Genomic DNA, 55,256 nt, shown 5'->3' on the forward strand with positions numbered 1-55,256 from the left:
GCTGGCTTCCTGGCCAGCGAAGGAGTAAACTCGGCCAGCGTCTCGGATGGCAGTCATGAGAGCGTACGTTTTCGACCATCCTCTCACCGGTCCCCGTATTGCCTCAAACGGCGATAGCCTAAAGTGGAGAGTTTTATTTTGGGAGATCAGGAATGAACATCGGGATGAAGACGATCATGGCGTTGTCAATTGCTCTGCCCGCCGCGGCGTGGGCGCAGTCTGACGCTCGAGCCGCTGATGCGCGCGCCGTGAAGGCTGTGCTGTCGTCGTACAAGAAGGCGATCGAAAAGCTTGACGCCGCTGGAACCGAGCGACTGTTCACGACCAACGCGCAGATTTTCGAGACAGGAGCATCTGAGGGCAGCTACACCACGTACTTGGCTCATCATCTCGGTCCCGAGCTGAAGCAGTTCAAATCGTTCCGTTTCTCAGACTACAAGGTCGACGTCCGCTTCGAGGGACCGGTTGCCCTTGCAACCGAAACCTACCGTTACCGGATTCAGCCCAAAACCGGTGAGGCGGCCGAACGGCTCGGTGTTGCCTCAAGCGTACTTAAAAAGGTGGGCGGCAGCTGGAAGATCGTGTCCATGCACAACAGTGCTCGTAAGCCGAAGGGAAGCTAATGGAGGTAGGCGGAGGCTGGTGCGTGAACGTATTTCTCAGCAGGGATTAACGACTCAGGGAGGTGCTTTCGGGATTGCGCTACACCGGCATGCTCATAATGTCCTTGTAGGCGGACAGCACTTTGTTGCGAACCTGCAACGTCGCCTCGAATGCGATTGAGGACTCCTGCCGCGCAAGCATCACCTTCGCGATGTCGGTTTCCTCTCCGCGTTCGTAGGCAACCGTCAAAGCACCAGCGCGCGCATTGATCGCATTAATTTTTTGAAGCTGCGTCTGAAAAGTAGCGGCGAAGCCGCCTAGATCGGCGTGTCCTGATTGCGAAACGGCCGCCGCTCCGCCCACGCCTGAGACAGAATTTGGGCTATCCGCCTTTCCCAGCGCGGTGTGCATCGCTGCGTCAAAAGCCGCTCCTTTCGCAGCCCCGGACACGGAGACAGAGTTCGGGTTGCTTGCTACGTTCCGAAGCGCCGCGTTCTTGTCGAGGACAGCGTTCCGCAAAGCCATGACATCATTGATGGAGATGCTGCTCATATTTTACCTCGGTGCGCCTTCAGCGCACCGACATGTCGCATTGAAACCGTTATGGCATGGTTAATTGAACTTAGTACTGATTGCCTATTCATGAAGCTATGCACCGATCCCTCGCGCAACGTCTCGTCGCGGATAGGTTCGAGGGTATTGTCTTGATACCAGCGTCGCCCCTCGATCCGGCTCCCGGTGCGAAGCACGCCGGTCGCATAGGCAGCGCGGTCCGCATCATCCATCATAGGGTCGCACCAGCGCCAGCGCCGTTTCGTGGGGCCCGTCAAGCTATGTGGTGAAGTCACGCAGATGGAGGATTACCGGCATCGCCTTGGGATGCCATGGCGAGACGATCGCGTTCGGCGAAGGCGTAGGCTTCGCTACGCACAGTCGGTCGCCATATGCCGACGAAGAACGCGATCGGCTCATTGGGGATCAAGAACCACATCTGCCGGGGCTTGCCATCGTCGCCAGTCCCGCCCTCGGGGTGGGGTCCGGCGAAATGGGTGAACGGGACAAGGCAGCGCCGCTCCGGGTTGGCGAGCGACGGCTTCCACATCGATGAAGCGAGGTTGCGGCCATGGGTCACATACTTGTCCAGCTTCACGACCGGGTCGCGCTTGCTCGGCGCCTGGATCGCGAAGCCCCATTCCATCGTGACCGGCTCCAATGGCCGGTTGCCCGGCGACGATCACCGCACGCCCAGGCGCACCGAGGGGTCTTCTTCTCGGTAGGGAAGACTTCGCGCGGCACCGGGGAGGTCTCATCCCCAGGATTGGCAGACGTATCGCTAAAGCGATCCCCGGCAATGGGGTGCGGGTTCGATCCCTGCCGCTGACGTTAAGACCGAGCAAGACGGATCATGGATGTCAAAAATCGCGACTACGCGGTTTTAATCAAGAGAACGCAATAAAAGTTTAGCGTGAGTATTTTGCGCTCTCGATCTGATATTTCCCAACCCGGAAATGAAGTTCTTTGAAGCATGGAGGGTTGATATCAATTCTGAATGCCGGAAGCAGGCACTTTGAGATATTCGACACGAAGGTGACAACTCACGTTTCATCTGTGACGGTGACCGTATCAGGTTTCACGACCGCATCTCCTTGCGTTGACAATCCGGTTCCCGCTTGCGGCGGGGACCGCAATCACACAACCGATTGCACATTCCCCCGTCCTCCAAAAGCTGTCAGCGACTCCGGTCCTTATCGCGCGGTGCTGGCGCTTGCGCCGGGGTCGCGCGGCCGATTTTGACGTCCAGCGATCCGCCCGCTTTGATCCGATCGGCGACGAGCTGGCGCGTCGACTCCGCGATGGCTCCGACCATGCGCGCGCTCTCGCCCCGATCGCGCGCGGTCTTCATGGCCGCGTCGACGATTGCCTGGGCGGGCGCAAGGCGCGGATCGGCTTGGTTCTTCTCCGGCGTGTTCTTCAGGAACAGCTCGGCAAGCCGCTCCTGCCCCGGCGAGTGACCAGGGGGCAGGATCGGCCGCTCCAGCGACCGCACGGCGCGCTGGAGCTGGGCCGGCTGCTGGTTGTTGATTTGAACACCGAGTGCTGCGCCGATCTCCCGCACGCGCTCCAACGGCGTCTGCTGCGGCGTCACGACGGCATCGACCTGACGGACACCTAGATAGGTGAGAAGGTGCGATTGATAGATCGGCCCTTTGGCATGGCGGACATAGGCGAGTTCGGTGCGCGCGTTGGCGATGGCGGGGGAGGGGGCACCCTCCTTAATCAACCCACGCAGCCGATCGGCCGCCTGTTGGCGAGCGGCCGGCAAATAGCGTTCCAGCTCCTCGCGCGCCTTGGTCAGCGTCACGCGGTAGCGTTGCCCCTCGGGCGGCGCGCGCTTGGGGAGCATGGCGATCCCTGCGGGGCCAATCCGCGCCTCGGGCGCGAGGTCGCGCTTGATCGCCGCTGCGGAGAGAACCGCCGCCATTCCGCGATGATCGCCGGTAAGAAAGCCGTGACGGGACGCCTCCATCCAACGGTCCTTGTCGATCGCGGCGATGCGGATCGGGTGGCCGGCTTCGCGGGCGAGCTGGGCGGCATGGTGGCGCATGGTGCGCCCGTTCCCTTCGCGGAAGGGATGAATGGCGTTGATCTCGTTGATGTGGTTGCCGAGCCGATCGAAAAACTCGTCGCGAGGAAGCACCCGCAAGCCGCTCTGCGCTCCTACCTCGGCGAACCGCTTGTCGAGTTCGCGCGCGATGTAGGGGACGGCGGCGAAGCTCGATCCGCCCTTGGCGATGTTGACGGTGCGGTCCTGGCCTGCCCAATCGTAGAGGTCTTGGAACAGGTGTTTGTGAAGGGCACGGTAGCCGTCGGCGGTGGCTGGAAAGGTCAGGCGCGCAGCCTCCGCGCCGCGCGCCTGCGTCAGTCGTCGTTCGGCCTCGGTAAGCGTTTTGTCTTCCGTAATCCCGAGCCGGTTACGAAGCGTCTCGGTGCCGGGATATGTATAAGGATCGCTTGCCAAGGTCAGGCAGCGATCTGGCGGGTTCCGGGCTGATAGAGACTGAGGATAATCGAGGGCATGAGGGCGGGCGGAACGCCCTCGTCGAGCATCATCGAGAACATCGCGTCCTCGTCGATGGTCGGGGTCATATCCTCGATAACGAGATTGGCACGGGCTTCCGCTACGTCCTCGCGCCAAAGCGCAACCTGTTCAGGGCTGCCGCGCTCGAAATCCATCTGGCGGATGCGCTCGCGCAGCGTTTCAAGATCGATCTGGGCCATCGCGGTCATCCTTTCTGCTCATAACCCTACGCCTTCCAACGCGATTCCTCAACAAATCACGTGCGATAAGAGCCGGTCGGTGCGTCGCGATCCGCGCTCGCTTGAACGCGGATCGCACGCCGGGGACGTCAGTATTCGCTCGCGAGCATGATCGTCAGCACGCGCTTGGTCTGTTGCTCATCCCACGGCGCTTCGCTGCCATAGGTAAGCGTGTTGTCGTAGTAGTCCACCTTCCAGAAAACGGTTTCGGCGATTGCCTTGTCGTCGCTCGGTCGCTCCTGCGTCCACGTTCCCGTCGCGAGCCGATAAACCGCGCCGAAATCATGTTCTCCGTGAGGATCGTTGTCGCCGGTGAATTGCGAGAAGCCGACGATCGCCGCCAGCGCCGCGAAGCGATCCGCGTCGGGGAGAGACTGGAAACCCAGCGTGACGTTGGCGATGGATGCGGTGCCCGGTTGGCTCCGGGCTAGGTCATTAAGGCGACGGATGGTGTCGAGTTGTTCGGGGCTGCACATCACTGATCCTCCTTCTGGCATGGGCCGCAAGGCCGCTCGGCCTCACGGCCCTGCCTGTCCGGCGAGGACGGGATGGGGAGGGGGAGCGAGAATCTACCGCTGGTGCGGGCGAGCCGCCTAGCGCGGCCGAAGCCTCCGGCGACGGGTGCCGCGGTTGGCGGATTACACGGGCGGTCGATTGTCGTTCGGGAACGAAAGGGCAGCGCCCTTGGTGTTCCCCTAGCGCCGGTCGCGCGCATCGCGATCGGCGAGAGTTGCGCGGTGCGGATCTCCGCACGGCACTATCGCGCGCAAGCGCGCCCCCGTCAGGAGGGCGCGTTGCGTGCGTCGCGGGCGGCGATCACCAGATCGACGATACGCGGCTGATGGAACAGCTCGCCACGCTCGACAACACCGAGACCGGGACCATCGAGAACGTCGCGGATGCGATCCTGCACGACCTCCTCCAGGTCTCCGGCGAGAACCCAAAAGTGGCGCGGGTCACGATCGCGGCCATCGGCGCGGAACTGGTCGCTTTCGACGACGGCCTGGACCAGCGCGTTCAGCGCGGCCATCCCCAGCGCGCGCTCGAAGGCGAGCTGCGCGAATAGGCGATGATGGGACATGGAAACCTCCGTGTTGCCGTGATTGGCGACGACGGCGGGAGGGGCGCGGAACGCCGGGTCATAGGACCGCGCCAGCGGCCGGCTTGCCGGGCAGCGGGGGAGCCGATTTGCGCAGCAAATTGGGGGGACCGCTGATCCTTGAGGCGGCGTTCCGCGCCCCTCACGATGGGCGGAGACTGACGGACTGCCTCTACAAACCAACGCCCGCCCACGGGGCGGACCGCTAGCCGATTTTCTGCTTTCGTTCTCGACTCGGCTGACTCATAGAATCGTCATGCCGATCATGGCCGAACATCGCTGGCTCTACCCGATCGACTGGCCTGAGTTGTCGAGGCTGATCCGGTTCGGCCGCGCCAAGGGGCGCTGCGAGCATTGCCAGCGCCCGCACGGCCGGCGGGTGTTCCACTTGGGTGACGGACGCTGGTGGGACGCTGATCGCCACCAATGGCGCGACGGGCGCGGTCGCCGGGTGCGTGCGCCTAAGTCGGACGTGGCGACGATCGTGCGCATCACGCGGGTCTATATCGCGTGTGCGCATCTGAACCATGACCCCACCGACAACGCACCACGCAATTTGGCTGCACTCTGCCAGCGATGCCATATGATCCATGACGCGGCCGAACATCGGCGCCGGCGATGGCTGAATGCTTACAGACGTCGGGCCTTGGGCGATCTGTTCGCATGGTTCGAACCACGCGCGATCTTGGTGAGGAATGGCGGCGGTCGTAGTATCAGCTTGGGTGACGGGCTGCGCGGCTCACACGCGAATAGCAGAATGGAGTGATAGCAATGGATACCTTCAACGCTGGCGTCCAATACAACGACTTCAAGGGAACCGTTGCCGCGGACATTTCCGATAATGTCGCGCTTGCCGGCCATCTGGTGTCTTTGGGAAAAGCTGAAAGCGACGAGCGTGTCATTGGATTCAGGATCGCTTCTGGGGAGAACCAGGGGACACCCGTGACCGATGTGTCGCTGGTGGCTTATCTTCTTCGGTCTGCTGAGTTTGAGCCAGCCCCGGCAGAGGTGCGTGCTGTCGAATTGCGCATCACGCCGGGGGAAGCGCTCGCATTTTTCAAGCGTTTCGACCTCGTGGCAGTTCGGCGCGGCGTCGATTTGAGCGGCACTCACGTAGATGGCCCGCATTACGATTAAACTCGCCATCGCGCCGCCCGTCCCTTGTGGGCGGGCGGCGTGCGCTGATCTGCAAGGGCAGCGCGCGCGACGGCCATGCAGAGCATGGCTGTCGCGCCGGCGAGGGGGCTGATGCTGGGCGGTTGGTCGAGAAAAGGGGGTGATTATCACCGCCCCCCGTATCCGTTTACGCCATTTCGTCGGCCTCCATGTCCTCGCCATCGAAGGCATCGGCGTCGGGATCGTCCAGTTCGTGCCGCTCGGGCTGGTCGAACGCCCCGATCTGCATCGGCGCGGGAAGCCAGTGCGAAGCGAGCCGCCCCGACACGTTGACCGCCAAGTCTGCCTTCTTCTTGATGGTTGCGCAGTTGTCGGCGCTGGCATCGCCGCATTCGGCGCGGAGTAGGTCGATAAGGGCCGCACGGCGCATCTTGTCGAACAGGGCGATGGGGGCTTGCCAGCGGGTCGCAATGTCCACGCCTGTCGCGCGGGCCACCTGCTCAAAGTGATGGTGACGCGCACCGGGGGCACCGCCTGCGAACAAGGTGCCGTCCACCGTCATCGCCACCAATCCGGCGAGTAGCGCCATCTTGTCGTCGTGACTCATGGCGCGAATGACCTCGAACCGGCCATCTGCTGGGACCGATGCGAAGCGGTCGGCCATCGTTTCTTCGACCTCCCGCACGTCGCTGGTCGCCATAAGGTCGTCGGCAACATCGGTCGCGATGGTCTTGGCCTGCACGTCTATCGCCATCTGATAGCTGTGCGCGCCGTGGAGTAGCTGACCCGCAAGGCTGTCCAGCAGCACATCCAGCGCCAGCGCCGGGTCGGCTGAAACCGCCTCCTGCACGATGCGGGTCTTGATCCGCGACAGGTCTGCAACAAGGCTGTTGCTGTAGAGCGGCTGCGGCTCGCCGCTGCTCGCCTTGGGCTTCGGCTCGGCCTTCGCGCGATAGAAGCTCTTGCCGAGCGATCCGTCATGCGAAACCCAGAGCGCCACGCCCCCGACCGCGACCTGCTCGGCATTGAACCCGCGCAAGCCCTCAGTGATCGCATCCCGCTGATCGGACAACGGCGCGATGCGGTCGCTGTCCTCGCCCTCGGCCTCGGCGATCTGTTCGATAGCGACGTCGATTGCCTCGATCCGCGCGGCCTCGTCCTCGGTCGGCTCGCGCGTGGCCGGATACAGGCTGCCCTTCATGTAAAGGTCGTAGGGCCGGTCCAGCGTGGCGCGGACCTCATGCCAACCGATCGCGCGATACTCGTCGGCGATACCGTCCAGCTTGTCCTCCGCCAGTTCCTGCACAAGCTCGGGATGGTCGGCAAACCCCTCGGCCCCTTGGCTGAACAGGTCTACCGTGATCGTCCCGCCCTTCGCCTCGTAGGCGTCGCGCCCGACGAAGATAAACGCGCCGCTGGTGGTGTCCACCTTCTCGGTGGTGAGCATCCGCCGGATGGTGTGGGCGTGGCCGTTCGCCGCCTTGCATACCTTCACCTGTTGGTCGTGGTCGTCAGTGAGGGTGAGCGCGCGCGCCGCCTCAAGCGACAACTGGTCCTTGGCGATCAGGTCGATCAGCGCCGGTGCCAGCGCGGAAAGGCGAAGCATCTTATAGACGAAGCTGACCGCCTGACCGAACCGGGCAGCGATTTCCTCGGCGTCCATGCCGGTATCGCGTAGCGCCGCAAAGGCGCGGATGCTGTCTGCCGGGTGCATGTCCTCGCGCTGGAAGTTCTCCGCGAGCGACAGTTCGATGGCCTCTTCCTTGGTGCGGACCTCGACGGGAAACGCGTCGCTGTTCTTGATCTGCTTGCGCTTCGCCAGTTCTTTGAGGCCGCGATAGCGCCGCCCTCCGGCGAACACATAGAACAGGCCCTCGTCCTCATAGGCGACAAGGTTTTGCAACAGGCCGTGCGCGGCAATGTCGTCGGCCATGCTCTCGACGGCGGAAGGCTTCACGCGCCGCTGATTGAGCGGGGAAAGGCGAAGCTGCGACAGCTTGACGGTGATGATACCCATGATGATGCTCCTGATCTGAATAAGGTTCGGTGATGGGGGAGGGGTCAGCCTTCGAGGCTCGCGAGTTCGTCAAACTCGGCCGATGCGCGCGCCGCGCCGTCCCCTGCGTAGGTCGCGCCGGAACGCGGATAGAAGAACACGCGCTCGCCACGGCGGTAGGGGGTGCCGTCCGCGCTGGTCCCGTCCACATTGGCCCGTTTCCAGTAGGGATCGCCCTTGTATCGGGTGTAAGCCATTCTCTTTCCTCCTTCTTCCTGCGGCTGAAAGCCGGTTGCCGCAGCAACCGGGTCTGCCTCTCCGGCGAGGAGCGGGATGGGGAGGGAGGAGGAAAATCGATGGCCTGGCGCGGGCAGGCCGCCTTAGCGCGGCCGACGCCCCTTAGGGCGTCGGGTGCCGCGCTTGGCGGACCACACGGGGCCGTCTATTTTCCTTCGGGAACGAAAGGGCAGCAGCCCTTGGTGTTCCCCGCGCTGGCGGGCCTCCGGGGGAGGGCCGTGGCGCTCTACAGGGGAGCGTCTCGCATCTTTGCGCGTCCGCAGGTGTGCCACGTGGCACACCTCACGCGAGGATCGTTACCCTTTGGGACGAGACGCCGGGACGGTGGCTCGGTCGGCGCGAACGCGCCGATAGGGCCGTGCCCGTCAGGGTCGCGCAGGGTCTTCAAGCCTGATGGTATGGATTTCGCCGTCTTCACCGCCGAAGCGTCAGACCCGCTCATTATCATCGGTGAGGATGTTGGCAGATGCGTAGGAGAGTGCGACCGCGCTCGAATGCGATCGTTCCTCCGGCCATGATCGCACGCGTGTGACGCCCCGTGAAGGGCTCTCCTGTCTTGGACGCCGCCAGAATCTCGGTCGGCCCGGACGGCAACCATGTCACGGCCATGCGCAAACCGTCGTCGAGGAAATCAATGTCGGCCCGGCTGCCGTCTGCGCATGTGACGTATCGCTGTTCCAAGACCCGCGTCATTGAGTGAGGTCGGTGTATCTCCGACGTGTCGCGAGTATTTGGTGACGGCTCCGAACAGCCAACGGTCATCATAAGTAGCGTGGCGGCGCAGATGCGCACGTCAACCATTCCGCTTCCTCATTAATCCGGACTCACGCCTCGCGGGTCCGTCGCCAAGTTGGCCGGCAACCCCGAAGGGCTGCCGGCTCGGGTATGGTCCCGCAACGAGCCGATTATTCAGCTCGCCGAAGGGTTGGCGGAAACAACCTTGCCGTCCGCACCAATCACGACGTGAAGCGTGCGCCGTGCGACAGGCTCGGAGGGATTGGTGAAAGTCACGACGGTCTGACGCGCGCCGTTGGCGGTCCGCTGCGCGGTGCCCTCGACCTTTGCTTTGGACCAGCTCGGGGCGAGCTTGGATTGCGTCACCATGCGAACGACGTGCTGACGCGCCACCTCGGCGGGCGCTTGGCTATGCGCTTCCTCGTCGTGAACGGGATGGGCGGCGGCGGGGGCTGCGGCCAATACCGCGACGGCTAGGACTGCGTATTTCATGGGTAGTCTCCTCGTGGTGGAAAGGGTGGAGTGCATCGCTACGATCAGGATTTCGGCTTCGCAGCGAAGCTGCGGAACGTGCCGGTCGCCGTCACGGTGATGGTCACGGGCGCAGTGGTGCGGTTGCGCCAATACCATCCGTGCATCCCGTCGAAAGGAGCCTGGAAATCGCCCTTCTCGCCGGCGGACGATCCTTTCTCGTAGCTGGTGTATTTATCTGCCGGCGCGTCGTGTTCCTCGCCGTGAAGCTCGAAACGGACCTCCGGTCCGCCGGTCGACCAGGCGTAGGCGATCCGGTCGCCAGCGCGCATGTCTGCCTTCACTTCGCGACCTTCGTCGGGCTGGAGCGTGATCTTCACCTCGGCCGTCTGCGCGGTCGCCGGCACGCTCGACCTTGCAGCCGGCGAAGCCGGCGCCGTGGTCGCCGGGACTGTGGCGGTCTCGGCTGCATGTTCGGCCTGCTTGACCTCTCCCATGCGAGTGAGGCCGAGCAGGCGGCCCGTCCCGATCGGATCGACGCCGTATTCGGCGGGCAGGATCGTCGTCGCGAGCAGCGCGACGGCGACGCCGAAGGCAAGCGCCGTTGCCCGGTTGAGCTGGCGCAGCGTCGGGAGATCGCCGACGTTTGGCAGATTGGCGTTTTTCATCAGGCGTTCCCTTCGAGAATGAGGCCGGCGAGCTGGTAGCCGGTAAGGACGAAGCCCGCGGTCATCAGGACCACGTTCGCGGCAAAGGCATGTCGGCGGAAGCTGGCGGTGCGGCGCCAGTAGCCCATGACGATCAGGATCGCGGACAGAGCGAGTAACTGGCCGATTTCGACGCCGACGTTGAACGACAACAGATTCACCAAAAGGCCGTTCGATGGCAGCGCGAAGTCCTGGAGCTTGGTCGCGAGGCCGAAGCCGTGGAACAGGCCGAAGATCAGGACCGCGGCCTTGGCGTTAGGCTGGACGCCGAACCACCGCTGATAGGCACCGAGATTGTCGAGCGCCTTATAGACCACCGACAGACCGATAATCGCGTCGATCGCATAGGGACTGACGTGGGTGCCGAGCAGAACGCCGGCGATCAGCGTCGTGCTGTGGCCGATCGCGAACAGCGTCACGTAGGCGGCAACCTGCTTCATCCGGTAGAGGAAGAAGATCACCCCGAACAGAAACAGCAGATGGTCGTAACCTGTGACCATGTGCTTGGCGCCGAGATAGAGGAAGGCGCCAGGGGCGGGTCCGTTGATCGTTTCGATGAATGCCTGATCGCCTTCGGCGACCCCATGTGCATAGGCGGCGCTTGCCATGAACGTCGCGGTGGCGACGGCAAGGAACGTCGTCACCCCTCTCAAGTGCAGCGGGAGGCGCCACGGGCGGTTGGATGATGTTTCCACGGTAAATTGTCTCCGCTTCATCACGCGAGCGCGTGCGTCGGGGTGGCAGGGTCGGGGCGTCGCCGTTGCGACCACCGGCCCGCCAGGGCGGTGATCGCTGGCAGCACCAGCAAGGTCAGGGCGGTCGAAGTAATGAGGCCGCCGATGACGACGGTTGCGAGCGGCCGTTGCACCTCGGCACCTGTGCCGGTGGCGAGCGCCATCGGCACGAAGCCGAGCGATGCCACCAGCGCGGTCATCAGCACCGGGCGGACGCGCTCCATTGCGCCGTCCACGATCGCGTCATCGTCGCTCGCCCCTTCCTCGCGATGCTTCCCGATCGCGCTCATCATCACGAGGCCGTTGAGGACGGCGACGCCCGACAGGGCGATGAACCCGACCGCTGCGGTGATCGAGAAGGGGATGCCGCGCAGCAGCAGCGCAAACACGCCCCCGGCAAGCGCCATCGGCACCGCCGAGAACACGATCGCCGCCGACACGAAGCTGCCGAGCGCCATGTAGAGCAGGGCGTAGATCGCAATGAAGCAGATCGGCACCACGATCAGCAGGCGTAGCCGAGCCGATTGCAGGCTCTCGAAGGTGCCGCCCCACTCGGTATACATGCCAGCGGGGAGCTGCATCTGGCCGATCTTCGCCTGCGCTTCCTCGACGAACCCGCCAAGGTCGCGCCCACGCACGTTGATCTGCACGACCACCATCCGCTTGCCGTTCTCACGACTGATCTGGTTCAACCCTTGGGTGTAGTTGAACCGGGCGACCTGGCTTAGCGGGATCGAGCGCGCCACCTGACCTTCGGCAGCGGGCAGCATCACCGGGATCGACCCCAGCGTCTCAAGGTCGTCCCGCTGCGCGTCGGGCAGGCGGACCACGACGTCGAACCGCCGGTCGCCCTCGAACAGCAGCCCGGCCTCACGCCCGCCAAGCGCAGCCGAGACGGTGTTCGCCACCTCCTCGACCGACAGGCCGTAACGGCCCGCCGCCTGACGGTCGATCTGCACGTCGAAGGTCGGCGCGCCGGACGTCTGTTCGGCACTCACGTCGCCAGCGCCGGGGATCGTGCGCATGACGGCGGCGATGCGCTTCGCCTGTTCGCTCATCGCGTCGAGGCCGTCGCCGTAAAGTTTGATCGCGACGTCGGCGCGAACGCCGGCGATCAGCTCGTTGAAGCGCATCTGGATCGGTTGCTGGATCTCCGTCCGGTTGCCGATCAGCGGCTTCATCCGCTCCTCGATGCGGCGAAGAATGTCCTCCTTGCTTTTCACCTCCGTCGGCCACTCGTTCTCCGGCTTGGGGATGACGTAGGTATCCGACGCATTGGGTGGCATCGGATCGGTGCCGAGGTCGGCGTTACCGTTCTTGGAGAAGACCAGCGCCACCTCCGGCAGCGTCTTCAATGCATTCTCGATCTGGAGCTGCATCTGCGTCGATTGGTCGATCGACGCAGATGGCACGCGGAAGTTGGTGACGGTTATGTCCTTCTCGTCGAGCTGCGGCATGAACTCCTCGCCGAGGAAGCCAAAGCTCAGCACGGCCGCGACGAACACGCCGACACCGCCCAGGATGAAGGGCATCGGGCGGGCGACAGCCCGGCCCAGCACGGGGGCGTAGCGTTCCTTGAACCAGCGGATCGGCTTCACTTCCGTCTCACTGACCCGGCCCTTGACGACGATCGCGATCATCGCGGGAACGAAGGTAAGCGACAGGACGAAAGCAGAGGCGAGCGCCACCATCAACGTGATCGCCATCGGCGCGAACGTCTTGCCCTCAACGCCCTGGAAGGTGAGCAGCGGCACGAAGACGAGGAAGATGATGAGCTGACCATAAACGGTCGGCCGCACCATCTCCTTGGCCGCGAGCGTCGTTTCCTCCATCCGCTCTTCGCGGGTGAGAAGCCGGCCTTCATGCTCCTGGCGTTCGGCGAGGCGGCGAAGCGCGTTCTCGACGATGATGACGGCGCCGTCGACGATCAACCCGAAATCGAGCGCGCCGAGGCTCATCAGATTGCCCGACACGCCCAGCCCGTTCATTCCTGCGGCCGTCATCAACATGGTAATCGGGATGACTGCGGCGGTGATGAGCGCAGCGCGGATGTTGCCGAGCAGCAGGAACAGCACGACGATGACGAGCAGCGCGCCTTCGGTCAGGTTCTTTTCCACCGTCGCGATCGTCGCGTTGACGAGCTTTGAGCGGTTATAGACCGGCTCGGCGAACACGTCGGGCGGCAGCGCCTTGTTGATCTGCGTCAGCTTCTCGGCGGCGTCTGTCGCGACGATGCGGCTGTTGTCGCCTACCAGCATCAGCACGGTCGAGATGACCGCTTCCGATCCCATGCGACTGCCGGAGCCGGTGCGGACCGCACCGCCGATCACCACCTGGCCCACGTCCTTGACGCGAACGGGGACGCCGTTGCGGGTCGCGACGACGGCTTCCTGAATGTCTTCGATCGACTTCAGACGAGCATCGGCGCGGACAAGGAAGCTCTCGCCAGCGCGGCGGACATAGTTCGACCCGGCGGAGAGGTTGGCCCGCTCCATCGCATCCGCCAGCTCCGTGACGGACAATCCATAGCTGGCGAGCGCGTTGAGGTTCGGCTCGATCAGATATTGCTTCACATAGCCGCCGTTGGAATCGACGCCGGCGACGCCGCGCACCGCCCGCATCTGCGGGCGGATGATCCAGTCCTGCACCGTGCGGAGATAGGCGGCCTTCGCCAGTTCGGTGGTCAGCCGCTCGCCCTCGGGGGTGAGGTAGCTGCCGTCCGACTGCCAGCCCGGTTTGCCGTCGACCGTCTTCAGGCCCTTGCCGTCGGGATGGCGGAAGGCGACCGAATAGAAGAAGATCTCGCCAAGCCCGGTGCTGAGCGGCGCGAGGATCGGCTGCGCGTTGGCGGGAAGGCTGTCGCGCGACTGTGCGAGCCGTTCCGTCACCTGCTGGCGCGCAAAGTAAATATCGGTGCGGTCGGTAAAGACCGCTGTCACCTGGCTGAAGCCATTGCGTGAGATGGAGCGGGTCATCTCAAGCCCTGGTATTCCGGCAAGCGCCGTCTCCACCGGGAACGTCACCTGCTTCTCGATGTCGACCGGCCCCAGCGTCGGCGCGAAGGTGCTGATCTGGACCTGCCGGTTGGTGACGTCGGGCACGGCGTCGATCGGCAGCTTGGTGATCTGCCAGAGGCCGAAGCCGATGACGACGAGGGTCAGGAAGGCGACAAGCCATCGCATCCGGACCGAAAGGGAGAGGATGCGGCCGATCATTCCGCCGACTCCTTCTCGATCTCGGCCTTGAGAAGGAAAGCGTTGGTGGTGGCGATCTGCGTGCCGGCGGCAAGGCCGCCGGTGATCGCCACCATCCCGCCCGATCGGCTGCCGATCTGAACCGGCTGCGCGCGGAAGCCCTGGCCGGTGCGGACGAACACCACGCTGTCGCTGCCAAGCGTCTGCACCGCGTCTTGCGGCACCATCACGCCGCTCTTTGCGGCCCCGCCACTGGCGAGGATGCGAGCCTGAACAAGCTGGCCCGGGGCAAGCGTGCTGCCGCCGGCGGTCGGCGTGACGACGACCGTCGCGGTCCGCGATTGCGGATCGACGACGCCGGTCGCCGAACGCACCCGCCCTTCTATCGTGCGACCGTCTGTGGTGGTCAGCTCTACCCTGTCGCCTTCTCGGACACGGCCAGCATCGGCAGGCGGGACGCTTGCGGTAATCTGAAGCCGGCTCGGATCGGCGACGCGGAACAGCTCGGTTTCAGCCGCGACGAACTGGCCGAGATTGGCACCGGCATTGGTAACGCGCCCCGAAACGGGGCTGACGACCGCAACCGATCGACCGTCGCCCGACACGCGAGCCGCGCCCGCGGCGGCGCTAGCCCGGCGAGCGTCGGCCTGGGCGACGGCAAGGTTGGCCTGTGCCGATTCATAGTCGGCGCGGGGTGTCACACCCTGCGCGAGCAAACCGCGCTCTCGTTCGAGCTGACGCGCGGCGAGGGTGACGCGCGCGGATGCGGCCGAGCGGTCGGCTGCGATTTGTGAAGCGTCGCGGCTCTCGACCAATGCAAGGGTCTGGCCGGCGCGAACCGGATCGCCGATGCGGACCATGATACGGCTGACCGTGCCTGGCGCGCGCGCGGTCAGCACCGCCTCGGCGTCGGGCGTCGCCTCGACCGTGGCGGAGGCAAGGATCGCGGCGTCCAGCTCGCCGGATGCCGCCGGGGCTACAGTGATTTGCGATGCTGAAAGCGCCTGTTGCGTCATCGCGACCGTGTTCGACGGCTTTGCTGGCGCTGCGGCTTCCGTAGGGGCAGGGGCGGGGGTGGACGATTGGGTGAGGCGCGCAGCGCCGAACCCAAGCGCAGCGGCAGCGACCAGGCCAATGGCGGCGCCGGTGTAGAGACGATTTTTATCGGTCATTGCACCGCTTCTCCGGTGATGGTGAGGCCCTGCAGACGGGCCAGATTGGCGCGAGCGTCGAGGCGCGCTGCGGCGGCGTCGAGGATGACGCCACGGGCGACCCCGAGATTGTGACGCGCGGCAAGGAGTTCGATCAGCGGGCTTTTGCCCGCCTCGTAGGCCACGCGAGCGAGGCGATAGCCCTCTTGGGCGGTCGCCAACGTCCGCTGCGCGGCAGCGGCGCGAGCGTCGGCTGCCTCTACCAGTGCGAGACCAGCGCGTGTCCCCGCCTCGGCTTCGAGCCGGGCTGCTGCGGCACGCGCCTCGGCACCTTGCAGTTCGGCACGTGCCGCCGAGATGTTGCCCCGGTTGCGATCGAAGAGGGGCAGCGGGACGGATATGCCGGCAACGACGGCGGGGCCGCTCGCGACGCGAAGCTGGCGCACGCCGAGCTGCGCGGTGACGTTGGGGATGGCGAGGCGCTGTTGCACCGTCACCGCTCGCGCTGCGGCGTCCCGTTCGGCTTCTGCAACGCGCACCATCGTCGCCTGCATAGGGTCGATGGGGCCGAACGCCGGCTTGGCGTCGAGCCGATCCAAGAGTGATTCCGACAGGCCGGTGAAGGGGGTTGTAATACCGGCCAGCGCGGACAGGCGTGCCAGCGCGGCCGTCTTGAGGGCGCGCGCGTTTTCGAGGTCGGCCTGAAGCGTGTTGAGTTCTGTTTCAGCCTGCACCTGCCGGAGGCGGGCTTCCTTGCCAGCGCCGACCAAGGCGCGGGCCACCTTCAGGTCGTCGGTCGCCTCCTCAACTTCGTCCTCGGCAATAGCGATGCGCCGATCGGCGATCTCGGCGCCGGCATAGGCGCGTGCCAGCTCGGTCGCATAGACAAGGCGACCATCGCGATTGCGCGCCTGCGCCGCGACGATGCCGGCTTCACCGGCGGCGATCCGGGCTGATCGCTTGCCACCCAGCTCGATGGGCTGATCGATCTGGAACGTCGTTTGCTGCTGGTTGCGCGCGTTGCGATCGAGGTCGCCCGCGAAATTTTCGGCATAGACGTTGATCGACGGGTTAGGCCGCGCGCGAGCTTGCTCGGCAAGGCCCCGCGCGCGGGCGACGTCGGCTTCCAAGACCGTGACGCGGGGCACATCGCGCGTCTGGTTCAGAAGCTGTGCGAAAGGGGGCGCGGTCTGCGACCACGCTGCACCCGCGGGCCATAGCGCCGCGAGCGTGCCGGCCAGCGCAAGCACGCGCTGCCGGCGATAACTGCCGTTCATAATCCATAATCCTCCAGGGGTAAGTCTGTCGGCGCGTCACGCGCCGGCGAGACTCATCCGCGGGGAGGGCGCAGGAGCTTGGAAGGATCGATACCGCTCGCCAGCGATGTGGTGAGGATCGACCACGCGCGAGCGGCGACGATCGCCGGCACTTTCGCAGTCGTCGGCCCGTCGAAGGCGACCCAATGACCAGCGGCATGAGCGAGAACATGCACCGGACTGTCGCCGCCAGTCTGCTTGGCGGGAGCGTGATCGTTATGCTCGGCCGCAGCCGCATGGTCATGGTCATGGTCATGGTCGACGGCGGCGACTTGCACGGGCACATGGTCATGGACCATCGCGCTGTGCCACGACGACGCCGCGACGAGGCCGAGCATGGCGACGAGCGCCAGCACGGCTCCGAACAGCGCGGAAGAGGAACGACGCATCGCCATCGTGCGCAGCGTAGGCGGACGTTGGGAACGGGGCAAGGAAATCACTTACCCGGCCATTTTGGATGGCGACGGTCGATCACATAGGGATGTTCGCCGTGGCTGTGGACCGCGAGATGCGGATCATCGGCGGCGAGGTCGCTATGTTCATGCGCGATCACGTCGGGGTCGTTCGCGGGCCATATACGGACGGCGACGAGGGTGCCGATCGCAGCAAGAACGGCCATCGCACCGAACGCCGCCTCCATTCCGACGCGAGCGCCGAGCTGGCCGTCGAGCGGATAGCAGACCAGCCAGCAGACGTGGCTGAGTGCGAATTGTGCCGCGAACAATGCGGGGCGATCATCGGCGTTCGCCGACCGACGTAGCAGCCGTCCCGATGGCGTGACGCTCGCTGAATAGGCGACGCCCAGCACCAACCATCCGCCGAGCAGGACATGCCAGTAGGCCGGGCCTGGCTGCATGATGGCGGTGATCGCGGCGAGGGCCGCGAGCGCCAACGTCAGGATAGCGGCGGCGACCAGCATGACGGTCCGATCCGCAATCCGATCGAGGATACGAGGCAGGGTCAGCGCAGCGGTGATCGAGCCGCCCCCGAAGGCGGCGAGGGTCAACGCGACGTCGCGCTGGCTTAGGCCCATGCCTTTCACGATAACGACGGTGTTGACGATCACCATTGCGCTCGCGGCGGCAGCGGTGAGGGTCAGCGCCAGCAATCCGCGCAGGCGAGGCGTCGCGAGGTATATACGCGTGCCCCGCGTCGTCTTGTCGTAGATGCCGCCCTCGGCCTCAACCGGCGCCGGTCGGGGCAGGACGGTCGATACGACCAGCAGCGCCGACGCGACAAAGCCTATCGCGGTGCCCGAGAACAGCCAGTGGTAGCTCATCACCGTCAAAAGACCGGCCGCGAGGATCGGGCTCGTCAGGCTCTCCATGTCATAGGCGAGGCGGGACAGGGACAGCGCGCGGGTATAGTCGCGTTCCTCCGGGAGGACGTCCGGGATCGTAGCCTGAAAGGTTGGCGTGAACGCGGCCGATGCCGATTGCAGGACGAAGATCAAGATATAGACCTGCCAGACTTGGTTCACGAACGGCAGGCAAATGGCGACACCGGCGCGGATCACGTCCATTCCGACCAGCAAGGCACGGCGTGGCACGCGATTGGCGAACGCGCCGGCGATCGGCGCGACGCCGATATAGGCGACCATCTTAATCGCAAGCGCAGTCCCCAGCACCGCCCCGGCACTGCCGCCAGCTATGTCGTAAGCGAGCAAGCCGAGCGCGACCGTCGCCAGTCCCGTTCCTACAAGCGCGATGATCTGCGCGAGGAAAAGGTGCCGATACGTGCGGTTGGCGAGGACACTGAGCATGATCGCGCTATATCCCCCCGGGGGATCGAGTCTATCCCCCCTGGGGGATACTCGACAGCAGCCCCTCACGCGCACTAAATAAGGGGATGGCCCATCACGCTCACACCAGCCACCCCGCAATCGTCAAACGGCTCAACCGCGTCGCTGGTCATCTGCGTAGCATCGTCGGCATGATCGAAGAGGAGCGCCCCTGCGTCGATATTGCGCAACAGCTTCAAGCGGTCGAAAACGCCATCGCCAGCGCCAAGCGCGCGCTCATCAACGATCATATCGACCATTGCCTAGTCCATGCCGAAGAAGGTGAGGGGACCAAGGCGGCGGTGGAGCAGTTCCGCGCGATCTCAAAATACTGGTGATGCGCCGCGCGGCGAGGGGTGTGCCACGTGGCACACCTCCTGAAGACCGCTACCGGGCGCATTAGGCCCAGATCGCTTCCTGATCCCAGCCTTCGAGAAACCCGCCCTGCGCGGCGCTGGCGAATGGCATTTCGGGGAAGGAAAGCCAATGTGCTTTCATCCGGCCACTCCACGATGTGCCCGGATTGATCCGCTTGGCGAGATAGGAGGCAACTGCCGCCGCGCCATAGACACGGTTCCGCTGCACGACGTCGTTGCCGATATGGACCATGCGCGGCGCCTCGAACGCTTTGGGCACCTGGGGCTGGTTGATGATGCCGGTATTCCACAGCCGGGAATGATGCGCGCTGATGTTGCGCACGAAGGCAAGGCTCTTGATCCAGCTCACCAGCGTGTCGGGGAGCAGATTATAGCGTTTTGCGATGGCGAAACGGTCGTTGGGATGCGCCATTTCGAGCAGCCAGGATAGCGTTCCAAAATCCCATGCCTCGACAGCCATCCAGATCGGCATTGGCGGCGTGTAGGTATTGTAGAACTCCGACACCCAATCGTCTTTACAGCGGTCGACGGAATCGTCCGCCTTCGCCAACCAGCTCAGGTGCCGGGTCGTGCCTTTAAAATTAGCGTTCGCACGATTGGGATCGAGGTAGGCGACCGATCGATGGGCGAACAGGTCACGATTCCCGAGCGCATGGGCGAGATCGACGCGCAGCGCGACTTCGATCCGTTCGATGGCATCGAGGAAGAGCAAGCGGAGCTGCTTGTCGAAGAGATAGAGATCGACGGCATGGCGAAACTCGGCACCGGCTTGAAACTGGTCGGTGCGAATGGTGCGCGTGGCATCGTCGGGATCGGGGATGCGCTCTTGCAGCGGTTGCCAATAGGGCGACAGGCGACCGTAGCCGATTCGCTCAAGATGGCGGATGGCTTTGGCTTGGTCGGTGACGCCCAAACCGCGGCCTTCAAGGAGGGCGAGCTGGTCGGCGAAGCTGAGATGGGGTTTGGCGTAGGGCGGAAGCATCGCCCCAGATATGAAGAAGGCCGCCCCTTGATGCCATAGGCAACAGCGGGGACGGCCATGTTGTCCTCTATCTAGATGTTCGGGTCTGAGGATTCAATTAAAAATTGACGGCGGGTCGCCGCGTGACCGCTCGGGCGAGGCAAACGCGCTCCGACAAATTTTGGGGGAGGCAAATCTGTCTCCGCCCTATATGCTTCCTTATCCTGATTACACGGTATCGTGTTTACGGGCTCACTGTGCTTCGTGAGACATTGGTGCCTCCCTCACTAGGGACAACAATGTCTCCGAGTGGGCGACGTTTTTGTCTCCCCACCCCCTCTGGAAATGGTGCGCGAATGTGCTATTTCCACCATCATGAGCAAGCAACCCGGCGATACCACAAAGGAGGCAGGATCGAACGTCTTTTCGATCGCGGCGGTGGCGAAGCCGAAGAAGCGGAAGGACAAGTGGCCGGATGCCGTCCTGTCGCGTGGCTACAGCATGATCCCGTCGATCCTGTTGTGGGGCCAGGCCAAGATGGGTCTGAAGCCTGACGAGTTGAACGTGCTGCTTCAGCTCATCAGCCATTGGTGGTCGGCCGATCACGATCCGCATCCTGCCAAGGACACGATCGCCCGCCGTATGGGCAAGGACGCACGGACGGTTCAGCGGCACCTGACCGCGTTGGAGACGAAGGGTTTCATCAAACGGGTCGAGCGCTTCAAGCGGCACAAGGGCCAGGACAGCAATGGCTACGATCTGTCCGGACTGATCGCCAAGCTGGAGACGATCGCGCCGGAGTTCGAGAAGGTGACGGATCAGAACAAGCGCCGACGCGCGAAGGCTGAGACGAAAACGGCATAGGTTTCAAGGATCGCGCGCCGCGAAAGCGGCGTGTGGGGCCGGTCAGTCCAAGGCCGGTTCGGAACGTAGGGATTGGCGCTTCGGGCAGAAGCATGGCCCCCTTCCAAAAGGGGTAATGACGCCGCCAATCCCTACGCTCGCTGATTTAGCACAGCGGGGCGCTGACCCCAAACCCCGGGGAAGCTCATGAGCTATACCGAAGAGACACGCCAATCGACCTGCCCTTCATGCGGCAAGCTCAACCATGTCATCGTGGCCTATGCCGGGGACTATCGGGCGTCACCTCAAGCTTTGTACGCTGAACAACGATTTTCCGGACATAATGTGAACATTGGTGTCAGGCAGCGGCGCGAAGGTACTGGTAGAGGGTTTCGCGGCTGATGCCCATGTCGCGCGCGATGGTCGCCTTGCGTTCACCGGCGGCAACGCGGCGGTGCAGATCGGCAATCATCTCATCCGAGAGCGACCGTTTCCGCCCCCGATAGGCGCCGCGCTGCCGAGCGATCGCAATGCCTTCGCGTTGCCGTTCGCGGATCAGGGCGCGCTCGAACTCAGCAAACGCACCCATGACCGAGAGCATCAGATTGGCCATCGGGGAGTCCTCCCCCGAGAAGGACAGGCTTTCCTTCTCAAACTCGATCCGGATACCTCGCTTGGTGAGGCCCTGGACCAGCTTGCGCAGGTCATCCAGATTGCGGGCCAACCGATCCATGCTGTGGACGACGACGGTATCGCCTTCGCGGGCGAAAGTGAGCAGAGCCTCAAGCTGGGGGCGGTTGACGTCCTTGCCCGATGCCTTGTCGGTGAAGGTCCGATCGAGCGACTGACCTTCCAATTGGCGATCCACATTCTGATCGAACGTGCTGACCCGGACATAGCCGATCCGTTGCCCCTTCACTGCGCACTCTCTCCATCAAAATGTCAGGTTGAAATCTATGATACGCAACGACATTCGTCAACAAATTCCGTTTAGTACCCTAATCTGACAGAAACCGCGGTAGCGCCCTGACGTCCGGTTAGGCTATACTCCAAGCTGACATCACAAAATCAAATCCCTCAAAGATGGCGTCAATTGCCTTGATGGGGTAAAAACTGGAGTGCTTCCAGGATGGGACATTCGGCAACGTCATCTCCAGTGCATCTGGCTAACGTGGTCGCCAGCGTCACCTCTATCTTCTGCAAATCTGCAATGCGGCGGCGGACATCTTCAAGGTGGAGTTCGGTTCTCGCCATAACCTCCGCGCAGGTTTGTGCACCGGTATCGGTGAGCGACAACAATGACCGTATCTCATCCATTGCATAGCCAAGGTCGCGCGCGCGCAGGATGAACTGCAACCTTTGCACCAGTTCCGGCGAATAGACGCGGTAGCCGTTGGAACTGCGAGGCGGCCCCGGCAGCAATCCCACCTTCTCGTAATAGCGGATGGTTTCGAGATTGCAGCCTGTTTTCCGGGCAAGCTGGGCACGCAAGATGCCGACCTGTTGCTCCATGAAAATACCTCTTGAGTCTGTAGTGGCTACAGAGCCTACACTGCGAATCACTCAGTTGGAACAAGGGATTCAAGCCATGGTCTCAACGCCGGAAGCGGGACAGCCAGCCCTCACCGAAAACCACGAGCCGAAGCAGGCAAACTGGGTTGCGGCGGGCGCATTGATCGGCGCGGGGCTCGCCTCGGCTTGCTGCGTCGTCCCGCTACTGTTGGTTATGCTCGGAATTTCCGGCGCGTGGATCGCCAACCTGACGGCGCTCGAACCTTACAAGCCCTATGTCGCAGGCGTAACGCTCGCGCTGCTCGGCTACGGCTTCTGGCATGTCTATTTCAAGCCGAAACCGCCCTGTGAAGACGGTTCCTACTGCGCTCGTCCACAATCGGCTTGGACCACCAAGGCGGTGCTGTGGCTGGGCCTTGCCGTCGCCATCCTGGCGCTCACCATCGACTGGTGGGCACCCTGGTTCTATTGAAAGGAAATACCCATGAAAAAGACAGTATGTATCGCTATGGCCGTGCTGGCTATGGCTGGCGGCGGGGTCGCCTATGCAGTTAGTGGCACGGCGCAAGATCGCCCCGCGGCTACCGCAACCGCTCAGAAGCAAACCACCTTTGCCATAGAGAACATGACCTGCGCCACCTGCCCGATCACCGTGAAGAAGGCGATGGAAGGCGTCGCCGGGGTAACGGCGGTCACGGTCGATTTCGCAGCCAAGACCGCGCGCGCAACCTATGACCCGCGCCGCACCAATGCTGCTGCGATTGCCGCTGCATCAACCAACGCGGGTTATCCGGCGCGCGCTATTCAAAACTGAGCGGGGCGCCGCCAGCGCCTCAAGAAAGCGATAAGCAATGAACGACTGTTGCAACCGCCCCGGGCAGGAAGGATTTGACGTGGCCGTCATCGGCGCGGGTTCTGCCGGGTTCTCCGCCGCGATCGCCGCTGCCGATCTGGGCGCGAAAGTGGCGCTCGTCGGTCACGGCACGATTGGCGGCACCTGTGTCAATGTTGGCTGCGTTCCTTCCAAGACGCTGATCCGCGCCGCCGAAGCGGTGCATGGTGGGCTTGCCGCCGCGCGCTTTCCCGGCCTTGGGGGCGCTGTCCAGATGGATGACTGGTCCGTATTGGCGGCGTCGAAGGACGATCTTGTCACGACGCTGCGCCAAAAAAAATATGTCGATCTGCTGCCCGCCTATGACGGTGTGAGCTATATCGAGGGCAAGGCACGCTTTGCCGATGGTGCGCTGATTGTCGGCGATGCGCCCATGAAGGTCGGCAAGGTCATATTGGCGATGGGTGCGCACGCCGCCGTGCCGCCGATTCCGGGGATGGACAGCGTGCCCTACCTAACCAGCACATCGGCGCTGGCGCTGGATCGCTTGCCCAAATCGCTGCTGGTGATCGGTGGCGGGGTGATCGGGGTAGAACTGGGACAGATGTTTTCGCGTCTGGGCGTTGATGTCACCATCTGCTGCCGAAGCCGCCTGCTCCCCGAAATGGACCCGGAAGTGAGTGCCGCGCTGAAAAACTATTTGGAAGCCGAGGGCGTGCGGGTTTGCGCAGGTGTCGGCTATCAGCGTATCGCCCAAACACAGAGCGGGGTCGAATTGACCTGCGAGGGGCATTGTGACACCGTCGCGGCGGAACAGGTGCTCATCGCCACCGGACGCCGACCCAATAGCGACGGGCTTGGGCTGGAGGAGCGCGGCATAGTGCTTGCCCGTAATGGTGGAATCGTCGTCGATGACCACCTCGAAACGTCGGTTCCAGGCATTTACGCGGCGGGCGATGTAACGGGACGGGACCAGTTCGTCTACATGGCCGCCTATGGCGCAAAACTGGCCGCGCGCAACGCGGTGACGGGCAACCAATACCGCTACGACAATTCCTCCATGCCATCCGTCGTCTTCACCGACCCGCAAGTCGCCAGCGCCGGCCTCACTGAAACGACAGCACGGGCGCAAGGCCTGGACATCAAGGTTTCGCTGCTCCCGCTCGATGCTGTGCCAAGGGCACTGGCAGCACGCGATACGCGGGGTCTCATCAAACTGATTGCCGACAAGGCGAACGACCGTTTGCTGGGCGGCCAGATCATGGCACCCGAAGGCGCGGATTCGATCCAGACACTGGTGCTGGCGATCAAACACGGCATGACCACCCTGGAATTGGGTGCAACGATATTTCCTTACCTGACCACTGTGGAAGGCCTCAAACTGGCGGCCCAAACGTTTGATAAGGATGTCGCCAAACTGTCTTGCTGCGCCGGGTGATTGCTCGGGGATCAACCGGCAACGAATGGCCTCCCTCCAGTGCAAGCCGCTTTGGTGTCAATTTTGTTATTCGCCTCAGCGGGAGAGCAAAATGGCACGACGCCGACTTCTGACCGGAGACGAGCGCCGGCGCCTGTTCGATCCTCCTGTCCAAGAAACCGCGATCATTGGGCATTATACCCTTTCTGCGGAAGATGTTGAATTGGTTGGGCGCCGCTATGGTCCAGCAAATCGCCTCGGTCTGGCTGCACAAATCGCTTTGATGCGACATCCCGGCTTTGGTCTGCAACCCGAGATCGGGCTTCCCGACGTCATTCTTCAGTACCTCGCGGCACAGTTATTCGTCGATCCTTCCTCCTTCTCTGCATATGGTCAGCGCGCGCAAACCCGTACCGATCATGCCGATCTCGTGGCGCGTTATCTTGGCATACGCCCGTTTCGACGCGGCGACCTGGCACTTGCCCTGAATCTTGCCGCGCAAGCCGCCGAGTATACAGACAGAGGTGAACCGATTGTTCGCGCCCTCATGGTTGGCCTGAAGGGTGAGCGGTTCATTCTTCCGTCGGGCGACACACTGGAACGCGCCGGTCTTGCTGGCCGGGCACGCGCACGCAAAGCTGCCGCAGCCGCAATCGTCGAAGGCCTCAGCTCTGCTGAACTGACACGGCTAGACGAACTCGTAATCAACAACCCGGATTTCGGCATGACACCGCTGGCGTGGTTGCGTAATTTCGAAGAAGCCCCGACTGCGGCCAATATCAATGGCTTGCTTGAGCGCCTGCGCTATGTTCGCGGCATAGGTATCCACCCGGTAGTTGGGGGCGCCATTCCGGAATTCCGCTTTGCCCAATTTGTCCGCGAGGGCGGCGTGGCACCGGCATTCCTGCTTTCGGATTACAGCGTCAATCGCAGGCGGGCGACGTTGACGGCCGCAGTGATCGACCTTGAGGCCAGACTTGCCGATGCCGCGATCCAAATGTTTGACCGACTTATCGGCGGCATGTTCACGCGCGCGCGGCGTGGGCGCAAGCGTCGCTACCAAGATAGTATTCAGTCGGTGGGGCAACTCATGCGGCTGTTTGGCGCCACGATTACAGCACTTGATGAGGCTGTCCAGAATGGCGGCGATCCGCTCGAATTGATTGACGAAGCGGTGGGCTGGCACCGGCTTGTTGCGGCAAAGGCCCAAGTAGATGCCCTTGCTGATCTTGCCGGCGAGGACGCACTGGTAACGGCAACCGAGCGTTACGCCACGCTACGGCGTCTCAGCCCGGCATTTCTGGACACCTTCACCTTCAAGGCGTCTGGAACAGGGACGGCACTGATCAAAGCCATCGATGTCATTCGCGATGCGAACACACGAAAGTCGCGCGACCTTCCCGATGGCGTTCCACTGCCATTCCCCAATCGGCAGTGGAAGCGTCTCATCACCGAAAGCGGCCGTATCGACCGCCGACGTTATGAAATTGCGATCATGGCAACCTTGCGTGATCGTTTGCGCGCCGGTGATGTATGGATCGAGGGAACCCGCAACTATCAGCGCTTCGATGCCTATTTGCTGGGTCGGCGCGACGCCGCCAAAGTGGCGGATGTGCTTCCGTTCGGTTCAAATGCTGCATCCTACCTCGCTGACCGGGCACGAAATCTTGACTGGCGGCTGCGCCGATTTGCCAAGCAGTTGAAAACAAACAAGCTTGAGGGAGTGTCGCTCGAACGAGACCGGCTCAAGCTTCAGCAAATGCCGCCTGTCACCCCACCGGAAGCTGAAGCCCTCGATCGCAAGCTCGATACCCTGCTTCCCCGCGTGCGCATCACCGAGCTGCTGCTTGAAGTCGCCGAACGCACTGGTTTTTTGAACGCATTCCGTGACCTGCGCTCAGGCAAGGAGCACGACAACCCCAGCACGGTACTCGCCGCAATTCTGGCTGATGGCACCAACCTCGGGCTGGAGCGGATGGCCAATGCCAGCGAAGGCGTCAGCTATGCCCAACTCGCATGGACCCACAACTGGTATCTTTCACCCGAGAACTATCAGGCCGCGCTGGCCATGATCATCTCAGCCCATCACGAATTACCCTTCGCGCGGCATTGGGGCGCTGGCACCAGTTCGTCGTCCGATGGCCAGTTCTTCCGGTCGGGGCGGAGCCGTTCAGGGGCGGCGGACGTCAATGCCAAATATGGCGCCGAACCTGGCGTGAAAATCTATTCTCACCTTTCCGATCACTTCGCATCATTCGGATCACGGATCATGTCCGCGACGGCAGGTGAAGCGCCTTACGTGCTCGACGGGCTTGTCCTGGGCGCCGGCAACCTTCCGTTGCATGAGCACTATACCGATACCGGCGGCGCCACCGATCATGTTTTCGCACTCTGCCACCTACTCGGGTTCCGCTTCGCGCCCCGGCTGCGCGATATTGGCGACCGCAAGCTGGGTTCGATCGCTGCGCCATCGACATACAAGGGCATCAAAAATCTGATGGGCCGCACCATCAAAACGGCAGCGATCGAGGCCGATTGGGATGACATCGTCAGGATTGTCGCCTCAATCAAGGATGGCACGGTGGCGCCGTCAGTAATCTTGCGAAAACTTGCCGCCTACAAACGCCAGAACAGGCTGGATTTTGCATTGGCTGAACTGGGCCGTATCGAGCGCACTTTGTTCACGCTCGATTGGCTTGAACAACCGGAACTGCGACGTGCCTGTCAGGCCGGTCTCAACAAAGGCGAGGCGAGGCACACGCTTGCCGCCGCCATCTATACCAACCGGCAGGGTCGGTTCACCGATCGCTCGCTGGAAAATCAGGAATTTCGCGCATCTGGGCTGAACCTGCTGATTGCGGCGATTTCCTACTGGAACACGGTCTATCTCGACCGGGCCGCCCAGCACCTCAACGCTGTCGGCACGACGTTCGATGCGGCACTGCTTGCGCACCTTTCTCCGATGGGCTGGGCGCACATCAGTCTGACCGGCGATTACCTCTGGGAGCAGGCCAGGCGACTTCCAGCAGGTGAATTCCACCCACTCAACGAGCCAATGGCGCGGTTGAAGCGTGTAGCGTAGCCCATGTTCCGCTTATGTCCGAGAAATCGTTGTCTGGCGAACAAACCTTGAGGTGACGCCTGGTAGCCGCAACAGGGTCGCTGCTTGTCGCATCAACCAAGCCCTGGCCCCAACCATCCCGGCCAACGACCGGTAAGGCAGGGTATACGGGGCTGGACACACCAAGCATATCCATTATGCTGGATATATGGAAAACGAGGATGCCATCTCGGCGCTGGGTGCTCTTGCACAAGGAACGCGCCTTGACACGTTCCGCCTCTTGGTACGGCACGAACCGGATGGTTTGGCTGCCGGCGATATCGCGCGTCAGCTCGACGTGCCGCAGAACACCCTGTCGGCGCACCTCGGCATCCTCGCCCGCGCTGGCCTGGTCCGCTCCGCACGGCATAGCCGCTCGATCATCTACCGTGTAGATCTGGACGGCCTGCGCGCGCTGACGCTGTTCCTCGTCAAGGACTGCTGCGCCGGCAATGCGGAGCTGTGCGCGCCGCTCGTCGCCGAACTCACCCCCTGCTGCTGAAAGGACGCCCTGTGGCCGTCGATGTCGTCGTCTATCACAACCCCGAGTGCGGCACGTCGCGCAACACGCTCGGCCTTATTCGCAACGCCGGCATCGAGCCGCACGTGGTCGAGTATCTGAAAACCCCTCCAGCCCGCGCGTTGCTGGTCGAGCTGATCGATCGCGCCTGCATGACACCCCGCGAACTGCTGCGCGAGAAGGGGACGCCCTATGCGGAGTTGGGCTTGGGCGACACGTCGCTATCCGACGACGCGCTGGTGGACGCGATGATGGCGCATCCGATCCTCATCAACCGGCCGCTGGTCGTATCGCCGCTCGGCGTGAAGCTCTGCCGGCCCTCCGAAGCCGTGCTCGACCTGCTGCCGACCAATCAGCTCGGAGCGTTCGCAAAGGAAGACGGCGAGCAAGTGGTGGACGCATCGGGCCAGCGCGTCGCCTGATGCTCCTTGCTGTCCTGATCTTCGTTGCGACGATCGCGCTCGTCATCTGGCAACCCAAAGGCCTCGGGATCGGGTGGAGCGCGATGGGCGGGGCCGTCGTGGCGCTGCTTGCAGGCGTCGTCACGCTGTCCGACGTGCCGGTGGTGTGGGGCATCGTCTGGAACGCGACAGCCGCGTTCGTCGCGATCATCGTTATCAGCCTACTCCTCGATGAAACCGGATTCTTCGAATGGGCGGCGCTCCATGTCGCGCGCTGGGGGAGGGGGCATGGTCGCCGGCTGTTCGTTCTGATCGTGCTGCTCGGTGCGGCGGTGTCCGCGCTGTTCGCCAACGACGGCGCGGCGCTGATCCTGACGCCGATCGTCATCGCCATGCTGCGGGCGCTGGGCTTCAACGACAAGGCGACGCTGGCGTTCGTCATGGCGGCGGGGTTCATCGCCGACACCGCCAGCCTACCGCTGGTCGTGTCGAACCTCGTCAACATCGTGTCGGCCGACTTCTTCCGGATCGGGTTCGGCGACTATGCGTCCGTGATGGTGCCGGTCGACCTGGTGTCGATCGCAGCGACGCTTGGCGCGCTGCTGCTGTTCTTCCGGCGCGACATACCGGCGGATTATGACGTAGGCGCGCTGCGCGCGCCGCGTGACGCGATCCGCGATGCCGCGACATTCCGCGCGGGCTGGATCGTTCTTGCACTGCTGCTCGCCGGCTTCTTCCTGCTCGAACCGCTCGGCGTCCCTGTCAGCGCCGTCGCCGCTGCCGGCGCGATCCTGCTGCTGGTGATCGCGGGGCGAGGCCATGTGATCCCAACGGCCAAGGTGCTGCGCGGCGCACCCTGGCAGGTCGTGATCTTCTCGCTCGGCATGTACCTGGTCGTCTATGGCCTGCGAAACGCCGGCCTGACCGACCATCTGGCAGCACTGCTGGATCGCACCGCGCAAGGCGGCGTGTGGGGCGCGGCGCTAGGAACGGGCGTCATCGCAGCGGTCCTGTCGTCGGTTATGAACAATATGCCGACGGTGCTGGTGGGCGCGCTCTCGATCGACGCCACGCACGCGAGCGGCGCGATCAAGGAAGCGATGATCTACGCCAATGTGATCGGCTGCGATCTCGGCCCCAAGCTGACGCCGATCGGCTCACTCGCGACGCTGCTCTGGCTCCATGTCCTCGGGCAAAAGGGCGTGCGGATCGGATGGGGCTATTACTTCCGTGTCGGCGTCACGCTCACCGTACCGGTGCTGCTCATCACGCTCGCGGCGCTTGCAATCAGGATTAGCATCGCATGACCAGAACGGTCGCCACGTTGCTCGAACCTGCCGGTCTGGCTGGCTTGGCACAATTGCTCGATGCCGCGGACCTGCCGAGTGCCGATATCGCCGATCCCGGCCGCCTGATCATCCGGATTGAGGCCGATAGCCTCGTCGGTTTCGGTGGGCTCGAGGGAGAAGGGTCCGACCGCTTGCTCCGCTCGATCGTCGTCGTCCCCGATCGACGTCGACATGGCCTCGGGCGGGTGTTGGTCGCCGCCCTCGAACGACAGGCACACGACCTCGGGGTGGAGCGCCTGCACCTCCTGACGACCACGGCCGCACCATTCTTCCGGGCGCTCGGCTATGCCGATGCCGATCGCGGCGCTGCTCCCTCGGCCATCGCCGCATCGCGCGAATTCACCGCACTGTGCCCCGCGTCGGCCGCCTACCTCGTGAAAGCCCTCTGATGCCGCTCCGCACGCTCGCCGATCCCAATATCATGCCGGCGCTCGATCCGGCCTATGCCATCCAGCGACCCGCCGTGAGGCTCGGCCCGCTCGATCCCGCGCCGCGTATCCTTCTGCTCTACGGTTCGCTGCGCGAACGGTCCTTCTCCCGGCTGTGCGTTGAGGAAGCGGCACGCCTGCTCCGGTTCTTCGGCTGCGAGACGCGCATCTTTGATCCATCGACCCTGCCGCTGCCTGACCAACATGCTGGCGACGACCATCCGGCCGTCCACGAGCTGCGCGAGCTGTCCTTATGGTCGGAAGGGCAGGTGTGGTGCAGCCCGGAGCGGCATGGCCAGATCACGAGCATTATGAAGCTTCAAATCGATCATCTGCCGCTTTCTATGGGCGGGATGCGTCCGACACAGGGGCGCACGCTGGCGGTCATGCAGGTGTCGGCCGGATCGCAATCGTTCAACAGCGTCAACACGCTGCGCGTGCTGGGTCGCTGGATGCGAATGATCACGATCCCGAACCAATCGAGCGTTGCCAAGGCGTTCAACGAGTTTGATGACGCGGGGCGCATGAAGGCGTCCAGCTACTATGACCGGATCGTGGATATGATGGAGGAACTGGTGCGGTTCACGGTGCTGCTGCGCCCGCACGCGGTTCAGCTTGTTGATCGCTACTCAGAGCGGAAAGCGGCGGGCGTGCCAATCGACCGCGCGACCGATCTGTCGAGCATAGCGATTGCGGCCAAACCGCGTGGCCGGCACGCCGTCAAGGCAGGCGGCTGATGCGACGTTTGCCGAAGCGAGCCACGCTAATGTGGTCCCGCCGGCTAATCCGGCTTGTGCTCTGCGCTTTGAGAAACCTACGGGTTTCAACCTGCGTGGCCGGCCTCCCCAGGCGTCAGCTGGATCGTCGAGCGCTACCTGTCTTGCGCTGACGCGATTATCGCTTCAGGTCGCTACAGCGACAGATGAAGGGGAGCGTGCTTGACGATGAACACCAAGGATCTGGCCAAGGACGTTGCCGCCAAGCGGGGCGTCACCGAGAAGCAGGCCCTCGAGGTCATGGCTGGGCTCCTCGAGGGTATCGCGGAGGCGGCCGCCAAGGGTGAGGAGATATCGCTTCCCGGCTTCGGCAAATTCAAGGTGAAGGACACGCCCGAGCGCTCCGGGCGCAATCCGTCGACCGGCGAGGCGATCACGATCGCGGCGTCGAAGAAAATCACATTCACGCCGGCCAAGGCGCTTAAGGACCGACTGTAGGCTCGACAGCACCGGCCGGCGTCGCCCGGCCACGTGTTGGATGTTCACGAATTATTCGCTATCTAAGGCGTTGGAGAATGACAGGCGCGTGAACACTGCCAAATCTATGCGGCTGGCCCGGCAGGTGAAGGGGAGGTTCGGCACGTGGGCGGCCGTGCGTCAGGCCTCGCGCGTCGAGAACGGCGTATATGTGGTCGATCCAAGCGCTGGCGGTGACCGCGACAGCAAGGATGTAGCGGTTCCCGCCACGGCGTAACGGCCGTGACGTTCAGCTACTCGCTGTTCCTCGCACTGCTGCTGCTTTTCCTGGGGCTCTGCTTCTGGGCAGGGTGGCGCGTCGGCGAGCGCACCGATTTCCTCAGCCCAACCCCGGACCGGCCGAACTCTACGGTGACGCTGTTCATCGTGGTGTTCGGCACCATCGCAGGGCACCTTCTGGGAACCGGCTTCTTCGCCGCCCAGGCGGCATGGTGCCGGGCGACAAGCGTCTGTTTCGACCCCGGCTTCGATCCAAATATCTATCGCGCGCTCGCCCGCGGCGGCGCTGGGGCACGCGATGCGTCCGACCTCGCGCTGGAAATGTGGCTTTTCGCGATGCTCCTCATCGGAGCCGCGACGGGCTCGATCGCGCACTGGTTGGTGCAGCGGGAAGCAGTTAGCGGGAAGACCGACGCGATCGCGTTCGGCTGGCTCAACCCGGCCGTCCAAGCGGTCAAGAAGGGAGACTCGTTTGTCGTCGCCTATGTGCTGACAAAGACGAGCCACGAGTGCTTCACGATCGCATACGAGGGCACCGTCCAGCAGCTCGCGCTGGACGAGGAACAATCGATCAGATTCGTCGTCCTGAACGACGTCGACCGATTCCTCGTCAAGATATCTGAGAACGGCCTCGAGCGTGTGGACGCGCCGTCGACGCCGATCACGCAGCTTCAGATCACCGCGGTCGAGATCGCCAACGTCGCGCTTGAGGTAGTACGGGCGCCAGACATGGATGTTGCGGCAATCGAGGCTGAAGACGCGGGTTCATAACGCGGCGTTCGAGATCGTCAGACGTCCGTCAGACCTGTCTCCATCCATAAAGTCTAAATCCAAAAAGCTCTGCATTTAACATAATCTTTCTTATCGATCTTGCGCGTTTGTAGGCGCTAAGTAGAAATGACACTGCTCCGCTAGATAGAAAAGGCACACAGTGCCAGCGGGTCGCCGGTGTCATGGCCATCCTCGGCAGCGAGGATGTGCGAACGATGACGGTGCTGACGATGAGTACTGCCGAGGTGAGCCGGTTCGACACCCTGATGCGGCTCGACCGCGGTGAGATCCGGGTTGCAGACGCGATGGCGCTACTGAGCCTTGAGCGTCGACAGATCTACCGGTTGCTGGAGCGAGTTCGGCAGGACGGCGCAGCCGGGCTGATCTCGCGCAAGCGTGGCCGTCCGAGCAACCGGCGTTACGGCGATGCCTTTCGTGACCAGGTCGTCAGCCTCGTGCGCGAGCAGTATAACGGGTTCGGGCCCACGCTGGCGCGCGAGTATCTGGCCGAGCGGCACGGCATCCGGGTGTCGTGCGAGACGCTGCGGCAGATGATGATGGCAGCGGGGCTGTGGAAGGACCGCGCAGCGCGTCGCCCTCGCCCGCACCAGCCGCGTTACCGGCGGGACTGCCGCGGCGAGCTGATCCAGGTCGACGGGTCCAAACACTGGTGGTTCGAGGACCGGGGCCCGCAATGCACGCTGCTGGTCTATATCGACGATGCGACCAGCGAATTGATGCACCTGGAGATGGTAGAGAGCGAGAGCACCTTCGCCTACATGCGGGCCACGCGGACGTATATCGAGCGCCACGGAAAGCCGGTCGCCTTGTACTCCGACAAGCACAGCGCGTTTCGCAACAACACCGCTTCGGCGAACGGTGACGGCATGACCCATCTCGGGCGGGCGCTGCATGCGCTCAACATCGAGATCATCTGCGCCAACTCGCCGCAGGCCAAGGGGCGTGTCGAGCGGGCGAACGGCACGTTGCAGGACCGGCTGGTCAAGGCGATGCGACTGGAGGGCATCTCCACCATCGAGGAGGCCAATGCCTTTCTCCCCGCCTACATGGCCCGGCACAACCGGCAGTTCGCCAGGACGCCGTTCGACCCGCGCGATCTCCACCGCCCGCTGGCGCCGCACGAGAACATCGAGGCAGAGATGGTCTGGCGCGAGCAGCGCACGGTGACCGCGGCGCTGACGCTGCACTACAACAAGGCGCTGTTCATCCTGGAGCCGAACCGGGTCAGCCAGGCACTGGCGCGCAAGCGGGTAGATGTCTGCGAGTTCCCTGACGGGCGGATCGAGATCCGACACGACGGGCAGGCCTTGCCCTATCGCGTGTTCGACAAGATGCAGCGGGTGAACCAGGCAGCGGTGGTCGACAACAAGCATCTCGACGCGGCGCTGGCGATGGCGCGGCTCCTGCAGGAAACGGCACCACACCACCGCAAGCGGAACAACAACGAGCCGGCGCGGACCGCCCAGACTGGCGGTATGTTCGCCGCCTCGGCTGCTCCGACTGCATCGAAGGTGGATCGCCGCACGCTCTGCACGCCCAAGCTGAAGCGTGGACCGCGCCTTCCCAACACGGAACTCGTCGCGCGTGGACTGGCCGAATACGCGGGCCGAGATCGGAACACGCCGCCTCAGGAACCTGCCTCACTGCCTGCTGTTCTAGCGTGACCGGGCCCGCTGCTGGCGCAGCGGGTCCGTAGCCCTCTCAGAACTCACCGCATCAGCGGGGTCAGCGCTGCGCTTGTGGATGGCTCCACGCTGCCCCCGCTGCTACCAACGGTGTGTCAGTTCTATCTGGCGACGAATGTGTCTTCTCTAAGTGGCAGCAACACGCGTTTGCGCTTGCAGATCATTTACCAGAACTCTCGACCGCCGCGTATTTCACGCCACGCATTGTCCCACTTCACTCCAACCTCGCTACTGACAGGTCGAGATCCAGGCTCAAATTCGGTCATCGCGTCATCAATGTGCTGCGATGGCGCTCCTGGATTAAACGGTGCGATCCGGTGCCGTCGAAGGTGCCAGACATAGGCCTTCTCGTGTTCGCTTGCCGGCTCGGCCCGTCCCCAAGCCACGTCCTGAAATTGGCGCTGCGCAGCGCTCCTGGGTCGCCGCTCGCGCAGTCGCAGCGCCTCGTAGAAACCGAGATGCGCTGCCAACAGCTCCTCGTACCGAGCAGCGATGCGAGGATCCTCTACTGCCTCCTTCGCCGTCATCGCGCGTCCTGCAACGTCGGAAAGAACAAATACGGAAAACCGCTCGCTTAGTTCAATACGGTCTGCTACGCTTTGCAAGCGTAAATCGCGCCTGGTTAAGCCGATTGGTGCAGGAGAAGCGGCCATGTTGAACCATGATACTGGTCAGATGGACTGGGATGCCGGCCGCGCTCAAGGGCCAGCATTCCCCGCCTCGTCCTTCTCGGTGAATCCAGACAATCTTTTCGACCCCTCTACCCCTCGTGGCAGAGAGCTACTGGACGAGGTTTACCCATCTAGCACCGCTGATGTGGAAAACGAAGTGTCGCCGCACGCACGTTGGATCGTTGCTGCCGTGCTGATCGTCATGTTTATCGGCATATTCCTTATTCCTGGACATTCCTAAGCTGGAACCGCTTGGGGTCGACCGGCCTGCCATCCTTCCAAAGCTCGTAATGAAGGTGCGGGCCGGTCGACTTGCCCGTGCTTCCCACCCGACCAAGAACTGAGCCCGCCTCAACGTTACTACCTACCGGAAATGCCGACCGGTCCTGCATGTGGAAGTATTTGCTTTGCGACCCGTCGCCATGCTGCAGAACTAGGTAGTTCCCAGCACCGCCTCCTTGAAAGTCATTCTTCACCACTCGGCCGGACGCTGGCGCACGGATTTCAGTGCCCAGCGCTGCCGCGATATCGACGCCGCGGTGATGATGCCCCGGCTGCCCGGTTACCGGGTCGATGCGCCCCCCCATGTTCGAGCTCAACCGTCCGGAGATCGGCAGCGTTGCCCGCTCTCCCCGCGGCAGCTCGTAAACGTGGCTTGTTCCCTGGCCCATGCCTAGCGTGTCGCGCGCCCAATCACGCGCCCCCTCGACGCCGGGGAGCGTCGTCGGGATCCACGCGTCATTCCGCTCCCGAACGTGGTCGCCCAGACGTCCGGCCGTATCCTTGGCGTCGTCGACCTGGTTTCCAATCTCGAAGGCCTGACGAGTGATGCGTGCGGAGGCGTTCGGGATCGCGTCTGAGACCTCGCCGGCAAGATCGTGATCTCGCGAGCTGTCACGGATCGAGACATCGGGTCCCTGAGCAGCCACGCCAGCAGCGCGATGTCCGCCCCACTGACGAACACCAGCCGCAGTCGTCGACGCGGGACCATGCAAGGTTCCGCGCAGATGCTCCGGAACGCTGACGCCGAGCTCGTCCCGCACCTCGGCAACGCGACGCTCCATAAAGTCGCCAAGAAGGATGTCTCGAACCTGCTCCTGTTCCCGGGTACGCGGCATCACCATGCCGGGGGTCCAACCAGACTGCGAAAGATTGTCATCCTGCAGCAGCCGCTCCTGCGCGTACGTGACGAACTCCTGGGTCTCGTTACGGCTGAGCGACCAGCCCCTCGACGAGGCTTCACGAACGTCGTTGCTGACGCGCTGGAATGTCTCCTCCGCGCGGGTCGCCTCGAGCGAAGCCGACCGCGATTCACCAACGCTAACCCCGAGCTTTTGCGAAAGCGATCGTACTTCACTGTCGCCACTCGAACTTGTTTCACGGAAGAAGTCGTCCCGTGCTGCCTTTGCCTGAGTAGAATTGGTCTCTCTTGTGAGATATTCCTTCATTTCGCCGAGAGCTTGATCACCGCTTACTGTTCGGCCGGTATTTTCGGAGGCTATCGAGGCAAGCCGCATGGCGAGGCCACCCTTGGCACTGACGTCAGCAAACTTATTCTTCCAAACCTTAGCAAGTGCTTCAATGCCTGCATTTGCGTCGCCGGTAGTTTGAGTCGCGCGCGAAACCAGCTGACTGTCTGCCTCACTCAAGCCAAATCGGCTGGTGAGACCATTCGCCATACCCCTGGATACGTCAGTCATTTTAGCGACGCTATTGTTGAACCCCGAGCCGGTCTCAGTCGAACTGCCGCGACGGCGTTCAGCCGCGCTCAGCAGGTCGGTTGCCGTCGTAGCGGTCGCATTCCAGGACTGCGAAGCCGTGGTGCGCAACGAGTCCGTATGAGATTGACCGTCCGATAGAGCCCTGCTCATCTGGCTATCGAACCCGGCCGTGCGCGTCGGCGTAAACCCGAGACGCGAGATCCCCTGCGACGTGTCGAAGGCGTTGGACCCGTCCGAGAACCCGTACGTCACGCCGCCATCGGCGTTCGTGAAGGAGCTGACGGCATAGCCCGAGTTGAACTTCGGCTGATCGTCGAACTTGTTTGCCTGCGTGTTGTTAGCCGTGAGGTTCTGGAACGATGTGTTCCCGTACGAATAGTTGCCCGTCGTCCGCTCGGTCGCGGCCTGCTCCGCGGCGCTCTGGGCGGGCTGCAGCATCGACGTTGCGTGCCCGGCGATTGCCATGGCACCACGGGCCATCCCGCCGGCGATGAAAGGTACGCTCATCATCAAAAAGCCGGCCAGCGTCGTGATGGACTCGTTCACGCTCGCCATCCCGTCGACCACCAGCAGGCTCGGCCCGGTTGGCGAGACGGCGTGGTAGAGGCTGGCTGCCCTGCTCATCACGAACATGTGCAGGATGACGTAGAGCGGCCCCCAGGAGGCGAGATAAAAGAAGCCGGTCGCATAGCCCTTCAGCGTCTGCACGCCGGTGCGCGGGAACAGAAACAGCGGGAAGAGCACCGGGAACATCGCATAGAAGACGACGGTGAGGACGATCCCGAGGAGCGGCACCCAGGTCATCGCTTGCTGCGCGATCGAGGTGTAGGTGTTCTTCGCCTGAGCGTCAGCGCGCTGCGCCGCATAGGCGTCCCAGCCGGCCTCGGAGAAGCTCTCGCGCGCCGCGAGGAAGGCATCGATCATCGAGACCTGGCGTAGATAGCTATACGCGTCGCCGCTGGATCCATGCATCTCCTTCGCGACGATCGGCAGATCGTCCTTCAGGCGCTGTGCCGCGATCTCATCAACAACGCCTGGATAGGCGCTCTTGGCGAAGAAGGGGATGTCGTTGTCGTACTCCGCCTTCCACTGGTTGGACATCCGCGTGTAGGCTTCGTTGCACGGAATGATCGAGTTTTCCGTCGTGTCGGTGCCGGTCGACGTTATCCAACGTTGGCTGCGCGCCGGCGACCCCGGCCCGATATCTTCCCAAAGATGGTTGGACTTCGTCAGCTGGTTCATCGATTTGAAGCCCAGCAGCACGTCGTAGAACGTACATTGCTTCAGGTGCTCGTCGATGTTGGCGCGGAATACGCTATTGGTCAGCTCGAAGGTACGCGCCTTGTCCATCAACCGCGCGCCATAGATCATGCCGTTGGTCGACAGGGCGAGCGCGTTCGGCATGACGAAGACCGTCTCGGCCGACCGAGTCAGCCAGTCGCCGGCCTGGCTCGTGAAAGATGCCATTACGCCGAGACCAAGCGGGACGTTGTCGACGACGGCCGGCGCAAGTCCCGGGTTGATCCGGTCGGTGACCTTGATCGTGACGGTCGGCACCATCAGCATCATGTAGATGAGGGTCGACTGCAGGAACCAGTTGAACCAGGCGCGCCAATCCAACGAGAAGGCGACCACGAACAGCGAGTAGGTGAGCCCCATCACCATCACGACCTGAAGCATCGAGCGGTAGCCCCCGCCCCCGCACCACGCCGCGACCGCGTTCAGCACGTTGACGATGAACTCGCCCCCGCCGATCGTGAAGACTTCAAGCGCGCCCATCGTAGTCGCTCCCTGCCCTGCTGCTTACCGAAGACCCTGCGAGCTCAGACCGCGCCCGAAGCGGAGCGAGGCGGTCATCTGCGGGCTCATGGTGTTCTTCAGCGTCGATTCCAGGAACTGCGTTTGCTGGATGACACGGTAGGTGTTCTGCACGTCGGCCGACATCTTCGTGCTCCGGCGCGCCAACTCGGTCTTCACGTTGTCGACCTGCTTCCGCCACGTCTCGAACTCCGTGGTGGAGACGTAAGCGGCACCCTGTTGCGACTGCGAGATGACGTCGAGCATGCGGTCGAGCATCGAGATGAGCATATCGATTGCCACCATCTCGGACAGGGTAGCCTTGTCGCCCGAGCCCAACCCCATGTGCGCTGCCTCGTTGACCACGAGGATCTTGTAGAGCGGGATCGACGTCATCCCGAGCAGATTGATCTCGTTGCCCGACAGCGCGGCGTTCGAGCGGATCTTCGCGCTCATGCTATCCATCATCTTCAGCACTCGAGTCCGCAGCGCGACTTCGGTGGGGATGCTGAGCTTGGTCGACGTCGGGCTGATGCACCCCTTTTCATCCGTCGTGTCACACGACCACACGTCGGTCGGCGCCGATGCCGTGCCGTCGAGAAGAGCCTGGTACGTGTCCCAGCTTGCCGGAGCGATGAAGCGGAAGCCGCCCATGCTGTCGGCCTTCTTGGTGGAATCATAAATGATCGTGCCGACCATCGTCATCAGGAACTCGGCATATTCTTTCGACGGCTTGGTCGCGCTTTTCGCGTTGAGCGCATACCAGGTATAATTCTTCGACTGGACCAGCTCGGCAGCGTCGCCGGCCTTGGCGATCGTGTCCTCGCGCTCGCCCTTGTTCGTGCAGCCGTGACGGGCCGACGCGGCATCCGAGAAGAAGCCTTTGGCGCCGCCCACCTGCTGGCAGATGGTGGAGCTAGCGCCGTCCATCTTGGGCCAGATCGATCCGATCGCCTGCTGCGCGGCCTCGCAGCTCGACATGTTGAAGGCGTTGAGCGCCTGAACGCGCTGGCTCATGTCCTTCATCACCCCGCCGATCTGCGCGGAGATGCTATCGATCGCGAGCTGGAACGCGAAGCCGATCGCGTTGTTCGCCGTCGCCTTCAACGTGGCGACCATCTCGTCGGCGTTGATGAAGCTGAAGCTGCCGGCGAACAGATCGATGCCGCCGCAGCCTGCGCGCGCCGATGGCAGCGCCACGCTTACCGGATTGATCGACTTCTGGGGGAACCGGCTCCACACCGAGCCGCCCGAGTAATAGCCAGCCGATTGGCCGTTGAACGCGGTAGGACCGGTGACGTTCGCCGACGCGCCCGCCGAGTTGAAATAGCTGTTCATCTCCTGCCCGACGTCGGCCATGGCGGGCTGCGAGACGAGACCGAACACCGCCAGCAACATGGTCAGCTGCGCGAAGGTCGCTGCGGTGACCCTCGCGAGGCGGCGCGGGGTGAGGCACTGGATCAGCCGGCGCATCAGAAGTCACTCCCGGGTTCGACGCTGGTGAGGGTGAAGATGCGGTCCATCACCTCGTCTGCGGCCATGACACCGTACCCGATTGGCATCGGACGCTTGGTGACGGTGTCGAACAGGACGAGAGCAGGCACCTGGCCGCCCTGCATGCCCATCGCGCGGTATTGGCCTGTGTCGACGGTGAAGTTGGGGAACGTCTTGGACGGTCCCCCATCGAGCGAGACCGCCATGACCGTCAGGCCGAAGCGATCCGACACGCTTCGCATGATCGGCCCGAACACCTCGCACGCCGCGCAGGCGGACGAGTAGAAGTAGAACACGCCGTAGCGCTTAGAGATCGATCCCAGCACGCGGTTCTTGTCCGCGGTGCGCGTGTCGAGCCATGTCCGCTTGCCCAGCTGATTGACCGGGCGCTGCAGCGTGTAATCCAGCTCGGGGTTCTGCCAGATCGAACGGCGCCACATGTCCGCGAACGACGAAGCCCGATTGAGCTGCTGCCGCTGGTAGCTGATGTACGAGGAGACGTTCTCCGGGGTCGGGTCCAGGATCGCCCTCGCCTTCTTCTCGTCCAATTCCTTGCCGATCGCCGCCAGCTGCTCGGCCGCGGACTGCGCCGGCTGCGCCGCCTTGCGATCCGACGGGTTGGGCTTCGGCTTCTCACAGTAGAACCACGTTCCGAGCTTACGCTCCCCGCAGTAGAACGCGTCGCCCATTTGGCTGGCGACGCGGCGGTCATTCTCGTCGCGGACGGCGTCCGGCCTACCCTGCCCGCGCATCGTCACGCTGTCGGATAGCTCGGACGTCGCTTCGTCGCCGGCGATCGGCTCTTCCGCATACCGAGCCTGGGCGATCGCCGCTGGTGGCACGATCGCGCCAGCGGCAAGCGACGCGACGAGAGCGAGCGTGAGTGTAATGCGCATTATCGGTCCCCGTCCTTGTGCTGGTTTCCCTCCTCACTCGCCTTGCGATCGAGGTAGGCTTTCATCGTCGAGAGCATGTTCGGCTCCTGGGCCGAGACGAGCTTGGTCACGTCGTCGGCGAGGATCCTGAACAGCGAGCCGTAGAGACCCATCACGATCCTGGCGGTGTGCCGGCGCGGGTAGAGCGTGTCGCCACGCCGCAGCACGTAGTTCGCGCGCACGAGCCGGCCCGCAGTGGGCTCGAGATCCGAGACGCCAAGCTTGCAGTCGAACCAGGCGTCTAGGGTCGGAAGCAGGAAGGCCAGCGGGTGCGGCCCGGCACGCATGAGCGCGATCAGCAACGCGAACTCCATGACCGACATGTCGGTGAAGCGGCGATGACGGTCGAAGGGCGCGACATCGCTCATTACGGCTTCCTCGTTTCGTAGTAATCCTTGATCCGCTGCTGGATCATGGTCGACGTCGCGAGCTCATCCGGAAGCTTCGCGGCGTCGGTGAACTCGGCAACGACCTCGGAGAAGTCCATCACCGAGAGGTTGAGGCGCGAGAACTCGTCGATCGTGAACCCTTCGCACGTGCCCTTCTTGGCGCTCCCCCAAGGCTTGCCGAGCTGCGGTCGGCCCTGCTCTTGGAGGATGCGCGTCAGCTTGGATGCAAAGCAGCAGTAAGCATCCTTCGACGTCACGCAGATGCCGAGAACCTTATCCGAGCAGTAAGACCCAAGCTTGTGGCAGAGACCCTTGTCGTCCTTCTCGTCCAACTGCTTCTCGGCCGAGCTGCATAGCCAGGGGGTGAGCAGCGGCACGCCCTTGCCCGAACAGCAATTCGAGGCACCAAAGATCTTCTTGTTGCAGGTCTCTCGGGTGCCCGAGAACAGCGTCAGCGTGTTCTCGTTGAACTCCGCATTGGCCTGACCCAGCGCGTGAAGCCCGACGACCGCGTCCTTGAACTCCGTCGACGCCTCACGCTCGACCGGCTCGCAGTCGCCGTTGATGCAATAGACGTCGTCGCCGCAGATATACTGCTTGGCGTCGTCCTGCTTATCGGGGAGCGGGCATTTGTAGACCTTGGTCGAAACCTTGCACGGCCCGTCCTGCGGATCGTCGAGGCACTCGTCGCGGACGTAGCTGCACTTCGGATTGCCGGCGAGGCTGGCACAATCCGAGGTCTGGATCATGCTCGTGCAGGTGTAGGTGCGCTCCCAGTTCCAGCACGCGCGGGTGACCTGAACCCCATTGATCGTCCGGGTGGTCGGATCCGGATCGACACAGGTCTCGCCCTTGAGCTCGCACGTCTTGCCGCTCGTCGCCGCGTTGCACATGGCCTCGTTGCGGCGCTCGTTCACGACCTGACCGGTCGTCTCGGTTGCGTAGTAGCGCTGCACGGCCGGGGAGTCGCACTCGTACGTGATCTCCTCGCCCTCTTCGACGTCGGGCTCGTAGCACTTGGTGATCGTGCCTTGACGACAGACGTTGTAGAGAACCGTGGCGCGTGATCGCTCGCGGCAAATGCCTTGGGCGACTGGCTGCGTGAAAGCCGGCGTGCAACGCCGAGCGGTGTTGTCATTGGACATCGGGCGGCGACCCACCCAGTTCTCGCAGGTATAGATGTATTTGGTCGAGCCCGGGATCACGTCGACGACGAGGGGCGTGCGGCAGATCGCTTCGCCTTCCTCGACCTTCGTGCCCGAGTTGCAGCTCGCCTCGTAATAGCCGGTGCTGCCGCTCGGCGGGAGCGGCTTGCAGCTGCCGTCGGTTGCGCCCATCGATTGTCCGTCGAGGTAGCTGTTCGGATCCTTCTCGACGTCCTGCGCACGGGTGATCTCGTTTGGTGCGAGCGTCACCTTCACCCGATCCGGATCGGTGACCATCTTCCAGGCCTCGTTGCTGCCTACCGCGGCGTTGCCGGCTGCGGTCAGCCCGTCGGGATCGTCCGCATACGCCTCAGCGGGGTTCGCAGCCGGCGAGTAGCCCGGGACACTGGTCAGAGGCGTCGACGTGGGGAGACTGGCGGCACTAGCGCGCGCCGGCTTCGCGAGCGCCTTCGCATCTGCGCGGGCTTTGTCGAGGTCGCCTTTGGGGAAGACATAGGGCTGACCCTGGATCTGCGCGCTGGGCTGCTGAACCGCCTGCGCACGGACAGCGGCCTGAGCGGTCGACTGGGTCGGCGCCTGGGTTACCGACAGCGCCGGTGCCGAGGTGACACTAGGCTTCGGTGTCGGCGTGGGCGTCGGCGTCGGGGCGGTGGGCTGGTTGAAGTAGGTGTAATCGCCCATGTCATAATAGCCGCCGCCCGATTGGGTCTGCGCCTGGCCGCTCGTCTGAGCCTCCAGCGCGACCGGCACCGCGAGCAAAGCGGCGAAACCGGCGAGGATGGCGCGGCCCCCAGCCATGGTCAGGGTGCCCGGCCGAGGTTGGCGAGCGCGGTCTTGGCGATCAGCGCGCCCGGCCCGTTCGCGTCCGAGAAGGTCTCGAGCGCATAGCGGACCGTCACGTTTCCGACGATCCGGTCAAAGGGTGGCGGTTCGCTGCGACAGGTGAGCCCATCGCAGGGCGTGAAATCCGTGGAGGTGACGACCATCGCCGGCACCGCATCGACATTGAAGGCCCGGAAGAGCCGCGGATCGATGCCGATCGAGGCGAACTGCTGATCCTTGGTGACGACCTTGGAGAGCGCGGCGATGAAGGCCTTGCCGGAATTGCCTGGAAAGCCGCGAAAGACCACAACGCCTCCCGCAGCCGACGTGTCGGCGATGATCTGCTTGAGCGCCTGCTCCGGCATCGAGGTCGAGACGAACACCATGAACTGCGGGGCGCTCCCGCGATTGTCCTTCATGTTCGCCGAGGCGGTCTGGATCATCTCGTCGAAGTCGACGGCACCCGCCGGCCCCTTGGGCAGGTTCGCGCGATCGATCGTCCGCACCTGCTCCATCGCGACCGCGTGGACCGTCTCCGCGTCCTTCCGGAACGCATCACCGCGCCGCTGCACTTCGGTCGAAAGCGCCTGCGCGTCGGCCGCCATCGTCTCCGAGCGCGCGCGGATCGCGTCGAGGTTCAAACCTTCCACGGTCTGCCCCAGCACCGCCGCACCGGTGCCCAACGTCGCGAGAGCCGCAGCTGAGAGAAGGAGCTTGTGCATGGGGACTATCCTCACAGCATGCAGCAGTTGCGCTTGCGCCAAAGCAGATACCCAAAGTCCTCTCCCCCTACAGGGAAGGCACGGCCGGCATCCGGCGGAAGCGTTGAAGCGCCGATCGGCGAGCAAGCATATTTCCCACTGACAGTCGGTGTCGGGTTGGTCATCTGAATCCGATATTGCGACTTCTTCAGGATCGGCATGATGTACTTGTTGCAAAGGGCCTTTGACCCTGCCGTGCCCCAGGCCAGACCCTGGCGGTGCATCTTGAACAACAGCCGCTCCGCGGCGAGCCGTGAGGATTGAACGGGCGAGTTGTGGGCAGCCACATTGCCGTTCATCGGGAACATCGAGCCGTTGCACCCATCGCACCAGAACATCTGGTCGATCGGCAGCTTGGCAGTCGCCGCGGCGCAGTCGGCCGCGCAGGCGGCCACCGCGATCGGATTGTTGAACAGCGCCACTTCCGGATTGATGACCGTGGTCAGGGTGTCATCGTTCCAGAGCGGATCGATCTCGGTGATGTAGGCAACGTCGAAGGTCGTCTGCTCGAAGCAGGCGAAATCGGTGAGGATCTCGAGCCAGTAGAGCAGCGGATAGACGTAATAGTGCGCCTGCCAGTTGGCCGAAGCTTGGGTCGCCCCACCCTTGATCAGCGGCCCGGTATATTGGCCCTGCCCGATATCGAGCCCCGGGTTGAGCCGCAGACCACCAAGATTCGGAAAGCACCACGGCTTGGTCGTCACATCGACGAGACGAGCGGGCTCCCAGAAACCGATCGCGATGCCGATCCGCGGCACCGGGCTGCCGCAGGCGCAGACCGGCAAGTCAGGGTTCTTGGTGTCGGGACGCGAACCCGGCCAGATATGCAGCCCGCCCACCGACAGCGGGAACAGGCACGACCAGCAGACGTCCGTGATGGGATTGACGAACTTGCCGGTGCAGTTCGACGGGCCTGCGCTCGCCGGCGCCGGCAGCAGCGCGAAAGCTGCAACGATGCCGAGGAGTGCAAGCAGCCGGCGGATCATGCGACGTCGCCCCCTTCGCGAACCGCGACGAGTTGGTCGAGATAGGCGTTATCCGCTCGGTTCTTGGTCGTCGCGTAGATCGGCACCAGGATGGCGAGCACGCCGATCAGCAGCGCCGCGATCCCCCCTGCCCCGTTGCCGATCACGCTGCGCAACGGAGCCAGCGACACGATGGTCATCACCAGCAGCGCAGCGCATCCGAGGATCGTCAGCCGCATCGCCTTGAGGCGTGGCGTCTCGGGAGCTGCCATCGGTGTGCGGAGCATGTCGAGCCACATCATGACGCGCCTCCCGGCAGTTCGACTTCGCTGACCCGCATCGCCTGACCTTCCGGCGCGACGATCGCGGGGACATGGGTGATGCCGAAATGGCCGCTGAGCCGGCCCTGCTGGTCGAAGAAGAAGCGACGCTTCTTCTCGCCCATGCGCTCGAACGGCGAGCCGGCGACGAAGATGATCTTGGCGGCGGTCGCGCTCCAGCGCTTCAGCGCCCAATCGACCTGAGCGTCATCACGTCCGTCGATGAACACGAGGTCTATCTTGAGCGACACGAACGCGAGCGGATTCACTCGGGTGCCGGCCGCAGCGACCAGGTTACCCTTCACATCGCGCAGATCCCGATCGAGGACGATCGAGGGATCGAAGGTCCAGCTCTTCGCCTCGCGGACTGGCGTGATGCCGCTCACCGGTAGCGGGTTGCGCACGCGGTTCTCGGCATTCGCACGCATGGTCGCCTGCATGCGCTCGATACCCCCGTTCGCCTGCAGCGCCTTGAGGCGACCATCGATCGTAGTCAGGAGATCGGGCTCAGCGATGCCCCAGGTCTGCCCCATCACGCCATGGTCGCGCGCGAGGGCGCCCTGAACGAGCGGCCAAGACGAACTGGCGACGAGCGCCACAGCGAACGTGCCCGTGGCGAGCAGACGGCGCGCGCTCATAGGATGGGCGTCCCGGTGCCGATGATCTGGTTTGCGCAGGCGAAACCGATCTCGGCATAGCGACTGTCGAACCCGTCGGGATGCGGCGTGCCGACATAGTAGCAGCCACGCGGCACCCGGCCGACCGGTCCGGGCGTAAGCGGCTCGCCGGTGCGCGTCAGCGGCTTCATGTGCGCGACGCGAACGCCGTCGACGTAAACGTACGATCCGCGGTGCTCGACGAGCGCACCGGGCATGCCAATCACGCGCTTGCCGAATGGCCCGGAGGTCGGGCCAAAATGGCGCTGCACGAGCGGGTTCGCAGGCGGTGCGAAGAAGACATAGTCGTCTTTCGCGGGTGTATGGTGGAGGTGGACGAAGAAGGCCCAGTTCGGGAGGCTATCGCTGGCGTTGATGAGGAAGGCGTTGTTCTTCTGCCAGTCCGCGATCGTGTTGTAGGAGGCCCAGGCGACAGCCATCAGCGCCACCGCGCTCCACTGCCTCACGCGTTTGGTGAAAAGAGCGCGCCGGTCGACCGCTCCCGGAGCAGCGGTTTGCCCCGATGCGGTCTGTTCGAGCAGAGCGGCCTTACTGGCCACTGGTCGACCCAATGACCGAGGGGGCGATCGCGGCGTCGAGTGCTGAGCCCTGCGCCGGCGGTGCGAACGGTGATGCGGCCGGCGCGATCGGCGCGGCTGCCCCGGAGGCTGATGGGGCAACCGCGCCAACCGCGGGACCTGCCGGCGATGCTGGGGCGGCCGCGGGAAGCGGGACCTTCGCATAGACCGCACGGCGGATCTGATCGGTGATGTCTGGTACGTTCTTGGAAAGAATGGCCTCGCCGACGAGAACGGTCGTGCCCGACGCGCCGATCTTCTGCAGCTCCTGATCGAGCGCGCCCATGAAGGCGCGAGTCTGAGCCGCCACGGCTTCGGGCTGACCGTTGCTGTGGCTCTGAGCCTGGACGTACTCGCTGACGATCGTCTCGAGCCGGACGCTTGCCATCGGCACCGCCGCAGCCGGGCTGGCGATGTGCTTGGTGACCCAAGCGCCCCACAGCAGCATGACGATCGCGATCGCGGCCATTGCCCAGGTGATCGGCGGCAGGCCCTCGGCTTTCTTGACGGCCGGCGGTGGTGCACCAGGCGCCCGGCGCGAAATCGGCAGCTCGCCGCCGGAGAGGTTGAACCGATCGGTAGGTGACCCGGTCGGGTGAGCGGCCGCGGCCGGCGCGGGCGTGTCGAGGACGTCAACCATGACGGGGGCCTTTCGAGGGAACGAGGATCGCGATGAGCAGCTGCCAGCGCAGCAGAGCGATGACCCCGAAGATGAGGATGGCGACGATCCGCAGCTCGCCGACGAACGTCGCCCGCCGAACGGCATCGGCCGAGACGAAGCGCGATCCCAGGTTGGCGATCTGCGAGAAGAAGCCGATGGGGGTGAAGTTGCCCAGCATCAGGAAGAACAGGACGGTCACGCCCATCGCCGCGAGCGTCGTCATCGCCAGCCATCCTGAGAAGCGCAGCGCGACATAGCTCGTGTCAGCAATCGCCCCGCGGAGGTCGCGCTGCCAGCGGCGGGGCACTCGCCGCCGCGTCGCGACCTGCCAGTCGCTGTCGAAGCCGTAGCCTTCGGTCGCGCTCATTCTGCGGCCTCCAGATACTGCTCCGGAAACGCGACGCGCTCGATAGCCTCGTCCATCGAAAAGCCCTGCTCGATCAGGTGCTCGATCGCGGCGAACGTCTGCGGGCTCGAGGAATAGAGCGTGGCCGAATACTTATCGAGGACGAGCCGGCCGACCGCCTGGCTATCCGGGCCCTTGATCATGATGTCGGAATATTCGGCACCATTGCGCTTCAGCGACCGAAGCAGGCTCTCGGTATAGGGATCCATGTCGAACCGCCCGTGCTTTTGGAAGTCCGAGATCGTGTCTGGCTTCTGCATGAGAATGACCGACCAGTCGCTGTTCTCCAGCGCCGCAAGGCTGCCCTCCGACTTGTAATAGTCGTTGAGGCTCTGCGTCGCGGTGATGAGCGAGGCGCCGTATTTGCGGCACGTGCGGCTATACGTCTCGACGAAGTCGGCCATCGATCCGCCGCGCAGCATCTGCCACGCCTCGTCGATCAGCAGCGCCTTGGGGATCTGGCGATCCATGCGACGCATCGTCTGGCTCGACATGAACATGATTGCGGTGAGCACGACGGAGCGGAGCTCCTCGCGACTGGCGAGGTCGGACAGCTCAAAGACGGTCAACGCGTTCGACATGTCGACCGACGCCTCACCGACGAAGAACTGGCCGTAGGTGCCCTCGGAGGAGAACGGGAACATGGCGATCGCGAGATCGGTCCCCTGCGGGCTGCCATCCGTACGCAGCTCCTGCACCACGTCGTCGACGCTGCCGCTGCGCCCCTTCGCCTCCCACACCCGATTGACGGCTCGGTCGATAAGGCCGCGTTCGGTGTCGTTGAGCTTGTCGATATGGCGGCCCATCTGCCCGATGATCGACTTGAGCATCGCCAGGGCGTCGACGAGATAATCCTCGTCCTGCGCCACAAGGGTCTCATCGATCATCGAGAACGGATTGAGGCTGAACCCGTCGCGCAGGCGGAACTCGACGAAGTTGCCACCGAGGCTCTTGGCCATGTGCTCGAACGAGCGGCCGTCGTCGATCACGATGATCTTGGCGCCGACGCCGGCAAAGGCGGCGCACAGCTCCTGCAGGGCCACCGACTTGCCCGACCCCGACTTGCCGAACACCGCGACGTTATGGTTGCCCGCCTTGTTCTCGAAGGGCGACCAGAAGAAGGGCTGGCCACGCCGGCCGACGAACATCAGGTGCGGGAGGTGCCCGCCGAGATACTCACCCTGGATGGGAAGCATGTTCGCCGTCGTGCTGGTGAGCATCGTGCGCAGCCGCTTCATGCGCTTCAGGTCGCTGTCGATGCCGTTGCCGAGCGTCATCGGCAGGCACGACATGAACGCCATGATCTGGAGGAACCGCTCGTCCAGCAGGTCCCAACCCGCCGCCTTGTACATCGATTTGACGGTGCGCTCGTTGGCATCGCCCTGCCCTTTCGGGCTGATGATGCCGACCGAATAATAGGCCTGGACGAGCTTCTTGCCGAGCCTGAGCTCTTGCGTCACGTGCTCCCATTCGCGGCTCTGATCCTTGAGCTGCGGGAGGAGCCGTGCCGACTTGGAGTCCGCGAGGCTCGAGGTGCGCATGAACTTGTAGCCGGCCTTGGATGAGGCAGCCTGCTCGTCCTGGTAGCACAGACACAGCGAGGTCAGCGTAGGACAGCCCGGGCGAAGCTTGTCGGAGAACATGTCACCGATCAGCTTCTGCACGTCCCAGGGCGCCCAGCGATTGGGCAGGTTCCGGACGGAGAAGAAGCGGTAGTCGAACGTGTCCGGGCGGATCTCCTCATAGGCCGTCTCGCCCGAAAGATTGGTGACCGCTCGCAGCGGCTCGACCGAGACGAGCAGGCGATCCGCCTGCACCACCGTCTGTACGTCGCGACGCATGCACTGATCGGCGATGGGGTCGAGCTCGGAATATTCGAGCACCTCCTCCGCCACGTTGAACGCGGGAGCGGTGATGTCGTCGATCAGCGAGATGAGGTCGACCGGCTTCATGCGGGCCGACGGCATGTCGATCGACTGAAGCGTCGAGACGATGCCGTCGCGCACGCCGACAAGCTCCTCGGGGCTCGACTTGCCGCTGGCGATAGACACGGACAGGAAGATGCGGTGATTGCGGACGTGGAAGGGCCCGTCCTTCGACATTGACACCCACGCACCCTGGCGGAGGAAGGCTGAGCGATGCTCGGCGATCTTGCGGTGGACACCGCCGGCCTTGAAGCGCGGGAGCGCATATTGCGCGATCAGCTTGCCGACGCGCGGGCTCTGAAACGCGAGGATCTGCACGCGCGCATTGGCGGGGATACTTTCCGAAAGGAGCTGCGCCAGGATCTCGCCTGTTCGCTCGTCCGCGCCCATGAGCGGCGCGAGCTCGAGTGCGAAACCGATCGAGTTGGTCTGGTAGAAGATGTCGTGTCGCTGATCGTAGCTGCGGTACGGCAGCCAGTTCGAGAGCATCGGCGCGTCGAAGGCCGGCGTGCCCTCGTCCGTCCCGCGCGTATCGCCCAGCATGCGAGCGATGAAACCCCTCTTGGCTGCCATGTGATCAGTCCTCCACGTTCGGGCTGAAGCGTGCGGGCCGGTTGGCCGGCGACGACGAGGCGATCCGCTGTCCGGCAGGCGATGCCGCCGCGACGGGAGTCGACACAGGCGTCGGCGCCGGCGCGGCCGGCCTTGTGGCGGCGAGCGGGCGATCGCCCTTGGCCTTGGCTCGCGCGGCAGCGACGGCGCCGACGGTCGGCGCGGCCGCGCTCGCAGGAGGCGCGGCTACCGGCGTCGTATCCGCGGCCAAGCGCTCTGCAGTCGCCCGCTCGTTGGCCGTCACGGCGTCGATCGGCGCACCGAGCTGCGATAGGATCTCGGGGCTGACGTTGAGCGTGGTTGAGGCGGCGAGGCCCGGGCCATGGCCGTTGGTGGCGGCGACCCACTGGCTACTGTCGACCACCGCCTGCACGACGCTTGTCTCGTGATACCGGCCGGCGCCGTCGGTATGCGCCGGGAAGACGATACGAAGGACCTTCTGCGGCCGAACCCCCACCGTGCCGGTCGCGGCGATCGCGACGCTCTCCGGCGCGGAGCGGACGGGTGCCCGCTGGTATTGCACCGCAGGCCGGAAGCTGGTGTCGCCGGTGATCTCGGCCAGCGCCTTATCGTCGATCACGGTCGCCGGGGCGCAGCTGCCGCCTGCCGGCGCGCCGCAACCGAACTTGCCCGAGATGTTGGTGCCGAACGTGGTGCAGCTGGTCATTGCCAAGCCGGCGACAGCGAGCGCGACGCTCGTCATCAGCCGAGTGCGGCGGGGACGCAGCGTCGGCACGGGACCTGCCGGCAGATAGATGACATCGCTCTTCACGACCTGGCTCCCTTCAACCATGCTTCGAGCTGCGGCTTCGGTTTGAAGCCTTCCATCACGGCGCCGTCAGAGCGGACGATGACCGGCGTGCCGTTGAGCCCGTGGGCCTTGGCGAACGCCTCGTTCTCATCGAGCCCGCTGGTGTCGCACTTTGGGCCGGTGCGGATCTCGTCCTGCGCATACGCGGCGCGCACCGCTGCATGCTTGTCGCGCGCGCACAGCACGAGGTCGGCGACCTCGCGGCTGCCGAGGACCGAGATCGGTCGCTCGATCACCGTGACGTTCATCGTCTCGAGCGACTGGCTGAGCGCGCGGCAATACCCGCAGTGGAAGTCCGAGAAGACGGTCACTGTCTGCGACCCCGAACCCCAAACGATCGCACCCTTCTTCGACAGCCGCGAAAGGTCGAGGCGTTGCGGGGACGCCGCCTGGGTCACCCGCGTGCCTGCGCCCACCGATGGCGGCGCGGCGTCGGGAGCATCGGCCGCGCTGTTCGCCTTCGCTGCACCGCCCACCAGCATGTCTGGGTTGAGCGCCAGCAACCTCGCGGCGGTGAGGTCCTGGCGCGTCTGCATGTCGTAGACGCGTCCGATGACGAGGAAGCGCGCGGACTTGTCGACGTAGAAGAGGTTCGAGCCGGCCACGACCTCGCACAGGCCGTCCACCTTGGAGCAGTCGACCGAGGTCACCTGCGTCTTGGGCAGTCGCTTCGTCAGCGCGGCCTTGACGATCTCGCCGTCCGGGGCCGCTGCGCTCCCGGTGAGAAGCGCCGCCATCGCTGCCAGCGTTACCGATCCCAAACCCTGCATCATAACTCTTCCCGCCTTTCCGACCTGGTCGAGGCCGATCAATTCTGGATGAAGACGCCCTCGAGGAAGACGATCTCGACATCGATGCCGGTGGGCATCTCGATGATCGGCTGATATTGCTCGGCACGCTCGATCAGGTACTTGCTGACCATGTCGCCGGCCTCTGCGACACCATTGCCGATGCCACCGGTCGCCAGTTCGCCGACGCCGAGCATCTGGCGCTTGCCGTTGACGGTGATGTTCGAGCCAAGGAGCGAGGAGTTGGCGTTCGCCGCGAAGCCGCGGCCGATGCCACCTGCGACGCCGGCGAGGAACGCCTGCCCGACGAGGCCACCCTCGCGGCTTACGACGCGACCGCGGACACCCGTCTTGCCGGCGAAGCTGATAAAGCCCTTCACGTCGGACACCGCGTAGCGGCCGTTCGACTGCGGGCACGTCATCCGCTGCAGCTTGACGTAGACCTTCTCGGACGAGAGGTCGCCGCGCGCCGCGCCGTTGATGAGACAGCCTTCGATCCGCGTCGTGAGCAGCTTGCCGTCCCGGTAGACCGACCGCGCGGGCCCGGTGATGCGCAGCACCACGGGAAGCGGGTCCGACTGCGACTGGACACCGGCCGAAGCGTCGACACCCACGATGACCTTGGCCTTCGCGATCGAGTTGGGCGGCAGGTAGTTGGGGCTATCCGTGTAGCTTGTCGTGCCTCCCGAGATCCGCGTGGCGGTGCCGGCGGGACCGCCCTCGAACGAGACGAGCTTGATCTGGCGCGAGGCGACGGCAGCCGCGGCCGCTTCACCCGCCGTCATCGGTCCCCCTGCCCCGCCCGGCCCGCGGTAATTCGGCTGCGCCGCGCCGTACATCTGGGTCGGCAGGGGTGCAGGCGCGGGCGTGCTCGAGCGGTCCGAGAGCTGCTTGCGCAGCTGATCGTTCTCCTGCTGATAGGCGCTCATGACGCGCTGGCCGTCCGAGGCCATTGACTGGTTCTGGCCCTGCAGTGCCGCGACCTGCTCTTGGAGCGCCCGCATCTGCGCGGCCTGGCCGTCGACCGACTTCAGCTGGTTGTTGATCGACTGCATCTGCGCCTCGGACGAGGCCTGCCATTCGCGCTGCGACATGTTGCGATTGACCATGTCGTCGGTCGCGATCGTCACGTCCTTGCCGTCGGTCGGCGCGATGGCGGCCTTACCCGACGGCTTGAGAATGTACCAACCGCCGAGCAGCACGATGAAGCCGGCGATGACGGCCAGCCACATGGTCTGCTTCTTCCGCACGGCATCGTTGCCGGCCATCATGCCGGTGTCGTCGCCCTCCTCGGGCTCGGCATCGAGCTGCTTGGCCTTGTTACGATTGAAGATGTCCCTGAGGCTCATGGCCGCACTCCGTTGGCGAGGCCCGAAGGCGTGACGATGTAGACGGTGGTGGCTTCGCCGGGCTTGAGGTCAGGGTGCGGCACCGAGACCGCGATCGCGTTCGACGGCGCGATCGTGCCTTCGCCGAGCGACACCGGCGCCTTGCCGGTGTTCTGGATCCGCAGCACGCGACCGGCGATCTGCGCCCCGCGATATTCCGAGATCATCTGCACCTTGAGGGTGCCGATCATCACGGCTGACATGGAGGCGGGCCGGATCTCGAACCCGTCGATGTTCGCGTTCTCGTACATCGCCTGAACGAGGTTCGCCGACGCCTCCTGCGGCGTCGCGGCAGCGGATGCGACCTGCGTCTGCTTCTCCGCCTCGACGTCCTTGTTCTCGACGAATACCTGCTGCGCGTCGTCGCCGGCCAACCTGCAGGCAAACTTATAGACGTACCCCTTGGCGGTCGTGCCGAAGAACGACACCGTGGCGCGCGAGTAGCCCTCCGGCACCGAGACGTAGATATCGCCGCGGTTTGGCTCGTTGACGACCGTGAAGTCCTCGCTGTCGACGCCGGTCGTGAGCTTGGAGACGCTGGCGAAGCGATCGTCCTTGAGGCTGACCCGCGTCAGCCCGGACTTCGACATCGTGCAGGCGACCTCGCTGTTGTCGCGTGCGAGAACGTGCTCGTCGGCGAAAGCGGGCGCCGCGAGCGCGACCCCGCCGACCACGATCATGCAACCGCCGATCAGGCGCGAGAGGTGGCACCAGCGCGTGGTGACCGCCCCGCCAGCGCCGATCAGGCTATAGGCAAGCAGAGGGCTCATGACGCGTCTCCGGGTGCGGCGCCGTCCTTGTCGGCCTTGCTCACCATCCCGAAGCCTTTCAGCTGCAGAGACAGGCCACGGTACGCCCAGTTGAAGCGGAAGGTTTTCGGCTCGGCGGTGACCGACTTCGAGCCGACGACCGTGTGGAGGGTGCCGCTCACCTCAGAGGTCAGAGCCTCAGGGTCGACCTTCATGCCGGTGAGCGTGAAATACTGGCTGATTGTGGAGCCGTTCTGCTCGTTGACGATCTTCATAAGATCGCGCTTGAGCGCGCCGTGGCTCTCCGGCGTGGCGATCGCGAGGATCGAGTCCATCCAGTATTGAAGGTTCTCGGGCGACCGGTTGAGCGTCATCAGCGCTGTGTCGCGCGTGACCATCTCGAGGTAGTCCCGGCTGACACCGCTCGAAGAGAGCGTCAGCGGCGTGCGCACGATCGGCTGCAGCACGATCTCGCGGTCGCGCGTGGCGCCGACCAGGAACAGCAGGACAACGAGACCTGCCAGCACCAGCGCCACGATGCCGAGCATGTTGCGCTGCTTGATGACCCGCTGCGACTGCGCGAGGCCGACACTGTAATCCATTTAGCCCACCATCACGCGAAGGTGAGAGGGCGGCGTCGCCTTCAGACCGGTAAAGCTCGACGGCAGATGCCAGTAGGCCATGTGGAGAATCCACGACGAGGCTTTCCCGGCTTTGAGTTTCCGAAACCCCCACCACCCGAGCAACGAGACCACCAACCCGATCACGACGTGCTGCGAGAGGATGCCCCACACGAAGGGGATCGCCATCGCGAGGAACTCGTCCAGCGTCCAGAAGCCGATCAGCTCCGGGTCGTCGAGATGCGAGGGGATGGAATACCGGTCCATAAGCTAAGCCGCCCTCCCAGCGGTTGATCCAGCCGCGCCTCAGATCGTCGCAGTGACGGTCGAGGTGACGATCGGAATGCCGGTGCCGGCGCCGACGCCGACCGCGACCGGGACGGCCACCTGGCCGAGGCTGAAGCGACCCGACGCGAGCGCGACGATGCCGCCGGCGAGGCTCATCACGGTGATGATCTTGCCGCCCGAGCCCTCGAGGAAGTCCGTGAACTTCGTCAGCGCGGTATTGAACGTCGTGTCGGTGCCGGCGAACGCCGCCGACGCGCCCAGCACCATCACCATGGCGATGATTGCCAGGCCGAGAAGGACGGCGTTGGTACGACCCCCCTTCGGCATCGCAAGTGCAGACATGCTCTTTCCCCTTGATAGACGAAGCGAATTGCTGCGCCGTCTTCAAAAGGAACCAAATCACAAGCATTGAACAGAGGAAAAAAGTTACCCTGTTTGTGACCCCGATTGTAACATCTTGCTCGCGGCCCATGTGCGATGGCGAGATCGAGCCGAAACGGAGCAATCTCGCGACGGCCCCATCAACA

The 55,256-nt window shown here is 63.9% G+C and carries 60 protein-coding genes; 19 read left to right on the plus strand and 41 right to left on the minus strand.

The window, feature by feature from the left end:
- Window positions 1-152 precede the first annotated feature (152 nt).
- On the plus strand, window positions 153-623 hold the full coding sequence (locus B9A23_RS15895) for a YybH family protein (protein WP_053003295.1): 471 nt from the start codon (window positions 153-155) through the stop codon (window positions 621-623).
- 79 nt (window positions 624-702) lie between these two features.
- On the opposite strand, the gene B9A23_RS15900 is transcribed toward B9A23_RS15895, so the two are convergent.
- From B9A23_RS15900 to B9A23_RS15925, 7 genes are all read right to left on the minus strand, one after another.
- Complete coding sequence (locus tag B9A23_RS15900) at window positions 703-1,155, minus strand: flagellar hook-basal body complex protein FliE (protein WP_042469180.1); 453 nt, start codon at window positions 1,153-1,155, stop codon at window positions 703-705.
- Complete coding sequence (locus tag B9A23_RS23075; protein ID WP_139797515.1) at window positions 1,152-1,391, minus strand: hypothetical protein; 240 nt, start codon at window positions 1,389-1,391, stop codon at window positions 1,152-1,154. The genes B9A23_RS15900 and B9A23_RS23075 overlap by 4 nt, the downstream gene beginning before the upstream one ends.
- Window positions 1,392-1,447: 56 nt before the next feature.
- Window positions 1,448-1,801 carry an SOS response-associated peptidase family protein gene (locus B9A23_RS15905; protein WP_231738854.1) on the minus strand — a complete coding sequence of 118 codons (354 nt, stop codon included), beginning with the start codon at window positions 1,799-1,801 and terminating at the stop codon, window positions 1,448-1,450.
- A 531-nt stretch (window positions 1,802-2,332) separates the two neighbouring features.
- A complete protein-coding gene (locus B9A23_RS15910) occupies window positions 2,333-3,622 on the minus strand; it encodes a Fic/DOC family protein (protein WP_042469182.1) in 1,290 nt (429 codons plus the stop codon).
- Between the two features lie 2 nt (window positions 3,623-3,624).
- The gene (locus B9A23_RS15915) at window positions 3,625-3,882 is read right to left on the minus strand and encodes a hypothetical protein (RefSeq protein WP_042469301.1); all 258 of its coding nucleotides are present in this window, start codon (window positions 3,880-3,882) and stop codon (window positions 3,625-3,627) included.
- Window positions 3,883-4,010: 128 nt separating this feature from the next.
- A complete protein-coding gene (locus B9A23_RS15920; RefSeq protein ID WP_042469183.1) occupies window positions 4,011-4,397 on the minus strand; it encodes a DUF3768 domain-containing protein in 387 nt (128 codons plus the stop codon).
- A gap of 305 nt (window positions 4,398-4,702) precedes the next feature.
- Window positions 4,703-5,002 carry a hypothetical protein gene (locus B9A23_RS15925; protein ID WP_042469185.1) on the minus strand — a complete coding sequence of 100 codons (300 nt, stop codon included), beginning with the start codon at window positions 5,000-5,002 and terminating at the stop codon, window positions 4,703-4,705.
- Window positions 5,003-5,276: 274 nt separating this feature from the next.
- On the opposite strand from B9A23_RS15925, the gene B9A23_RS15930 reads away from it, so the two are divergent.
- Both B9A23_RS15930 and B9A23_RS15935 read left to right on the plus strand, forming a co-directional pair.
- Window positions 5,277-5,786: a hypothetical protein gene (locus B9A23_RS15930; RefSeq protein ID WP_231738850.1), complete on the plus strand. Its 510-nt coding sequence runs from the start codon at window positions 5,277-5,279 to the stop codon at window positions 5,784-5,786.
- Window positions 5,787-5,791: 5 nt separating this feature from the next.
- Entirely contained in the window at window positions 5,792-6,157 is a 366-nt protein-coding gene (locus B9A23_RS15935; protein WP_042469187.1) for a hypothetical protein, read from the plus strand.
- 166 nt (window positions 6,158-6,323) lie between these two features.
- On the opposite strand, the gene B9A23_RS15940 is transcribed toward B9A23_RS15935, so the two are convergent.
- The 10 genes from B9A23_RS15940 to B9A23_RS15990 form a co-directional block, all read right to left on the minus strand.
- Window positions 6,324-8,153: a ParB/RepB/Spo0J family partition protein gene (locus tag B9A23_RS15940; RefSeq protein ID WP_042469188.1), complete on the minus strand. Its 1,830-nt coding sequence runs from the start codon at window positions 8,151-8,153 to the stop codon at window positions 6,324-6,326.
- 44 nt (window positions 8,154-8,197) lie between these two features.
- Window positions 8,198-8,389: a hypothetical protein gene (locus tag B9A23_RS15945; protein WP_042469189.1), complete on the minus strand. Its 192-nt coding sequence runs from the start codon at window positions 8,387-8,389 to the stop codon at window positions 8,198-8,200.
- A gap of 949 nt (window positions 8,390-9,338) precedes the next feature.
- On the minus strand, window positions 9,339-9,656 hold the full coding sequence (locus B9A23_RS15955; RefSeq protein ID WP_042469191.1) for a DUF6488 family protein: 318 nt from the start codon (window positions 9,654-9,656) through the stop codon (window positions 9,339-9,341).
- Between the two features lie 44 nt (window positions 9,657-9,700).
- Complete coding sequence (locus B9A23_RS15960; RefSeq protein ID WP_042469192.1) at window positions 9,701-10,303, minus strand: hypothetical protein; 603 nt, start codon at window positions 10,301-10,303, stop codon at window positions 9,701-9,703.
- On the minus strand, window positions 10,303-10,950 hold the full coding sequence (locus B9A23_RS15965) for a HupE/UreJ family protein (protein ID WP_042469303.1): 648 nt from the start codon (window positions 10,948-10,950) through the stop codon (window positions 10,303-10,305). Before B9A23_RS15965 ends, B9A23_RS15960 begins: the two co-directional genes overlap by 1 nt.
- A gap of 107 nt (window positions 10,951-11,057) precedes the next feature.
- The gene (locus tag B9A23_RS15970; protein WP_084280082.1) at window positions 11,058-14,291 is read right to left on the minus strand and encodes an efflux RND transporter permease subunit; all 3,234 of its coding nucleotides are present in this window, start codon (window positions 14,289-14,291) and stop codon (window positions 11,058-11,060) included.
- Complete coding sequence (locus B9A23_RS15975; RefSeq protein WP_042469196.1) at window positions 14,288-15,442, minus strand: efflux RND transporter periplasmic adaptor subunit; 1,155 nt, start codon at window positions 15,440-15,442, stop codon at window positions 14,288-14,290. The genes B9A23_RS15970 and B9A23_RS15975 overlap by 4 nt, the downstream gene beginning before the upstream one ends.
- Window positions 15,439-16,698, minus strand: coding sequence for a TolC family protein (locus B9A23_RS15980; protein WP_042469198.1), 1,260 nt, complete (start codon window positions 16,696-16,698; stop codon window positions 15,439-15,441). The genes B9A23_RS15975 and B9A23_RS15980 overlap by 4 nt, the downstream gene beginning before the upstream one ends.
- Window positions 16,699-16,751: 53 nt before the next feature.
- Entirely contained in the window at window positions 16,752-17,132 is a 381-nt protein-coding gene (locus B9A23_RS15985; protein WP_042469200.1) for a hypothetical protein, read from the minus strand.
- Between the two features lie 41 nt (window positions 17,133-17,173).
- Window positions 17,174-18,499: an MFS transporter gene (locus B9A23_RS15990; protein ID WP_084280083.1), complete on the minus strand. Its 1,326-nt coding sequence runs from the start codon at window positions 18,497-18,499 to the stop codon at window positions 17,174-17,176.
- A gap of 86 nt (window positions 18,500-18,585) precedes the next feature.
- Here B9A23_RS15990 and B9A23_RS15995 point away from each other — a divergent pair, with 86 nt between their 5' ends.
- On the plus strand, window positions 18,586-18,855 hold the full coding sequence (locus tag B9A23_RS15995) for a metal-sensing transcriptional repressor (RefSeq protein ID WP_042469202.1): 270 nt from the start codon (window positions 18,586-18,588) through the stop codon (window positions 18,853-18,855).
- 61 nt (window positions 18,856-18,916) lie between these two features.
- Here B9A23_RS15995 and B9A23_RS16000 read toward each other — a convergent pair whose 3' ends face one another.
- Window positions 18,917-19,876: an Abi family protein gene (locus B9A23_RS16000; protein ID WP_042469203.1), complete on the minus strand. Its 960-nt coding sequence runs from the start codon at window positions 19,874-19,876 to the stop codon at window positions 18,917-18,919.
- 354 nt (window positions 19,877-20,230) lie between these two features.
- On the opposite strand from B9A23_RS16000, the gene B9A23_RS16005 reads away from it, so the two are divergent.
- A complete protein-coding gene (locus tag B9A23_RS16005) occupies window positions 20,231-20,719 on the plus strand; it encodes a helix-turn-helix domain-containing protein (protein WP_176218027.1) in 489 nt (162 codons plus the stop codon).
- 337 nt (window positions 20,720-21,056) lie between these two features.
- On the opposite strand, the gene B9A23_RS16010 is transcribed toward B9A23_RS16005, so the two are convergent.
- Both B9A23_RS16010 and B9A23_RS16015 read right to left on the minus strand, forming a co-directional pair.
- Window positions 21,057-21,617 (minus strand): recombinase family protein, encoded by a 561-nt coding sequence (locus tag B9A23_RS16010; protein ID WP_004213255.1) that lies wholly within the window; start codon window positions 21,615-21,617, stop codon window positions 21,057-21,059.
- Window positions 21,618-21,787: 170 nt separating this feature from the next.
- Window positions 21,788-22,210, minus strand: coding sequence for a MerR family transcriptional regulator (locus B9A23_RS16015; RefSeq protein WP_014072603.1), 423 nt, complete (start codon window positions 22,208-22,210; stop codon window positions 21,788-21,790).
- Window positions 22,211-22,286: 76 nt separating this feature from the next.
- Between B9A23_RS16015 and B9A23_RS16020 the strand changes: the two genes are divergently transcribed.
- The 13 genes from B9A23_RS16020 (at window position 22,287) to B9A23_RS16075 (ending at window position 34,185) form a co-directional block, all read left to right on the plus strand.
- Window positions 22,287-22,682 (plus strand): mercuric transporter MerT family protein, encoded by a 396-nt coding sequence (locus B9A23_RS16020; RefSeq protein ID WP_014072602.1) that lies wholly within the window; start codon window positions 22,287-22,289, stop codon window positions 22,680-22,682.
- A 12-nt stretch (window positions 22,683-22,694) separates the two neighbouring features.
- Window positions 22,695-23,024: a heavy-metal-associated domain-containing protein gene (locus tag B9A23_RS16025; RefSeq protein WP_082052513.1), complete on the plus strand. Its 330-nt coding sequence runs from the start codon at window positions 22,695-22,697 to the stop codon at window positions 23,022-23,024.
- Between the two features lie 37 nt (window positions 23,025-23,061).
- The gene (gene merA, locus B9A23_RS16030) at window positions 23,062-24,480 is read left to right on the plus strand and encodes a mercury(II) reductase (protein ID WP_004213247.1); all 1,419 of its coding nucleotides are present in this window, start codon (window positions 23,062-23,064) and stop codon (window positions 24,478-24,480) included.
- Between the two features lie 91 nt (window positions 24,481-24,571).
- Window positions 24,572-27,541, plus strand: coding sequence for a Tn3 family transposase (locus tag B9A23_RS16035; RefSeq protein WP_042469208.1), 2,970 nt, complete (start codon window positions 24,572-24,574; stop codon window positions 27,539-27,541).
- 187 nt (window positions 27,542-27,728) lie between these two features.
- The gene (locus tag B9A23_RS16040) at window positions 27,729-28,061 is read left to right on the plus strand and encodes an ArsR/SmtB family transcription factor (protein WP_042469209.1); all 333 of its coding nucleotides are present in this window, start codon (window positions 27,729-27,731) and stop codon (window positions 28,059-28,061) included.
- A gap of 11 nt (window positions 28,062-28,072) precedes the next feature.
- Window positions 28,073-28,501 carry an arsenate reductase (glutaredoxin) gene (gene arsC, locus B9A23_RS16045; RefSeq protein ID WP_042469211.1) on the plus strand — a complete coding sequence of 143 codons (429 nt, stop codon included), beginning with the start codon at window positions 28,073-28,075 and terminating at the stop codon, window positions 28,499-28,501.
- Window positions 28,501-29,787, plus strand: coding sequence for an arsenic transporter (locus B9A23_RS16050; RefSeq protein ID WP_042469213.1), 1,287 nt, complete (start codon window positions 28,501-28,503; stop codon window positions 29,785-29,787). The genes arsC and B9A23_RS16050 overlap by 1 nt, the downstream gene beginning before the upstream one ends.
- Complete coding sequence (gene arsN2, locus B9A23_RS16055) at window positions 29,784-30,218, plus strand: arsenic resistance N-acetyltransferase ArsN2 (protein ID WP_042469214.1); 435 nt, start codon at window positions 29,784-29,786, stop codon at window positions 30,216-30,218. Before B9A23_RS16050 ends, arsN2 begins: the two co-directional genes overlap by 4 nt.
- Window positions 30,218-30,994 carry an arsenical resistance protein ArsH gene (gene arsH / locus B9A23_RS16060; RefSeq protein ID WP_042469215.1) on the plus strand — a complete coding sequence of 259 codons (777 nt, stop codon included), beginning with the start codon at window positions 30,218-30,220 and terminating at the stop codon, window positions 30,992-30,994. The genes arsN2 and arsH overlap by 1 nt, the downstream gene beginning before the upstream one ends.
- Before the next feature lie 207 nt (window positions 30,995-31,201).
- Window positions 31,202-31,471: an HU family DNA-binding protein gene (locus B9A23_RS16065; RefSeq protein WP_042469217.1), complete on the plus strand. Its 270-nt coding sequence runs from the start codon at window positions 31,202-31,204 to the stop codon at window positions 31,469-31,471.
- Between the two features lie 88 nt (window positions 31,472-31,559).
- Window positions 31,560-31,727, plus strand: coding sequence for a hypothetical protein (locus B9A23_RS22880; RefSeq protein WP_157105538.1), 168 nt, complete (start codon window positions 31,560-31,562; stop codon window positions 31,725-31,727).
- Window positions 31,728-31,732: 5 nt separating this feature from the next.
- Window positions 31,733-32,500 carry a hypothetical protein gene (locus tag B9A23_RS16070; protein WP_042469218.1) on the plus strand — a complete coding sequence of 256 codons (768 nt, stop codon included), beginning with the start codon at window positions 31,733-31,735 and terminating at the stop codon, window positions 32,498-32,500.
- Window positions 32,501-32,682: 182 nt separating this feature from the next.
- The gene (locus B9A23_RS16075; RefSeq protein WP_066760132.1) at window positions 32,683-34,185 is read left to right on the plus strand and encodes an ISNCY family transposase; all 1,503 of its coding nucleotides are present in this window, start codon (window positions 32,683-32,685) and stop codon (window positions 34,183-34,185) included.
- 185 nt (window positions 34,186-34,370) lie between these two features.
- Here B9A23_RS16075 and B9A23_RS16080 read toward each other — a convergent pair whose 3' ends face one another.
- Entirely contained in the window at window positions 34,371-34,811 is a 441-nt protein-coding gene (locus B9A23_RS16080; protein WP_254895154.1) for a hypothetical protein, read from the minus strand.
- A 46-nt stretch (window positions 34,812-34,857) separates the two neighbouring features.
- Between B9A23_RS16080 and B9A23_RS22350 the strand changes: the two genes are divergently transcribed.
- Complete coding sequence (locus tag B9A23_RS22350) at window positions 34,858-35,118, plus strand: hypothetical protein (protein WP_139797517.1); 261 nt, start codon at window positions 34,858-34,860, stop codon at window positions 35,116-35,118.
- Here the strand turns inward: B9A23_RS22350 and B9A23_RS16085 are convergent.
- From B9A23_RS16085 to B9A23_RS16180, 20 genes are read right to left on the minus strand one after another with little or no spacing between them, the layout of a single operon-like run.
- On the minus strand, window positions 35,099-38,377 hold the full coding sequence (locus tag B9A23_RS16085; protein WP_084280086.1) for a conjugal transfer protein TraG N-terminal domain-containing protein: 3,279 nt from the start codon (window positions 38,375-38,377) through the stop codon (window positions 35,099-35,101). The genes B9A23_RS22350 and B9A23_RS16085 overlap by 20 nt on opposite strands.
- A 24-nt stretch (window positions 38,378-38,401) precedes the next feature.
- Complete coding sequence (locus B9A23_RS16090; protein ID WP_084280087.1) at window positions 38,402-39,868, minus strand: conjugal transfer protein TraH; 1,467 nt, start codon at window positions 39,866-39,868, stop codon at window positions 38,402-38,404.
- A complete protein-coding gene (gene traF, locus B9A23_RS16095) occupies window positions 39,868-40,785 on the minus strand; it encodes a conjugal transfer protein TraF (protein WP_084280088.1) in 918 nt (305 codons plus the stop codon). The genes B9A23_RS16090 and traF overlap by 1 nt, the downstream gene beginning before the upstream one ends.
- The gene (locus tag B9A23_RS16100) at window positions 40,785-41,192 is read right to left on the minus strand and encodes a hypothetical protein (RefSeq protein ID WP_056433140.1); all 408 of its coding nucleotides are present in this window, start codon (window positions 41,190-41,192) and stop codon (window positions 40,785-40,787) included. The genes traF and B9A23_RS16100 overlap by 1 nt, the downstream gene beginning before the upstream one ends.
- A complete protein-coding gene (locus B9A23_RS16105) occupies window positions 41,192-43,177 on the minus strand; it encodes a conjugal transfer protein TraN (RefSeq protein WP_084280089.1) in 1,986 nt (661 codons plus the stop codon). The genes B9A23_RS16100 and B9A23_RS16105 overlap by 1 nt, the downstream gene beginning before the upstream one ends.
- A gap of 2 nt (window positions 43,178-43,179) precedes the next feature.
- Window positions 43,180-43,923 (minus strand): type-F conjugative transfer system pilin assembly protein TrbC, encoded by a 744-nt coding sequence (trbC, locus tag B9A23_RS16110; RefSeq protein ID WP_084280090.1) that lies wholly within the window; start codon window positions 43,921-43,923, stop codon window positions 43,180-43,182.
- A gap of 11 nt (window positions 43,924-43,934) precedes the next feature.
- The gene (gene traU / locus B9A23_RS16115; RefSeq protein WP_084280091.1) at window positions 43,935-44,948 is read right to left on the minus strand and encodes a conjugal transfer pilus assembly protein TraU; all 1,014 of its coding nucleotides are present in this window, start codon (window positions 44,946-44,948) and stop codon (window positions 43,935-43,937) included.
- A complete protein-coding gene (locus B9A23_RS16120) occupies window positions 44,945-45,229 on the minus strand; it encodes a hypothetical protein (protein ID WP_084280092.1) in 285 nt (94 codons plus the stop codon). Before B9A23_RS16120 ends, traU begins: the two co-directional genes overlap by 4 nt.
- Window positions 45,226-45,885: a type-F conjugative transfer system protein TraW gene (gene traW, locus B9A23_RS16125; protein ID WP_084280093.1), complete on the minus strand. Its 660-nt coding sequence runs from the start codon at window positions 45,883-45,885 to the stop codon at window positions 45,226-45,228. Before traW ends, B9A23_RS16120 begins: the two co-directional genes overlap by 4 nt.
- Complete coding sequence (locus B9A23_RS16130; RefSeq protein WP_254895155.1) at window positions 45,882-46,463, minus strand: S26 family signal peptidase; 582 nt, start codon at window positions 46,461-46,463, stop codon at window positions 45,882-45,884. The genes traW and B9A23_RS16130 overlap by 4 nt, the downstream gene beginning before the upstream one ends.
- Window positions 46,453-47,121: a TrbI F-type domain-containing protein gene (locus B9A23_RS16135; protein WP_084280094.1), complete on the minus strand. Its 669-nt coding sequence runs from the start codon at window positions 47,119-47,121 to the stop codon at window positions 46,453-46,455. The genes B9A23_RS16130 and B9A23_RS16135 overlap by 11 nt, the downstream gene beginning before the upstream one ends.
- On the minus strand, window positions 47,114-47,509 hold the full coding sequence (locus B9A23_RS16140; protein WP_139797518.1) for a hypothetical protein: 396 nt from the start codon (window positions 47,507-47,509) through the stop codon (window positions 47,114-47,116). The genes B9A23_RS16135 and B9A23_RS16140 overlap by 8 nt, the downstream gene beginning before the upstream one ends.
- A complete protein-coding gene (traC, locus tag B9A23_RS16145) occupies window positions 47,506-50,046 on the minus strand; it encodes a type IV secretion system protein TraC (RefSeq protein ID WP_084280095.1) in 2,541 nt (846 codons plus the stop codon). The genes B9A23_RS16140 and traC overlap by 4 nt, the downstream gene beginning before the upstream one ends.
- 4 nt (window positions 50,047-50,050) lie before the next feature.
- Window positions 50,051-50,857 carry a conjugal transfer protein gene (locus tag B9A23_RS16150; RefSeq protein ID WP_139797519.1) on the minus strand — a complete coding sequence of 269 codons (807 nt, stop codon included), beginning with the start codon at window positions 50,855-50,857 and terminating at the stop codon, window positions 50,051-50,053.
- Window positions 50,854-51,669, minus strand: coding sequence for a DsbC family protein (locus B9A23_RS16155; protein ID WP_084280118.1), 816 nt, complete (start codon window positions 51,667-51,669; stop codon window positions 50,854-50,856). Before B9A23_RS16155 ends, B9A23_RS16150 begins: the two co-directional genes overlap by 4 nt.
- 35 nt (window positions 51,670-51,704) lie before the next feature.
- Window positions 51,705-53,033, minus strand: a complete 1,329-nt coding sequence (locus tag B9A23_RS16160) for a TraB/VirB10 family protein (protein ID WP_084280097.1) — start codon at window positions 53,031-53,033, stop codon at window positions 51,705-51,707.
- Window positions 53,030-53,842, minus strand: coding sequence for a type-F conjugative transfer system secretin TraK (locus B9A23_RS16165; protein ID WP_056433176.1), 813 nt, complete (start codon window positions 53,840-53,842; stop codon window positions 53,030-53,032). The genes B9A23_RS16160 and B9A23_RS16165 overlap by 4 nt, the downstream gene beginning before the upstream one ends.
- Window positions 53,839-54,423, minus strand: a complete 585-nt coding sequence (locus B9A23_RS16170; RefSeq protein WP_056433180.1) for a type IV conjugative transfer system protein TraE — start codon at window positions 54,421-54,423, stop codon at window positions 53,839-53,841. Before B9A23_RS16170 ends, B9A23_RS16165 begins: the two co-directional genes overlap by 4 nt.
- Entirely contained in the window at window positions 54,424-54,708 is a 285-nt protein-coding gene (gene traL, locus B9A23_RS16175) for a type IV conjugative transfer system protein TraL (RefSeq protein ID WP_056433184.1), read from the minus strand.
- A 39-nt stretch (window positions 54,709-54,747) separates the two neighbouring features.
- Window positions 54,748-55,002, minus strand: a complete 255-nt coding sequence (locus tag B9A23_RS16180; protein WP_232307963.1) for a hypothetical protein — start codon at window positions 55,000-55,002, stop codon at window positions 54,748-54,750.
- Between the last annotated feature and the right edge of the window lie 254 nt (window positions 55,003-55,256).

Origin of the sequence: Novosphingobium sp. B1 (assembly GCF_900176395.1) — a bacterium.
In the GTDB taxonomy this organism is placed as follows: Bacteria; Pseudomonadota; Alphaproteobacteria; order Sphingomonadales; family Sphingomonadaceae; genus Novosphingobium.

Coding starts and splice junctions, on each gene's coding strand:
- B9A23_RS15895 (WP_053003295.1), top strand. CDS start 153: ATGAACATCGGGATGAAGACGATCATGGCGTTGTCAATTGCTCTGCCC.
- B9A23_RS15900 (WP_042469180.1), bottom strand. CDS start 1,155: ATGAGCAGCATCTCCATCAATGATGTCATGGCTTTGCGGAACGCTGTC.
- B9A23_RS23075 (WP_139797515.1), bottom strand. CDS start 1,391: ATGATGGATGATGCGGACCGCGCTGCCTATGCGACCGGCGTGCTTCGC.
- B9A23_RS15905 (WP_231738854.1), bottom strand. CDS start 1,801: ATGGAATGGGGCTTCGCGATCCAGGCGCCGAGCAAGCGCGACCCGGTC.
- B9A23_RS15915 (WP_042469301.1), bottom strand. CDS start 3,882: ATGGCCCAGATCGATCTTGAAACGCTGCGCGAGCGCATCCGCCAGATG.
- B9A23_RS15920 (WP_042469183.1), bottom strand. CDS start 4,397: ATGTGCAGCCCCGAACAACTCGACACCATCCGTCGCCTTAATGACCTA.
- B9A23_RS15925 (WP_042469185.1), bottom strand. CDS start 5,002: ATGTCCCATCATCGCCTATTCGCGCAGCTCGCCTTCGAGCGCGCGCTG.
- B9A23_RS15930 (WP_231738850.1), top strand. CDS start 5,277: ATGCCGATCATGGCCGAACATCGCTGGCTCTACCCGATCGACTGGCCT.
- B9A23_RS15935 (WP_042469187.1), top strand. CDS start 5,792: ATGGATACCTTCAACGCTGGCGTCCAATACAACGACTTCAAGGGAACC.
- B9A23_RS15940 (WP_042469188.1), bottom strand. CDS start 8,153: ATGGGTATCATCACCGTCAAGCTGTCGCAGCTTCGCCTTTCCCCGCTC.
- B9A23_RS15945 (WP_042469189.1), bottom strand. CDS start 8,389: ATGGCTTACACCCGATACAAGGGCGATCCCTACTGGAAACGGGCCAAT.
- B9A23_RS15955 (WP_042469191.1), bottom strand. CDS start 9,656: ATGAAATACGCAGTCCTAGCCGTCGCGGTATTGGCCGCAGCCCCCGCC.
- B9A23_RS15960 (WP_042469192.1), bottom strand. CDS start 10,303: ATGAAAAACGCCAATCTGCCAAACGTCGGCGATCTCCCGACGCTGCGC.
- B9A23_RS15965 (WP_042469303.1), bottom strand. CDS start 10,950: ATGGCAAGCGCCGCCTATGCACATGGGGTCGCCGAAGGCGATCAGGCA.
- B9A23_RS15970 (WP_084280082.1), bottom strand. CDS start 14,291: ATGATCGGCCGCATCCTCTCCCTTTCGGTCCGGATGCGATGGCTTGTC.
- B9A23_RS15975 (WP_042469196.1), bottom strand. CDS start 15,442: ATGACCGATAAAAATCGTCTCTACACCGGCGCCGCCATTGGCCTGGTC.
- B9A23_RS15980 (WP_042469198.1), bottom strand. CDS start 16,698: ATGAACGGCAGTTATCGCCGGCAGCGCGTGCTTGCGCTGGCCGGCACG.
- B9A23_RS15985 (WP_042469200.1), bottom strand. CDS start 17,132: ATGGCGATGCGTCGTTCCTCTTCCGCGCTGTTCGGAGCCGTGCTGGCG.
- B9A23_RS15990 (WP_084280083.1), bottom strand. CDS start 18,499: ATGCTCAGTGTCCTCGCCAACCGCACGTATCGGCACCTTTTCCTCGCG.
- B9A23_RS15995 (WP_042469202.1), top strand. CDS start 18,586: ATGGCCCATCACGCTCACACCAGCCACCCCGCAATCGTCAAACGGCTC.
- B9A23_RS16000 (WP_042469203.1), bottom strand. CDS start 19,876: ATGCTTCCGCCCTACGCCAAACCCCATCTCAGCTTCGCCGACCAGCTC.
- B9A23_RS16005 (WP_176218027.1), top strand. CDS start 20,231: ATGAGCAAGCAACCCGGCGATACCACAAAGGAGGCAGGATCGAACGTC.
- B9A23_RS16015 (WP_014072603.1), bottom strand. CDS start 22,210: ATGGAGCAACAGGTCGGCATCTTGCGTGCCCAGCTTGCCCGGAAAACA.
- B9A23_RS16020 (WP_014072602.1), top strand. CDS start 22,287: ATGGTCTCAACGCCGGAAGCGGGACAGCCAGCCCTCACCGAAAACCAC.
- B9A23_RS16025 (WP_082052513.1), top strand. CDS start 22,695: ATGAAAAAGACAGTATGTATCGCTATGGCCGTGCTGGCTATGGCTGGC.
- merA (WP_004213247.1), top strand. CDS start 23,062: ATGAACGACTGTTGCAACCGCCCCGGGCAGGAAGGATTTGACGTGGCC.
- B9A23_RS16035 (WP_042469208.1), top strand. CDS start 24,572: ATGGCACGACGCCGACTTCTGACCGGAGACGAGCGCCGGCGCCTGTTC.
- B9A23_RS16040 (WP_042469209.1), top strand. CDS start 27,729: ATGGAAAACGAGGATGCCATCTCGGCGCTGGGTGCTCTTGCACAAGGA.
- B9A23_RS16050 (WP_042469213.1), top strand. CDS start 28,501: ATGCTCCTTGCTGTCCTGATCTTCGTTGCGACGATCGCGCTCGTCATC.
- arsN2 (WP_042469214.1), top strand. CDS start 29,784: ATGACCAGAACGGTCGCCACGTTGCTCGAACCTGCCGGTCTGGCTGGC.
- arsH (WP_042469215.1), top strand. CDS start 30,218: ATGCCGCTCCGCACGCTCGCCGATCCCAATATCATGCCGGCGCTCGAT.
- B9A23_RS16065 (WP_042469217.1), top strand. CDS start 31,202: ATGAACACCAAGGATCTGGCCAAGGACGTTGCCGCCAAGCGGGGCGTC.
- B9A23_RS16075 (WP_066760132.1), top strand. CDS start 32,683: ATGGCCATCCTCGGCAGCGAGGATGTGCGAACGATGACGGTGCTGACG.
- B9A23_RS22350 (WP_139797517.1), top strand. CDS start 34,858: ATGTTGAACCATGATACTGGTCAGATGGACTGGGATGCCGGCCGCGCT.
- B9A23_RS16085 (WP_084280086.1), bottom strand. CDS start 38,377: ATGGGCGCGCTTGAAGTCTTCACGATCGGCGGGGGCGAGTTCATCGTC.
- B9A23_RS16090 (WP_084280087.1), bottom strand. CDS start 39,868: ATGCGCCGGCTGATCCAGTGCCTCACCCCGCGCCGCCTCGCGAGGGTC.
- traF (WP_084280088.1), bottom strand. CDS start 40,785: ATGCGCATTACACTCACGCTCGCTCTCGTCGCGTCGCTTGCCGCTGGC.
- B9A23_RS16100 (WP_056433140.1), bottom strand. CDS start 41,192: ATGAGCGATGTCGCGCCCTTCGACCGTCATCGCCGCTTCACCGACATG.
- B9A23_RS16105 (WP_084280089.1), bottom strand. CDS start 43,177: ATGGCTGGGGGCCGCGCCATCCTCGCCGGTTTCGCCGCTTTGCTCGCG.
- trbC (WP_084280090.1), bottom strand. CDS start 43,923: ATGCACAAGCTCCTTCTCTCAGCTGCGGCTCTCGCGACGTTGGGCACC.
- traU (WP_084280091.1), bottom strand. CDS start 44,948: ATGATCCGCCGGCTGCTTGCACTCCTCGGCATCGTTGCAGCTTTCGCG.
- B9A23_RS16120 (WP_084280092.1), bottom strand. CDS start 45,229: ATGATGTGGCTCGACATGCTCCGCACACCGATGGCAGCTCCCGAGACG.
- traW (WP_084280093.1), bottom strand. CDS start 45,885: ATGAGCGCGCGCCGTCTGCTCGCCACGGGCACGTTCGCTGTGGCGCTC.
- B9A23_RS16135 (WP_084280094.1), bottom strand. CDS start 47,121: ATGGTTGACGTCCTCGACACGCCCGCGCCGGCCGCGGCCGCTCACCCG.
- B9A23_RS16140 (WP_139797518.1), bottom strand. CDS start 47,509: ATGAGCGCGACCGAAGGCTACGGCTTCGACAGCGACTGGCAGGTCGCG.
- traC (WP_084280095.1), bottom strand. CDS start 50,046: ATGGCAGCCAAGAGGGGTTTCATCGCTCGCATGCTGGGCGATACGCGC.
- B9A23_RS16155 (WP_084280118.1), bottom strand. CDS start 51,669: ATGATGCAGGGTTTGGGATCGGTAACGCTGGCAGCGATGGCGGCGCTT.
- B9A23_RS16160 (WP_084280097.1), bottom strand. CDS start 53,033: ATGAGCCTCAGGGACATCTTCAATCGTAACAAGGCCAAGCAGCTCGAT.
- B9A23_RS16165 (WP_056433176.1), bottom strand. CDS start 53,842: ATGAGCCCTCTGCTTGCCTATAGCCTGATCGGCGCTGGCGGGGCGGTC.
- B9A23_RS16170 (WP_056433180.1), bottom strand. CDS start 54,423: ATGGATTACAGTGTCGGCCTCGCGCAGTCGCAGCGGGTCATCAAGCAG.
- traL (WP_056433184.1), bottom strand. CDS start 54,708: ATGGACCGGTATTCCATCCCCTCGCATCTCGACGACCCGGAGCTGATC.
- B9A23_RS16180 (WP_232307963.1), bottom strand. CDS start 55,002: ATGGTGATGGTGCTGGGCGCGTCGGCGGCGTTCGCCGGCACCGACACG.